Below are 43,463 nucleotides of genomic sequence, written 5' to 3' on the forward strand. Positions count from 1 at the left end.
GTAGAGTGACAAGGTGACAAGGTTACAAGGTGACAAAGTGACAAGGTGACAAAGGAAGGTAATGAGTGATCTGTAATCGGTGATCTGTTTTGGGTTAACTGAGGACAGAGGACGGAAAGGGATTGCTTGGATGCTTGATTGATTGTTTGTTTGACTGCTTGGTGAATAATAGTTCTTGGTTAAATAGAGAAAATAAAAAAGTCCCGTGATGAGCGGGACTTTTTCTTTTTAAAATTAATTTTGTCTTATCAGATCATTTTGCGGAAGTAATCGAGTGTAAGTTTAAGACCCTCTTCCCTTTTGACTTTTGGAGACCATTGAAGGAGAGATTTTGCGCGGGATATATCGGGCTGACGGACTTTTGGGTCATCTTCGGGAAGATCATTGTGAATTATTTTACTCTTTGAACCCGTCAGACGTACAACTTCTCCGGCAAAATCAAGAATTGTAATCTCCTCGGGATTTCCGATATTGACCGGAAGATTTTCATCCGAGATAAGGAGCCGGTAAATTCCATCAATTAGATCGCTTACATAACAGAAACTGCGCGTCTGGTTTCCATCGCCATAAACTGTAATATCCTCTCCCCTTAACGCTTGTGAGAAAAACGTTGGAAGGGCGCGCCCGTCGTCTATTCTCATTCGAGGGCCGTATGTGTTAAATATTCGAACAATACGTGTATCGAGTTTGTGATAGCGGTGATATGCCATCGTAATTGCCTCTGCAAATCTTTTAGCTTCATCATAAACACCGCGCGGACCGACCGGATTTACATTACCCCAATAATCCTCAGTCTGAGGGTGGACTAATGGATCACCGTAAACTTCAGAGGTTGAGGCAAGCAGAAACGTTGCGTTCTTTTCTTTTGCCAGTCCCAATGCTTTGTGAGTTCCAAGGGAGCCCACTTTAAGAGTTTGAATCGGAAGTTTAAGGTAATCGATCGGGCTAGCCGGTGAGGCAAAATGAAGTACGAAATCGACACGTGACGGGACATGGATAAAATTGGTTACGTCGAGCTTAATAAACTGAAAATCTCCGTTGCCAAAAAGGTGTTCGATATTTTCGAGCCGGCCGGTAAGGAGGTTATCGAGGCAGATGACTTTAATATTTTCAGCAATGAGTCGGTCGCAAAGGTGAGACCCTAAAAATCCCGCCCCTCCGGTAACAACAGCAACTTTTTTTTCCATAGCTGAATCAGACCTTCATCCGGCTTTTCTTAGAACCGTTAGTCGGACTGGAGTAGTAATAATAATATTTATAATATGAACTGTATCCGCTTCTATAGCTGAAATTATTGAGCAATACTCCAAGGAATGATGAATTATCACGGTTCAATACTTCAACTGATTTTTCAAGCAAGTCTATTTCTGTATAATTCGAAGAGACCACCAGAATAGTACCATCGACAACCTGGGCTAAAATTTCAGAATCGGTAACAGCAATTAACGGAGGCGAGTCAATTACGACATAATCGAAATTGTTCTTTAATTTCTGAAGGAAGCCCTCCATCTGGCTGGACCCTAAAATCTCAGAAGGGTTAGGCGGAATTGTACCGGCGCTAACATAGTAGAGATTATTTACTTCGGTTGTACGGAGGATATCTTCAAATGAAGTTTGTCCGAAGAAATAATCAGTAAATCCCGGAAACCGCTTATGTCCGAACACAGAATGGATCCTTGGTTTTCTTAAATCGGCATCAAGAATAAGAGTTTTAAAATTTGCCTGGGCAAAACTTCCGGCTAAGTTAACCGAAGTGGTTGTTTTACCTTCCTGACTAGTTGGTGATGTAATAAGTATAACCTTAAGAGAATCTTTATCGATTTTTGAAAATTTGATCCTTGTGCGGAGAGCTCTGTAAGCTTCGCTTGCGCTCGCGTCCGGTTTTTTGGATACAATAAATTCAAACTCTTTATTTGCCGGATCGATTCCTTCGATCTTAGGGATCCAGGCAAGAATATTAATATTCTTTTTCTGAATATCTTCGGGAGTTTTTATTGTATTATCGAAATGGTTACGCACGAATGCAAATCCGACACCCATGCCGATACCCATAACAAGTCCAACGAGAACAATCATGAGCCGATTCGGTTTGGAAGGAGAATTCGGTACAAGGCCTTCATCAACCATTAACACATTTCCGGGTACCGACTGTTCGTTAATAATTGCCTGCTGGTATCTTTCTTCGACCTGAGTAAAGAGTTTTTCATAGGATGACTGTTCCCTCTGAAGACGCGCAAGGTCAATAGTACTAGTAGGGAGTTTGTTTAAGCGCCTGTCGTAATCATCAACAATTTCATTTAATTTTCTGTAAGAAGCTGACAATGCCTGATACTTAACTTCTTCTTCTAAAACTTTCCGGGTTAGATCTTTAATCTCAGCAGGACTAGATGAAAGAATACCTGCTCTATAAACAGAAAGCTGATTGTTTAACTTACTTTTTAATTCTTCAATCTTATTATCGTAGTCTTTCAACAACTCATTTTTTCTTTGAGTATTGGTATTAGTCGACATAGCACGATCTTTCTGCGTCATAAGATCGGCTATTTGAGCCTGAAGATTTTTAATATAGGGTTCTGTTGCGAAACTTTCGATATAATCTTTTATGTCAGGGTCCTGCTTATCAAGTTCAGCTTTATATTCCTTAAGAGTTCTTTCAGTAATAGTAAGATCTATCTTTGTAGCATTCATCTTTGCTTCAAAATCAGAAACCTGTGCAATAAGTGTCCGGGCCTGTTCAGGAAGCTGAACGATTCCTTTCTGTTCCTGATAAGCTAAAAGCGTTTCTTCAACTGTTGCAAGTTCTTTCAATTTTTCTTCACGCTGCTGGGCAAGAAAATTCTTAATAGCAGTAAGCTGAGTACGGTTATGGGCAAGATTAAGTTCTTTATAAGCCGAGGCATAAAGATTTGCAATTAATCCTGCTTCCTTGGGTGATTCGGATTCGACTGATATTTCGACAATATCCAATCCCCTCTTCTGATCAATTGATACACTTCCCCCTAAGACTCCGACGATACTATTTGTCTTAAGTACATTTAACGGACCATTTTTATCATCAGGTTTTTCAATAATTAATGAAAATGATTTTTTATCACCGCTAATCTTGAAAGTGTCAATAAGCGCATTGGCAACTATTTCACGAAGTTTATAGCTTTTCAGGATTTCAATTTCATTTGCAATAAACCGGTCGCTCCCAAAATCCTGAAACTCAGGCATGAGAGACCCTTCTAAGATGCTTCCCGACGGTTTAGCAATTTTAAGGACTGTTGTTGATTTATATATATTAGGAGCATTGACTGCATAGATTACTGCTACGAGCAGACCTGTAATACTAATTAAAATAATGGGCAAGAGGTTAAGACGTATAAGATTCCAATAATCCCGAAATGTATTTACATCCTGACCATTATTATTAAAACTATTATTATCCATATCTTCCCTTAATTCTTAACTAAATTTAAAACCAGAATTGCGATTGATACAAGGGCACTTAAAATAGTAGCCCACATCGAGACAAGGTCGCGAGCATAATACCTTGGAGAACCCGGCACAACAAGAATATCACCTGCTTCGATGAAAGGGTTGTTTCTATTCCTGGAATCAAGCTTGGTTTCCCAAAGTATATCATTATAATCATAGACAAGCATTTCCTGAGAACCATCTTCCTTGTTTCGATAAAGCTTTATTTCATCAAGATGCGAATCATTAGTCGGGCCACCGGCAAAAGAGAGAAGATCTAAAATGGTTGTGTAAGATGGGACGAGGTACTTACCCGGATAACGGACAAAGCCCCAGACAGCAACTTTGATATTTACTGCTTCGGGATCAGAGAGGTCGTAATAGCCAGTCTGCTGATATTGAGTACGGCTTAATTTCGAGCCCAATTCATAGTCAGTTATCTGACCGAATAAATTGCTGCTATATATAAAAAGTATTGAACAAAGCAGGAAGAAATATTTCTTCATGATTTTACCCGGGATTAATTTGTGTCGGAAATTTTTAGACTAATTCTGTTTGAGGCGAAATAGCTGCCGAGCAATCCTAATAAAAGCCCCATAACAAATGTGATAATGTGAATAGCCCCAAACGCAAGTGAAAATTTAAGACTAATATTTATAGCAGTCAACATATTCAAAATTATATAATTAATTAAGAAACAGATAAAAGACGAGAATAACCCTATTAAAACTGAATAGAGAATTATCGGAATTTTAATTGCCGGGAGTTTAGCCCCGACTAATTTCATTGTCCTGTAGAGATTTTTATTGCTTTCGTACTGAAGCCGGTTATTGCTATAGACAAGATAGACCGAAAGGAAGATTAAAAGTATTGAGGCCAAATAAACAACGTACTCGATGGAGCGGAAAACTTTGAGAATCCTAACGACCAGGTTAAAATCGTAAACAACGTCCGAGACACCCGGGAGCCTCTTAAGCTCATCGACAAGACCGTCAAAGTTCTTCTCGGTAACCATATCGGGCTTAAATTTAATTGTAAAGGAATTCGGAAGCGGGTTTTCCTGAAGCACAGCCCTGAAATCCTCCCCCGTCTCACGGATAAATTCCCTGGCTGCTTCATCTTTCGAGATAAACTTTGAAGAGTAGATAAATCCTTTGGCCTTTAACTCCTCTTTTACCTGCTCAATATCATTTGAAGAGATCGGGTCATTAAGGTAGAGATTAACCTCAATATTCTGTTTAACCCGGTCGGAAAAATCCCGGGACAGGAAGATCAGAAAAACAGAAAGGCTCGAAAGGAGGATCGCAATGGTAGTAATTGTAATCGTGATAATCGTAGCGATTGAGGAGCGCCTGAAAATTTTAAGAGTTTCTTTTAAGTAGAAAATTATCATGTCATTGGTACTTCGTTCTTAGTTCTTAGTTCCCCTCAAAAAGCGCGGGGCAGGCTTCGTTCTTGGTTTATTTTGTCAGAAATTTGATTCATCATTCCAGCGTAATATCCGCCACTTATCTTCTTTATCTTTCTTCAATTCCAAATTAACCCTCCCGTCAACATAAATAATGTCGGTGGGATTAAACGTAATGGTTAAATTAAAACTTCTGATGATTCTTGTCGAGTCCCCGGTCATCGAAATAATATTATTCCAGATCAGGTCGAGCCGCTGAGTATTCTGGAAGAGTCCGTAGGTAACCTTCATTTCTTCGTCGCGTCCCCAGTTATTATCAACGCCAAGGTTATAATCCCTGAAAGAGAAGATAAATTCGGGATCAAGGAGCTGGCTGTAGATCAGGGTATCCTTAAATGTATAGGCATACTGAAAATTCTGGAAGACCCCGTTAACCGTCTTGCGGTCGCTGATCAGACCACCCTGAGCCCCAAGATTTTCATCAATCTCCGGCGCGAAAGGATTAACGCAACTGTATATGAGCAAAGGAATTAAGACGATTAAAATAACTTTTTTAATAGGTCCTCCCTTTAAGGTCACTCCAAGAAAGAAGGTTCTCTTTTTTTATATCCTGCCAATCGACAATAACCCATTGATTGCGCGAATCCAGGAAAATCTTAAACAGAGCCGAACCCGAATAATTACCCGCTAAGTTAGGATTACCGGAGGAAATTTGTAAGGAATAATTGAGCGTATAGATAACGCTATCCCCCTGCGGGGTATTTACAGCATCGCTGAAAGAAGCCGTTATGCTCCCGCCCTGACTTAAGTTAGCCCTTAAATTTGTAAAATACTGCCGTTCGGAGGTAAAGTTCCAGGAATTAAGTACCGGGTACTGAGTAACAGACCCTGAAGCAGGGACAAATGAGAAACGTTTTCTTAAGAAAGACGAATCGACAAAGCAGGCAAGGTAATTCTCAGCAATCTTTTCATTAATGGAATTTTTAAGGTTTTGAAAGAGGATTTGAGGCGATGTGGCCGGAATATTATTCGAACCCGGTTTATCGGGCTCCTCGGGATCCCGGGTTGTAAGTAAGTCGCAGGAAATAACCAAGAGACTAAATAACAATATTGAGAATATATTTTTCATTTCTTAAAAATCATAATCAGCCGTGTGGATGTTTCAGCATCGAAGGCAGAACCATCGTAGCCTCCGAATAGACCGTTCACACTATAACCAAAACCCTGAAATTGTTCAAGTATAAAATCTTTCGGGTAGAGCTTGACCGATTCAACAAACTCTTTTATGCGACCTTCCTTTGTAATAGAAATTCTTTTAACTACTCTGCCCTCTTCAATTGAACGGCTCTCTTCTATTTTTAGTCCATCGAATTCCTTAACAGAATACGGTATGATTTTGCCGGTCAGATAATCCTGATTAAGATAATCGAGCACGTAATAGCCGCCCTTTCTTAAGAAACCGAAAGCATTTTTTGGAAACCTGAAATTCTCTTCATCAGAAGAAAAGTAACCGAAGCTGGTAAAAAGATTAAGGACCAGATCAAATTGTTCTTTAAAGGTGACCTCCCTTAAATCACTTCTTAAGAAATTACCTGAAGGATTATTTTTTTTTGCTTCAAGTAGGAAAGGTTTGCTTAAATCGAAACCGACTACATAATAACCCAGAGAGGAGAGATAATTCATATGACGCCCGGATCCGCATGCAGCATCCAGAATGGTGTGATCTTTTGATATACTGACTTTGGAGAGTATAAGGTCGATCAGTTTTTTTGCGTCGTTATCGTCCCGATGAAAATAGACCTGATTATATTCCTCCGACGAGAACCAATCTTTGAACCAGTCACTCTGCATTTTTTTTGCCAGGGTCCTTTTCCTTAAAGAGAAATCCTGCCGATGAAAGCCCGTCCTATAGTAGCAGCGTCCGCAAATTCAAGATCCCCTCCAATCGGAAGTCCCCGGGCAATGCGCGAGATTTTAAGGGGATAACTTTTAAGGAGTTTAGTTAAGTAGAGAGATGTAGCATCACCTTCAGCATCGGGATTAAGAGCAAGTATTACTTCCTTAATCTCCTTCTCCTCAATTCTCTGAACAAGCTCTCTTATGTGGAGCGCATCAACCGACACGTTAGCAAGCGGGTTTAAGACGCCGCTTAAGACGTGATAGAGTCCGTTAAATTCGTTTGTCTTCTCAATTGCTATTACGTCGCTTGCCTCTTCAACAACGCATAGAACTGAGCGGTCCCGTTTATGGCTGCTGCAGATATCGCATTTTTCATCAACCGAAAGATTAAAACAGACCTGGCAAAACCGGATCTTGGACTTTAAATCCTGAAGAGACGAGATAAGTGAATCTACATTTGCCTGAGAGCTCTTAAGCAAATGGAGCGCTAAGCGCTGGGCGGTTTTCCGTCCGATTGAGGGAAGTTTGCTCAGCTCATCAATAGCCTTCTGAAGCGGTTCTGCGATCAGCACGGCTTATAATCCCGGAATATTGAAACCCGGAGGGAGCATTCCTTTGGTAACACTTGCCATCTCCTCTTCGGCCAGTTTCCCTGCCGATGCGAGAGCTTTATTCACCGCGGCAACTACCAGGTCCTCGATCATTTCTTTGTCGCCGCCTTTTAATACTTCATCATCTATATTGATCGAAACAAGTTCTTTTTTTCCGTTTGCCGTAACTTTAACCATACCGCCGCCGCTTTCCTCTGTGACGGTTTTATTTTCCAATTCAGACTGAACTTTAGCCATATCGGCCTGCATCTTCTGAATCTGTTTTAACATACCCTGCATATTTAAATTCATTTATCCTCCGTTAAAGTAGAAATAGATCCGGCTTTCTTTAAGTTTGCCGGAATAACCGGGTGCAAAAATTAGCAAAAAAAATAATGACAAGAAATTAAAGCGGGAAAATATTACATTTGTGCCGGTATTCTCTATTAAACTAACAACGAATTGATGATAACAAAGTACGGTTTAAATACGTTTTTAATTTCAGCCGGGTTTTCCGTCATTCTGATCATTATTTCGCTCTTCATCAGCAACGGATGGATTAAATACCCGCTTCTATTATTGGGAATAGCTTTTTTATTGTTCAATCTCAATTTCTTCCGCGACCCTGAGCGGACACCCCCAAAGGAGAAGGATGTAATAATCTCCCCTGCAGATGGAAAGATTGTAATTGTTAAGGATGTTTTTGAGAAGAGGTTTTTGGAGAGTGAAGCAACTCAGGTTTCGATTTTTATGTCACCGCTTAACGTTCATGTAAACCGGATTCCAGTAGACGGGAGAGTCGATTTCTTAAATTACATCAAGGGTGATTATCTTGTTGCATTCCACGAGAAGGCCGATTTAAGAAACGAGCGGAGCGAGATCGGAATAACCGGGCGTTACGGGAAGATGCTCTTTACGCAGGTAGCCGGATTCATTGCCCGAAGAATTGTATTCGACCTTAAACTGGGCGATCAGGTTACGATGGGAGACCGTTTCGGTATGATCAAATTCGGAAGCCGGTCGGATGTAATAGTCCCGAAAGGATGGAAACTGAATGTAAAGCTCGGAGATATAGTAACAGCCGGAGAGACAATTTTATTTGAGTATGCGGATGAATAAACCCCTCATTTCCAAGGCATTCATTGCCAACTCGGTTACTTCAATGAATATCTTCTGCGGCTTTATGTCAATAATCTATACTTCGCAGAATAATTTTAAGTACGCGGCAATCTTTATAATCACGGCAGCGATATTCGACACACTTGACGGAATAGTAGCCCGCCTGCTCGATACAACGAGCCGGTTCGGCGTAGAGCTCGATTCACTATCCGACGTTGTAAGTTTCGGCGCGGCCCCATCGTTTCTGATCTACAAAGCATACGCGTTTCAGTTCGGGCCATGGGGAATTCTCTTAAGCGCATGCATATTAATTTTCGGCGCGCTCCGTCTTGCAAGGTTTAACGTGATGACAGAGGATCTCAAGACCAAAGGGGATTTCACGGGACTTCCGATCCCGCTTGCTGCCATCACGATGACGCTTCTTTTCTTCTCCTTCTATAGGGAGGGCCGAATAATCGACCCGATAAGTTATATCGTTACCCCGCTGATAATTCTTTTATCGATACTAATGGTAAGCAAGATCCGTTACAGCGCACTTCCTAAACTGAAAGACAGGAAGTTTAAGGAGAAGATATTTCTTTTTGTAATACTTATCGCGGCATTAATACTTACAATAATTACAAACGGTCAGACTCTATTTTTTATCTTTTTGTCGGTGATACTGTTTGGTATCCTGCGGCATTTCTATTATATGATAACCGGCAAAAAATTTGAGAACGGAAGCGGAAATTAGTTACAAAGATTAAAAAAATTCCGGAGCAGAAGTGTATAAAGCAACAGTAATTGTAAAAAGAAGGCCCAAGATTTTAGATCCCCAGGGGAAAGCAGTCGAGCAGGGCGCAAAACTTCTCGGATTTCATAACGTAAAGCAGACAAGAATCGGAAAGTATATCGAGTTCTTCGTTGATACAACGGATAAGTCGCTTGCAGAAAAGGAAGTAAAAGAATATTCCGAAAAGCTTCTGTCGAATCCGATCATGGAGGATTTTGAGTATACACTCGAGGAATACGAGCCGGTAAAAAAGGATAAGAAGAAATGAAACCGAAGTTCGGAGTTGTAGTATTCCCCGGTTCCAATTGCGATTACGATGCCTATTATTCGGTTAAGAAAGTCTTAGGCTATGATGCGGAATTCCTCTGGCATAAGGAGAAGGACTTAAAAAACTGCGACGCAGTAATTCTACCGGGCGGGTTTTCCTACGGGGATTATTTGCGGACGGGTGCCATTGCGAGATTCTCTCCGATACTCGACTCCGTAGTGTCTTTTGCGGAGAAAGGCGGGATTGTATTCGGAATCTGCAACGGGTTTCAGATTCTGCTTGAAGCGGGGTTACTCCCGGGAGTTATGCTTCAGAATGAATCCCTTAAATTTGTCTGCAAGGATATTTATCTTAAAGTAGAAAACAAAGAGACAATATTTACCAAAGGGATTAAACAAGAGACAATAAAGATTCCGATAAAACACGGCGAAGGAAATTACTTTACCGATGAAGAGACCTTAAAGGAGTTGAAAGAAAACGGCCAGATTATTTTTACTTACTCGTCTCACGACGGACATGTAAGCCACAAATATAATCCGAACGGTTCGCTTCATAATATTGCCGGGATCTCAAACAAAAGAAAGAACGTAATGGGAATGATGCCACATCCTGAAAACGCATGCGATCCGATACTCCGAAAGACAGACGGCGCTTTAATATTCAAATCGATCGCTTCCCATTTCAAATAAGAAATTTCAATAAAAATAAATGCGAGGGACATTATGTTCGGTAATTTAGGAGCAACTGAAATAATTCTTATAGTGCTTGCCATTCTGATTTTATTCGGCGCAAAGAAAATTCCTGAACTTGCCCAGGGTGTAGGAAAAGGGATGCGCGAGTTCAAGAAAGCAATGCGCGAGGTTGAAGACGATATTAAGATAACCGATAAACCCGAAGAGAAAAGCGATAAGAAATTAGAGAACTGATTTCTTTTTAGAAAGACATAAATTATTAATCAGGAACAAAGTTTATTGACCGGCTATAAAAACCATTCCGAAAAATTAGAATTAATCCGATCCGGGTCTTTAAGTCTTAGAAGCAATATTGAGTATTTCCTTTCGAAAGCCGGAGAGAATAAAGACTTAAACGCGTTTAATTTTCTATTCGAGGATTCTTATTCCGAGGCAGAAAAGATTGAAGAGAGAATTAGGTCCAATAAAGCCGGCCGGCTTGCCGGAATGGTAATCGCCATTAAAGACGTTCTCGCAATTAAAGACAAGCCACTTACCTGCTCATCTAACATTCTTAAAAACTTTGAATCCGTTTACACCTCAACTGCCGTTGAAAGACTAATACGTGAAGACGCGATTATAATCGGGAAGACCAACTGCGATGAGTTTGCAATGGGTTCCTCTAACGAAAACTCGGCTTTCGGAAAGGTCCTGAATCCGATCGACAAATCGCGAGTGCCTGGAGGTTCCAGCGGCGGATCAGCCGTCGCAGTTGCAGCCGGATTATGCGACGCTGCATTAGGAACTGATACCGGGGGTTCCATCCGTCAGCCCGCCGCCTTCTGCGGAATCTTCGGGCTTAAACCAACCTACGGAAGAGTCTCGAGGTACGGACTAACGGCATACGGGTCATCATTCGATACGATAGGACCGCTGGCGAACAGTCCTGAGGATCTGGCTCTAATTCTGGAAGTAATCTCTGGGCATGACCCCAATGATTCAACATCGGTTAATATTCCCGTTCCTGAATTTTTAAGTGAAATTTATTCGGAGAAAAAGTTTAAGATCGGACTGCCCAAAGAATATTTTGCCGAAGGGCTCGATCCGGAAATAAATGAGGCAATTCAGAATCAGATAGCAAAATTAAAATCCTCCGGTCATGATGTTCAAGAGGTCTCACTTCCCCACACTGAGTATTCGATCCCGACTTATTATATCTTGACAACGGCAGAGGCCTCGTCAAACCTTGCGCGCTACGACGGAGCCCATTACGGATACCGTGATAAGAACTCATCGACCTTAAAAGAGATGTATGCTTCCAGCCGTTCGAAAGGATTCGGAGGTGAGGTAAAGCGGAGAATTATGTTAGGAACATACGTACTTTCTGCCGGCTACTACGACGCTTATTACCGGAAGGCCCAGAAGGTAAGGCGGTTATTGAAACAGGATTTTGACAATGCATTTAATGAAGTTAACCTCCTTCTGACACCCACGACTCCAACTCCACCGTTTAAGATCGGCGAGAAATCGACCGACCCGCTTAAGATGTATCTTATGGATATCTACACAACCTCAGCCAACTTAGCCGGAATACCGGGTATAAATATTCCGATCGGCAAAAACCGCGAAGGATTACCGATCGGAATGCAGGTGATGGCAAAGGGATTCGATGAGTTAAGTCTGCTGCAATTCTCAAGCAAGTATTAAGAGAGGCTCAATCCCCTTCTTAAATGAAAGGAATTGAGCCTATTACCTGAAAATGAAATCACAATCCGAACTATTTAATAAGTATCATTTTTTTAATAGAAGAATAATTACCGGTACTTAATTTATAGAAGTATACTCCGCTTGAAAGTTCGGCAGCATTAAAAGTTACATTATAGGTACCCGCAGGTTTATATTCGTCTACTAAAGTAGCAACTTCACTTCCGAGCAGATCATAAACCTTAAGTAGAATTTTCTGATTGAGTGATCCATTATCTCCCGAAGGAATAGAATATCTTATAGTTGTCTCTGGATTGAACGGATTGGGATAATTCTGAAGCAAAGAAAACTCTGATGGAATACTATTATTGTTATCAGCAACAGAGACGATTCCGTTTTCATTAAAGACTGCAAGGCCGGCATAAGTCCCGATCCACTTATTTCCGCCGGCATCAACCGTAATAAAATGGATTGTATTGTTAGGCAGATTAGAATTTGTAGTGTTGAATGTTGTAAACGAAGTTCCATCGTATTTAACAATACCATATTGATCAGTTCCTAACCAGATAACCGAATTTGATTCGGCAGCAACGGCTGTTATGGAATTTGTAGGGATATTTGAATTCGAGGTTTTGAAAGTGGTCATCGTAGTATTATCATATCTTACAAGTCCGCCTGAAGTACCAATCCATTTAACACCATTAGGTGCAATTGAAATCGACATAATATTATTATGAGGCAGTCCGGTGCTTGAAATCGGGTTTGATGGTTTGTAGACTGTCCATGCCTGGCTTCTGTTAAAGCGCGCAAGTCCGTCGGGTGTTGCAATCCAGAGTTCATTATTCTGATCTAAAACCATATCCCGGATTTCGTTATACGGGAGCTGAGAGTTTGATGAGTTATAGTTTGTCCAGTTCTGTCCGTCAAATTTTGAAAGACCGCCCAACGATCCGATCCATTTGTTTGACTGATTATCAATTACAATTGAATAGCGGACATTATTATGAGGCAGATTCGAGTTGCCGGTATTATAGACTGTCCAGCCCGACTGCCCGGTTGACAGTCCGGTAAAGTAAGCAAGTCCGCCGCCGTTAGTGCCAATCCACTTATGCCCGTTTGCGTCGATGGCCATCGAGTAAACAGTGTTATTCGGAAGACCTGAATTCGTTGTGTAATATGAAGTCCATGTACTTCCCGTCAATCTTACCAGGCCGGCATATGTCCCAAACCACTTATTTCCGGAGTGATCCACGGCCATCGTGTAGATACGGTTGTCAGGCAGATTGGGGTACTTATAAACTGTCCATTGATTCTGGGCTTGTAGCCAGCAAGCCATAATTAAAAACAGTAACAGAATAGATTTTTTCATCTCTCCTCCAGATAGTGACATAATACAGTTTCATTTTTCTTCAATAGAAAGTGTTGTTCATCCTTCAATATTTCATGAAGACGAGTAAAAAAAATGATCCTGTTGTTTCCACTCCCTTCCCATGAAGTTATTTTTACTAATTCATGACAGGAGTGATTATTTTTAGTCGAGTATCTTTAAGACCCGTGGAAGGTAAAAACCGGATCCGTCGATTACTCTATAATGTTGATAAAATAAGAACTAATATTTATGTGAGAACTAATTAATAAAAAAGGAGTTTTAATCAGATTCAAACATCTTCGAATCTGAAAACATTATATAAATTCCCCGACTTTATGGCAAGCAGAATCGTTAATATGATTCCGGTAAGTTGAGAAGAATCAATACATGATTAATTAAAACGAGCGGAAAGAAACATCTAAACAGAGGCAAATTAATAAGGTAAATTATTGAATCCTTTCTTAATTTTACCGAAACAATTTTTGAAAATAATTTCAGGGAATAAACATGAGTATTCTTCTCGACAAAAAGACACGTGTTATTGTTCAGGGAATTACCGGCGGTGAAGGTTCGTTCCATACCCGTCAGATGATTGAATACGGAACAAATGTTGTTGCCGGAGTTACTCCGGGTAAAGGCGGACAAAAATTCGAAGATACAAGCCTTCCGATCTTCAACACAGTTGCCGAAGCAGTAAAAGAAGTAAAAGCAGATGCATCGGCAATATTCGTTCCCCCGGCTTTTGCAGCAGACGCAATACTTGAGTCGGCTAACGCAGGAATAAAACTGATAGTCTGTATTACCGAAGGAATCCCAGCAAAGGATATGATCGACGTTTACAATTCGATAAAAGGTAAAGGCGTAGTGCTTATAGGCCCGAACTGCCCGGGACTTATTTCACCGGGAAAGGCCAAAATAGGAATTATGCCGGGATTTATACATAAACAGGGAAAGATCGGCGTCGTAAGCCGCAGCGGAACCCTAACCTACGAAGCCGTTAAGCAGCTGACCGATTTAGGGATCGGGCAATCAACATGCGTCGGGATCGGCGGAGACCCGGTAATCGGTTCACAGTTTATCGACATTATCAAACTTTTTAATGAAGACCCTTCAACAGAAGGAATTGTGATGATCGGTGAGATCGGCGGAAGCGCTGAAGAGGAAGCCGCGCTTTTTATTAAGAAGAATGTTAAAAAGCCGGTCGTCGGATTTATTGCAGGGCGAACAGCACCTGCAGGTCGCCGCATGGGTCATGCAGGAGCAATTATCTCAGGCGGAAAAGGAACAGCGGCTGAAAAAATGGCGGCAATGAAAAAAGCAGGAATTCTTGTTATTGAAAGTCCCGCCGAAATCGGCGTAACAATGAAGAGAGCTTTAGGAAAAAGCCCGAAGGCAAAAGTCAAAAGTGTGAAAGCAAAAAGCCTTAAAAACAAGGTAAAGAAACTAAAGGTAAAAGGAAAAAGTAAAAAAGCCGTAGTAAAGAAAACAGTCAAGAAGATTCTAAAGAAAAGGAAGTAATCCATAAACGTTGAAAATCAGGAGATTAAATTGAGCAACAGAACATTAGCGATTCTAAAACCGGATTGCACAAGAAAAGAATTAGTTGGAAAAGTAATTACACATATTCAGGAAGCAGGATTCAAGATCCTTGGGCTTAAGATGGTCCGACTTCAGAAGGATTCCGCCAAAGGATTCTATGAAGTACATAAAGAGAGGCCATTCTTTAATGATCTTATCGAGTATATGACAAGCGGCCCATGCGTACCGATAGTTCTCGAGAAGGAAAACGCGGTAGAAGAATTCCGGAAATTAATCGGTGCTACCGATCCGGCAAAGGCAGATGAAGGTACAATCAGAAAGCTTTATGCGTCGAACATTCAGGAAAATATTGTTCACGGTTCGGATTCGCCTGAGAATGCCGCCAAAGAGATCTCTCACTTCTTCTCACGTAAAGAACTCCTCGAAATAAACGGCTGGCAGTAAAATTAATTCTCCCCTTTGGCTTTTTAAACCAGGGGGAGATAAACTTAATAATCAAAACAGGAAAATCATGACAAAGAAATTTTTATTATTGTTAACAGCATTAATCATTCTTATCGGCTGCGGTAAATCCGAAGAGAAGAAAGAGTCGGGCACTACACAGGCAGAGTCCTATGAATCGATTCAGTTAGAAGAAGCCAACGTCCAGCTCCGATATAATTTTTCTAAAGGCGACAAGCTTAAATACAAGCTTACAACAATTACAACATCCGATGAGTCGATTAAGGCCGATACTATCATCAACACAAAACTTTATCAGACTATCACTTACCTTTTTGACCTGGAAGTTCTTGAAGTTGATGATGATAAGACTGCAGATTTTTCGGTTAATATATCCTCAGTGGTTCTCGATGCGAACCTGAACGGCCAGGAAGTAAAATTCGATTCCAAAGCGGAGAACACAAACGAAGAGAAGCTTAAATTCATCGAATACGCAACTATCTCCAACTCACCATACCGCGCACGCGTAAGCAGCCGCGGTGAAGTCTTTGAGGTTACAAGGCTTGATAAGATGATTGATAAAATGGTTCAGCTTCAGCCGCAGGCCCAGCAGCTTACTTTAGAGCAGAAGTCGCAAATCTCTAAGAACTTAAGCGAATCGGCATTGCGTCCAATGACACAGTTACTATTCAGAGAGCTGCCGGAAAAACCGGTTGCGAAAGATTCATCCTGGATTAAAACTTATCCTGCACAGATGAGCGTATTTGCAGTTGAGAATAAAGCTACTTTTACGGTAGATGACTTTATAAGCTTAGACGGAGACAAGGGTGCTAAGATAAGCGCCGATCTTAGTGCAACATGGACCGGAGAGAAAAAAGGTGTTGAGGAAGGAGTAAATTATTCGTTCAAAGATCCGGTTATTGCAGGAAACGGAATGATCATATTCAACATCGAAAAAGGCTTCTTGAAAAAGGCAGAGACACTTACCTCCATCGAAATGGAAGTTGAAGTAAAGGCAAAGGATTCAACACAGAAAATGCAGACTTCAGTCAGGAGTGAAAAATCGACAAATAAAAATATTGTTGAGATGCTCTGATTGGAATAAAGTATTTAAGAAGAAGCACGCCTATTTAAGGCGTGCTTTTTTTTATTTCTTTATATCGACAACTACTTTAGAACCTTCAACACTTTTAACAACAATCCGGCTCTTATTTTTAATATAATCACCTTCGGTAACCACGTCTATCCTGTTCCCCTCAATAATAGCAGTGCCCGAAGGCCTTAAGTCTGTGAGGGCTTCTCCTTCCATTCCGATAAAATGTTCAAACTGCGGTTTAGCCGCATAGCCGGATTTGGAGGCAACCTGTTCATTTAATATAAGTTTATTCCACATATCTGTCTTTGGTAAAAATTTCAGAAGGAAAAATATTACAACAAAAGTAAAAAGGAAAGTAAGTCCAAGCTGAATTATGGCAAGAGAAATTAAAGTCCAGTCGATCATCTTAAAATCCGACAGGAGTCCAAGGAAAAGTCCTCCTACCATAAAAATGATGCCCAGGATTCCGAATATTCCGAATCCGGGGACGACAAAAATCTCTACAATTATAAAAATCACTCCTACAACAAAAAGCAGAATTTCTATTATCGATGCAAGTTCCAGAATATATCCTGCACCGAAGAAGATAGCTAGGCAGACAACTCCGACAGTTCCTGCCAAACCCCACCCCGGTGTTTTTATCTCCGTATAAAGTCCGATAAGTCCAAGCATAATAAGCAGAGAGGAGATAATCGGATTATTAACAAACCTTACAAAATCTTCAGCCCAGTTTGAGTCGAGCGTTACAAGCTCGGCATTTTTAAGTCCGAAATTTTCTTTAACCTGATCGATACTAGTTAGCACGGTATCGGCCATACGGTATTGAAGCGCTTCTTCCGAAGTAAGCGTTACAAGTTTAGTGCTGTCGTCTTTGATATCAGGTATAACGATAGTTTCGTCAACCATTCCCTGGGCGATATCGGTACGCCGACCATTTTTCTCGGCAGTAGCGCGCATTTCCGAGCGCATATAGGATTGATATTTCTCGGATTGTTTCTGGCCAGTCTGATCGACAACCGAGGAGGCACCCATAGAAGCCCCGGGTACCATAACGATTTTTTCACATGAAAGAGCTATCAGAGCGCCGGCTGAGATTGCCCTTTTATCGATGAATGCGATCGTACGGATTTTGCTGTTGAGGATTGCATCTTTAATCTGGGTCGCAGCGTCTACCCTACCGCCAAATGTATTTATCCTGAAAATTATTGCTGCGGCAAAATTCGTTTCAGCTTCTTCAACCACTCTTCTGATATAAGGGGCGAGTCCAAGATCGATATCCCCTTCGATATTTGCATAATAGACTTTTTCCTGAGCACTTGAAGCAAAAGATAAGACAAGGACAAACAGAAGGATCAACCGTTTCAATTTCTTTCTCCTAAAGGTAAAGTAGATAAAATCTCAACAGTTAATTACTTAAAATGAAGCAATTATTCAAGACTTAATTATTTATTATGAAAAGCATAATTAAGCATTTTGTAGACTAGTTTGGCTGCTACAAAATTAGATGACGAATGAGATTTTGAAGGCGCAAGTTCAACCACATCGAATCCGACAATATTTTTATCCTGACCGACGATTTTAAGAAGATTCATAGTCTCATCCCAGAATAGTCCTCCCGGTTCAGGAGTTCCTGTAGCTGTTAAAAACGAAGGATCGAAACCGTCTACATCGAATGTGATATAAACGTTATCGGTCAGAGACTTCGCGACCAATTCCTGCCAGTTATCGCCGTACATTCCGAGTTTAATCTCGCGGGAATAGAAGGTTCGAATATTATTTTCTTTTCTGAAGATGGCCTCATCCTTACATTGAGCGCGGATTCCGACCTGAACAATCTTTTTATTGAATTCAGCTACTCTTGCCATTACGGACGCATGCGAGTGGATAGAGCCCTCATAGCTTTGACGCAGATCCGAGTGGGCATCGATCTGGAGGATAGAGAGGTTTTCATATTTTTCATGATGAGCCTTAATCGGGGCGACAGAAAGTGAGTGTTCGCCGCCTAAGGTAACTACAAACTTACCGGATTCAATATGAAAAGAAACTTCCCGGTAGATCTTATCGATAGCTTTCTGGATAGAGAGCTTTCCGAAATTAAGAGGTTCAAGAGTGCAGATTCCCTTTTCAAAACATAACTCACGGTTCATCTCTTCGTCATAGAATTCGACATAGTGGGAAGCATTCAGAATTTCTTTAGGACCGGCTCCGGTTCCTTTTCCGTAACTGACGGTTTTTTCGAGAGGGGCTGAAACGATAATAATTTCCGAATTTTTATAATTAGAATATTTTTTATCGATAGCCAGAAAATTCTGTTTAATGCCGAGTTCTTTCATTGTTTGAGAGTCCTTTAACAATTTTGTTAATACCATAAATAAAGTGACTAAAAGTGCCTTTGAGAATAATAATTCTACAAAGGCACAAAGTCACAATCCAAAACTATTCTTTAACTACAGAAGCGATAGCCGAGCGGTCGAATTTCATTTTAACGTTATTGCCGACATCGATAAGGCAGGTTTTTTCCTCGAGGCCTGCAATTGTTCCGTAGAGTCCGCTGCTTAAAATCACTTTATCCCCTTTTTGAACAGAAGATAAGAGTTTATCTCTTTCTTTAGCTCTCTTCTGCTGGGGTCTGATGATCATAAAATAAAAAATCGCGAAGATAGCGCCGAACATAATCAGGGTGCTAATTAAACTTCCTCCGCCTCCGCCCGATCCATCAGGCGGCGGAGCCATTGCCAGTAATATTTCCACTTATTCCTCCTTAATTAATTGATTGTACATTTACAGAAATTATTTTTGAATAATTGTTTTTCCATTCGACGAACGATCCGTCATTTATTCTCTTCCTAGCCTCACGAACCAGATTAAGGTAAAAAGTAAGATTGTGAATTGTAGCCAGTTCCAATGCCAGAATTTCCCTTGCGTTGAAAAGATGCCTAAGGTACGCTTTAGAAAAATTACTGCAGGTATAACAGTCGCATGCCCCGTCAAGCGGAGTGTAATCATCTTTATATGCGGCATTACGCATCGAGACAATTCCCCTCGAGGTAAACAGATACGCATTGCGTGCGTTGCGCGTAGGCATAACGCAATCGAACATATCGATGCCTCTGGCAATCGCCTCCAGAATATTCTCAGGTCGTCCTACACCCATCAGGTACCTCGGTTTATCCTCCGGCATTAAACCGGTAGTGAAGTCGACCAGATCATACATTAAGTCCATCGGCTCGCCCACTGCGAGTCCGCCGATAGCATAACCGTCGAAACCGATCTTAAGAAGATCATTAGCGGAGCTTTCCCTTAAATCTTTATAAACACTCCCCTGAATAATTCCGAAGAGGGACTGATCAAATCCGTAGAGAGGATTGGAGTTTTCGAAGGCTTCCTTGTTTTTAAGAGCCCATTTTGTAGTCAAGTCTTTCGATTTTTTCGCATAATCATATTCGCACGGGAAAGGAGTGCATTCATCGAGCGGCATTATAATATCGGAACCGATACTTCTCTGAATTGCGATCACTTTTTCAGGCGTAAAAAAATGTTTGGAGCCGTCGAGGTGGGAACTGAATTCCACACCGTCCTGTTTTAATTTTCTCAAATCAGCCAGACTGAAAATCTGGAATCCGCCGCTATCGGTTAAGACCGGCCTTTTCCAGTTCATAAATTTGTGGAGCCCGCCCGCATCCTCCAGAATTTTTGTACCGGGGCGCAAGTAGAGATGATAAGTATTTGAAAGAACGATCTCAGCATTAACATCCGACTCTAGTACTCTCTGAGTAACGGCTTTAACAGTCCCCTGTGTTCCAACCGGCATAAAGATCGGGGTCTCAATTACGCCATGAGCAGTAGTAATAGAGCCGGTCCTTGCCTTAGAATTAGTGTCTTTTTTTTTCAGGGAGAATTTTAACAAATCAACAACTTCAAAATTTGGTGCAAAAGATAAGGTTATTTTAGCTTTTCTTCCATAAAAAGCCGTCAAAGTTAATTACAGCAGGAACAGATCCTTCTGATTTTGATCAGGAACAGGGCATTGAGCTCTGGATCCGAATATTTTATACCGATTTCGGGCAATTATATCATAGAAAAAATCGTTTATTTTTTCAGGCAGAAATCTAACAATACTTAAGGCTTTCCACGGGTATTTCAGTTTACTGAAGATCCTTCCAATTGCCTCCGATTTTAGATAAACTTCTTTCCTTTCAAATAATATCACCGAATTAAACGGTGTTGTCAGATATGGTTTGATTTTATCGATTCGCGAGGCATAAGCAGACTGAAGATGAGAATACCTTAAAATTTTTTCTTTATCGATACTAATCAGTAATCTAACCAGACCATTGCAGAGATTACACTGCCCGTCTATAAAGATAACCGGGTGATCCATTACGGTTCAACCTTTCCGGTATAATCGCTTATACCGTACTCAAGGTTAAAAACTTTTTCGAATCCCATCTTCTGCATATGAACCGCCGCATGGTAGCTCCGGTTACCGGAACGGCAATAGATAAAATAAGTTTTATCCCGATCGAGCTTATCGACCCGGTTAATAAAATCGGGTTTATAGATATCGATTAGAATTGAGTCCGGAATTCTAACCTGGTCAAATTCCTCCTGGGTTCTAACATCCAGGAGAACCGAATCCTCAGTTTCAGCGGCCATTTTTTCAAACGATTCCGAATCAAGGTTAGCAACATTATTTTTACTGCCAAAGAGCATCGAAAGCAGTGAGCCCATAATTTCCTTTTTTTATAGTTAAACGAAAGGTGAGTTAAAAAAGTTTATTCCTCCGGCAGAACCGAGAGTTTTAGCAGGTCGATCTTTTTCTTATCCGATTTCAGGATCAGTATCGAGTAGTTATCTATCTTAAACGTTTCCCCCTTGTAAGGGATTCGTCCTAAGCGGGATGTAACAAATCCGGCGATCGTTTCAAAATCCCCTTCCTCATCAATTGAGAAACCGTATTCCTCGTTTAAATAATCGATCTCGACCTTTCCACTTAGAATGTAGGTAGACTGGTCAGTCATTTTTGCAACCTTCTCTTCTTCATCGTACTCATCGCTTATTTCGCCGAAGAGTTCTTCAATCAGATCCTCGATCGTTAGAATTCCAGCAGTACCTCCGAACTCATCAACAACGACAGCTAATGTAAACTGTTTCTCCAGGAATTCATTAAGCATTTCGAGGCTCTTTTTAGTATCGGGAACAAAGACAACTTCTCTAATCATCGAAGAGATACTTTCAGGTTTCTTAAAAAAGTCCTTTAAGAGGACCATTCCCTTAATATTATCGAGGTTATCCTCATAGATTAACAGTTTGGAGTACCCTGTTTCGATAAACTTATCCATCACCTCTTCGAGTGAGCTGGAAATATCTACTCCGGCGATATCGGTCCGGGGAGTAATAGCTTCATATACTCTCTGTTCTTTAATCTCGATGACGCGGGAGATAATATCCGACTGGTCCTCATTCATTCTGCCAGCTTCGCTGCTCTCTTCAATCAGGTTTTGAATCTCCTCTTTGTCAAAAATCTGTAGTATCTCCTCTTCCTCCCTTTTATTCATTCTGCTCAGTACCGATGAGATTTTAGAGGTTATTTTGACCAGCGGATAAAGGATAAATAAAACGAACCTGAGCGGGATTGCCGAAAGAAGTATAAGGCTATCGGCAAGCTCACGACCGATAAATTTAGGCAGGAGTTCACCGAAGAAAAGAATAATAAGTGTTGTGATAATCAGTATCTCAAATTCTTCAAGCCCGAAAGCAGATAAGAGAAACACAGAAGTTAGAGAAGCAAATGCAACATTTACGATATTATTTGAGATAAGGAGTGTAGAGAAGAAAAGATCCGGATTTTTAATAAAGTAGTGTGCATTCCTCGCATAGAGATTATTTTTTCTTGAACGGATCTCAATCTTAATTTTGTTGGAGACTATATATGCTATTTCCGTTGATGAGAAAAACGCGCTTAATAAAACAAGTATAATCAGGAATAAGTAATCGAAAAACATTTTTTCCTTGGTCCGGCTTTAAATTATGAATAAATAATATAGAGTGATACAAAAATATAAAGGATTAGGTTGATAGTCATCGGCAGATCGTTCAAGATCGCCTCGATTACATTCTCACCTTTATTTTTCTTTATTGCAATGAACATATACCTGAAAATTCCGAATATTACAAAAAGAGTTGTAAAGACAAACTCCTCCGATCCGAATGCTTTAATAGTCCTTTCGGCTACGGAGTAGAAAGCATAACTGATAACAACACAGGTTGAAGTAACGGCAGCGATCATATCTATAAACGGAAGTGAATAGTCTTTGAGAACCACCCGCTGAATCGATGGGTCGGGAATGCTTGCGAATTCTACCCGGCGTTTCATAACGGCAAGAAAGAGCGACAAGAATATAGTTGTAAGTATAAGCCAGTTGGATAAATCGACATCAATTATAACAGCGCCGCTTACCACCCTTAAGAGAAATCCGGAGGCAATTGAGAATATATCGGCAATAACAATTTTTTTAAGGTAAAGTGTGTAAAGAAGATTGATCAGAACATAAGTCCAGATTATCAGAATAAATTTATTATTCAGAAGAATCGTAAAGAGTAATACAATTATAAAAAGTACAAATAGAAGAAAAGCCGCACGGGATTTGTTCAATTCCCCTGAGGCAACAGGACGGTTTTTTTTTAATGGATGAAGCCTGTCGCTATCAGCATCGATTATATCGTTGAATACATAAACCATTCCTGAAGCAATGGAGAATGCAATAAAACCGGAGGCAACCGTTAAAATGTAATCGGTATGGAACAGGTGTTTGGAGAATACAAGCGGTACAAAGACAAAAATATTTTTCAGCCAGTCCGATAATCTTAAAATTCTTATGTAAGGTGAAATTTTAGAAAACAACCGCTTCCTCATATGTCCCGAAATGTATTTTTAGTACTTCAACCATTTCACCTAAAGTAACATAATTTTCTGCCGCTTCAACTAATAAAGGCATCAGGTTCTGATCCGACGTAGCCGCCGCAGCAATTTTCCTGATACTCTCTTCAACTTTTTTATTATCGCGTCTTGCCTTAAGAGAAGCAAGCCTTTCCTTCTGTTTCTTTTCCACACCGGGAGAGATCTGAAGAATCGGTATATCAATTTTCGAATCCCCTTCAACAAAATCATTTACGCCGACAATTATTTTTTCTTTCCTCTCAAGTTCTTTCTGGTAGCGGTAGGCAGAATCAGCAATTTCTTTCTGGAAGTACCCTGATTCAATCGCAGGGATAACGCCGCCTAAATAATCGATCTCATCAAAGATTTTATTTGCTTCTTCTTCCATCTTTTCAGTAAGGGATTCAATAAAATAACTTCCGCCCAGAGGATCGACGGTATTGATAACCCCTGTTTCATATGCTAAAAGCTGCTGAGTCCGGAGAGCAATCTTTACAGCTTTTTCGCTTGGAAGAGCGAGAGTTTCATCCATCGAATTAGTATGCAAGGATTGAGTTCCGCCAAGGACTGCTGCAAGTGCCTGGAATGCGGTTCTTACAATATTATTTTCGGGCTGCTGGGCTGTAAGTGTGCATCCGGCAGTCTGTGTATGAAATCTTAGCCACCACGACCTTGGATTCTTCGCACCGTATTTTTCTTTCATTCGCTTAGCATAAATTTTACGCGCTGCCCTGTACTTTGCTATCTCCTCGAAGAAATCAAGATGGGAGTTGAAAAAGAACGAGAGCCGGGGTGCGAACTCGTCGATATCCATTCCCCGTTCGAGGCATGCCTCAATGTAAGCAAATCCGTCGGCAAGCGTATAGGCAAGTTCCTGGACCGCTGTTGAACCGGCTTCCCTTATATGATATCCGCTGATTGATACCGGATTCCACTGCGGTACTTCATTGGTGCAGTACTCAATCATATCGGTAATAATTCTCATTGATGGTCTCGGAGGGAAGATATATTCTTTCTGAGCGATATATTCTTTAAGTATGTCGTTCTGAAGTGTCCCTCTTAATTTATCGAATGAAACTCCCTGTTTTTTTGCAACGGCAAGATAGAACGCAAAAATCATTGCAGCAGGAGAATTAATAGTCATCGAAGTTGATACCTGTTCGAGGGGAATACCGTCGAAAAGAATCTCCATATCCTCAAGCGAAGAGATAGCTACCCCGCAGATTCCAACTTCCCCTTCACTCATCAGAGCGTCGGCATCCCATCCCATAAGCGTAGGAAGGTCGAATGCAACCGATAGACCGGTCTGGCCGTGTTCCAGAAGATATTTAAATCTCCGGTTTGTATCCTCCGGTGTTCCGAAACCTGCAAACTGGCGCATTGTCCAGATCTTACCGCGGTACCCGTTAGTGTGGATTCCCCGTGTGTAGGGATATTCCCCCGGAAAGTTGATCTCATTCAGAAAATCGATTTGGGAAATATCATCGGGAGAGTAAAGAGGTTTTATCTGCTGACCCGAAACAGTAGTATACTTCCAGTTATTCTCTTTGGCAGATTTTAATTTATCTTCGAATTTTTGAGCTGCTTTTTTATATTCTTCCATATTTTCCCTTTGCAGATGAAAATTTAGATAAATCCGTTAAGTGATTTTGAAATAAGATACAAAACTCAGGAAGTTCGTCCAAATCTTTTATCAAATTCCTGGATCGGAATTTTTATTACAATCGGCCTTCCGTGCGGACAAACATACGGCATAGAGGTGGCAAAGAGCTTATCGACCAGGATACGCATCTCCTTTTCACTGATCCGGTCGCCAGCCTTTACAGCAGCTTTGCAAGAGAAAGATTTGGCAAGGTTATCGCGCACCTCGAGCTGTTTTTCCTGCTGATTTTTTCTGTATTCATGCAGGATCTCTAACATCGTATCAGATTCATGTTCAGTCTTTATATCAGAAGGAATACCGATAATTTCGATAATATTTTTGGACTTAAACTTAACTGAAAAACCGAGATTCGTTAAATAAGGTTCAAGTTCTTTCGTCAATTGATAATCGGCCGGATCGACTTTGATGCTCTGAGGAAATAACAGATGTTGTGAAAAAGGGATATTGGCTTCGAAAGATTGAAGCGCCTTTTCGTATAGGATCCGCTCGTGAGCTACATGGAAATCGATTATCATCAGTCCGCTTTTAATCTGCGAGAGGATATATTTATTATGAAGAAGTACAATAAACGGAGAATCATCGGAGACCAGGGTATCGGATTGATGATAGATCTCTTTCTGAGAATTATTACCGAAAGGATGTTCCACCGAACCCGACGGAGCTGCAGTTTTTATTTCCCGGTTCAGGTTTTCGAAGAGCTGGTCTATTTCACTTTCGGAAAAAATCGAACGGTCGCGGGAGGGTTTTTCTGTTACAGGACGGTCGGAAAAATCACTTCTTATTCTGCTCTCCGGAGAAGAGAAACTGAGTGATCCATTCACATCTGTAGTACTATCGAATGAAACAGTCGGTACAAGGTCGTAGCTTCCAATAGTTTTCTTAATAACGGCATTAACAAACGAATAGACTTGTTTTTCATCCTCAAATTTAATCTCAAGTTTTGAAGGATGAACATTCACATCAACTTTTTTATGATCGATTGAAAGGAATAGAATAAAGAATGGATAATCACCTTTCTCCATCAGGTTCTCATAGGCTGAAAAGACGGAATGATTAATTATCCTGCTCTGGACATAACGGTTGTTTAAGAAAAGATACTGTTCTCCTTTACTTCTTCTCAGGTAAGCCGGTTTAGTGATAAATCCGGTGAGACTTAAGTAATCTGTAATTTCATTTACTTCAAGTATTAAGTCGACAATATTTTCACCGAATACTGATTTCAGTCTTTCTTTATAATCTCCGGCGGGAAGGTCGAATATAATATCATCATCGTTAAAAAGTCGGAATGAAATATCAGGATGACTTAGTGCAATCCTCTTAAAAATCTCGACAATATGTTTCAATTCTGTAGAATTACTTTTAAGAAAATTTCTTCTGGCAGGAACATTATAAAATAGATTTTTAACGGTTACAGAGGTGCCTACCGGCATAGAATCTTTTTCTTTAACAATTCCCGATTCCTCACTAACCCTGATAGAGACACCAAGTTCATCTGAATGAGTTCTTGATTTAAGTTCGAATATGGAGACAGCGGCAATTGAAGCAAGCGCCTCACCGCGGAATCCGAGTGTTTTAATAGCCTGAAGGTCCTCAACCGAACTGATCTTGCTTGTAGCGTGCCGTTCAATGCAGAGGATTGCATCCTCTTCGTTCATACCGGGGCCGTCGTCAACAACCTGTATCAGGTTTTTACCGGCGTTTTTTACGATCACTTCGATTGCAGAAGAACCGGCATCAATTGAGTTCTCCATCAATTCTTTTACAACCGACTCAGGTCTATTAACAACCTCGCCGGCGGCAATTTTATTGGCCAGATTTTCAGGAAGTATTTTGATTTTTCTGTTCAAAATTTTATTCAACTATTCTTTTATAATTTTTAATTCTGAATCCATTCCGTTCTTCAACAGATTCAATTTCCCAACCGGACATAATAATTTCCGGGAAAAACCGGTCTCCTTCGGCTGTAATATCCACCTCGGAAATAATCATCTTACAAGCCAGATTAATCGTTTGATGGAAAATTTCCTCCCCGCCGATTACGAAAACTTTGTTCTCATTTTTCCTGATGCAAAAATCCAGAGCCTCTGAAACCGAGTTGCAAATTACAACGTTTGGGTGAGAAAATGAAAAGCCGGGATTTCGGCTCAGGACAATGTTAAGCCGGTTTTCAAGAGGTTTTTTGAGGGATTCGAAAGTTTTTCTACCCATCACAATTGGGAAACCGGCGGTAGAATTTTTGAAATGAATTAATTCTTCTTTAATATGCCAGGGGATTTTTCCGGAATGACCGATCACATTATTCTTCGAGACGGCAGCGATAATTATTATTTCCAACAATTCCTTTTCAATCTCTAATTTCGAAAGACAACATTAAGAAATCTTTTCTGACCCGCAACAATAGTAACATTTTGATTTATTTCCGCATAGCCGGTCAGCCGGAGTTTTACAGAATAATGTCCCGGCTGCATGAATAGAAGACTATCGGGAGTAGTTTTACCAACACGGTTATTATCAAGAAATATTTCCGCCCCGCGCGGAATGGAATTGATATAGAGTTTACCGGTATTCAGATTTTCGGAGAATTCGACGATGTCCTCTCTGCAACCCGTAAGGCATATAAGGGACAAAACAAAAACAAGCGGTTTCACAATTCTCATTTCTCCCCCCGGAGTCTTTTTGAAATACAGGTCTAATATTTTCTATCAAAGGGGAAAAATCAATACAATAATTCAGTCACAATAAATTCAGACAATTTAAAGCAAATTACATTATTCCCACGGTTTTTTAATTCCGAGCCGGTCGAGTTTCTCCTCGAACTCCATTCTTTCAATATTCTTAGAAAATCTGTTATCAATTATTTTCAGCCAGCCGAACTGATCGGCAAGTTTCACCGCATTTTCATTATCACCGGCATAAATTCTACCGAGAACTTCAATCTCCTGTTTCGAGAAACTAAGAGCGTTCATTCTATAATCCTTAAATGCTTCCCACGCAACCGGGCACCATCTGTTAACGATCTCATTGCCTATTACGTTTGCAAAAGAACGGATTTCAAACTGAGCGTGCGATTCCATCCGGAGTGCAAGGAAATGGAGCAGATTCTGAAGATCGATTTTCCAGTATGCCTCTGTATACGTTGAGAGCGGAAGGTCTTTTCTAGCCTGTTCGCGTGCAACGCCGAGAGAAAGTCTTTCCTGGTAGATTTCGCGCGCAAAATTCTGAAGCTCGTTCTCCCTTTCGGAAAGTTTAGAACCGATTTCTCCCGGGAAAAATCCTTCGCTTCCCTGTTTGTTATCTTTAGCCTGCATACGCCACTGGGATTCGGGGGTTTTCTGAGAAGCATCGATAGCAATTGAATAACGGGTGGAGTATTCATTAACATTCGCAGTTCTATGTCTAATCCACTGGCGCCATGTATCCATAGGAACACGGAGGTGAAGTTTAATCTCGCACATTTCGAAAGGTGTTGTATGATGATGTCTCATCAGGTAACGAATGAGTCCGCGGTCTTCGGAAACTTTCTTGGTCCCTTTGCCGTATGAAACTCTGGCTGCCTGAACAATCGATTCGTCGCTTCCCATATAATCGACAACCCTGATAAAACCGTCGTCGAGTACAGGAAATTTCCTGCCGAGGATCTCATCAAGAGCAGGTACTTTTATTTTTTCAAGAAGTTCGAATTTTTCTTCCATCGATTTCCCTTCAGATTTATATTTCGAATAGATAATGAATAGTGCGAGCGCAATATAATTCAATTATTAAATTTATGCTTCAGGATTTTTTAATTGAAGTAGAACTTCAGATCAGATTTTTGAATGCCTCAACCAGATTTTTTTTAGTCTGAAGAAGGTCCTGAGAGATAATTTTAACCTCGCCTAAAGCGGGCATAAAGTTTATATCGCCGTTCCACCGGGGAACGATATGAAAGTGAAGATGGTCGTCAATTCCTGCCCCTGCAGCTTTACCCAGGTTTGCGCCGATATTGAATCCCTGCGGTTTCATTACGTGGTTGAGGGCTTTCATGGAAAGTTTTACTGCGGTCATCATTTCAGAGAGTTCATTTCCGGTCAGCTGATCAAACTCCGATAAATGCCTGCGCGGTACAATCATTAGATGTCCGCTGTTGTAGGGATAAAGATTTAGAATAACATAAGAGTATTTAAGATCGAGTACTTTAAGACAGGAGTCGAGTGATAAGTCCTGTTTATCGGCGAGGCAGAAAATACACTCACCCGATTTTTCCTCTTTAAACGAATCGATGTAATTCGAACGCCAGGGTGACCATAATTTTTCCATATTATCCTCAAATAAAAAAAGGAGTTTATCCCGATATTATTCCGGAACAAACTCCTAAAAAAGTACAAATTAAATTATTCTTCTTCTTCCTGTTTCGACTTCTGATATTCTTCGATAATCTTGCCTTCAATTTCCTTTGGCACTTCCTCGTAATGAGAGAAGGACATTGCGAACATTCCCCGTCCCTGCGTTAAGCTTCTGAGCTGGGTAGAGTATTTATGAAGTTCAGCCAAAGGAACTTTAGCTTTAATTATCTGGAACGGGCTTTCAGAATCCATTCCCTGGATTTTTCCTCTGCGGCTGGAAATATCGCCCATTACATCGCCCATATATTCTTCGGGTATTTTCACGGTTATATCGTAAATCGGTTCTAGGATAATAGGTTTTGCTTCCATGAATCCTTTTTTAAATGCCTGGGAGGCGGCGATCTTGAAGGAGACTTCATCGGAATCGACGGAGTGATATGTTCCGTCGAATAGAGTTACTTTAACATCTACTACCCTGCTTCCGGTTAAGATACCTTTAGTCATAATCTCTTTCAGACCTTTTTCTACGGCAGGTACGAACCTTCCCGGTACAACGCCGCCTACGATAGCATCAACGAATTCGTATCCGGATCCTCTTGGTACTGGTTCCAATTTCAAATGAACGTGTCCGTACTGACCGCGGCCGCCGGATTGTTTTTTGTGTTTATATTCGGAATCGTCGCATCTTCCGCGTATTGTTTCTCTGTATGGAATTCTCGGTTCAACAAGATCAACTTCAACCCCATAGCGGTCCTTCAACAATTTAATCGCGAGATTCAGCTGGAGTTCGCCCTGGCCGGAAACGATAGTCTGTGATATTTCCGGATCGAATCTCGAGATAAGTGAGGGTTCCTCTTCGTGTGCAGTGTGCAAAGCAGCGGATATTTTATCTTCATCCCCTTTCGCTTTCGGTTTTACAGCGAAACGGATAACCGGTTCGGGGTATTGAATTTCAGGAAGTACAATCGTAAAGTTTTTAGAACAGAGAGTGTCTCCGGTATGGCTGTCTTTAAGTTTTACAACCGCACCAATGTCGCCGGCCTGAAGTTTAGATACTTCCTTCCTGTTTCTTCCGTTAAGAACGAAGATCTGTCCCATCCTTTCAACTTTATCCTTATGGGTATTGATAAGGTCCATACCGGGTGTCATTGTACCGGAATAGACTTTGAAAATTGAAAGTTCGCCGACATGCTGTTCGGAAAGAGATTTAAATATAAAGAGAGCGGGTTCGCCGTTAGGATTACATTTAATCTGGACCTTATTGCCGCCGTCTTTCATAGCCGCTTCGATCGGTTCTCTTTCAGTGGGAGCCGGGAAATATTTAGAAGCAAAATCGAGAAGTGTATTGGCACCAACACCTCTAGAAGCAGAGAAGGCAAATGCCGGGATAAGACTTCCTTTAACAATTGCTGTTTTCAAACCCAGGTTAAGCTCATCCTCAGTAAGTGTTCCTTCTTCAAAAAATTTATTCATCAGTTCTTCGGAGGACTCGGCAACTTTTTCAATCAGTTCTTCTCTCAATTTATCGGCTTGAGCTTTGACATCACCGGGTATATCAGCTTCGGTTATTTTCTTGGAACCGGATTCATCGTAATTAACAAGTTTCATTTTTACAAGGTCGACCACAGAATTGAAATTCAATCCTTCTTTAGCCGGGAAAGAAACAACGGTTACATCTGAACCGAGGCGGTTTTTCGCCATTTGAACGGTATCGAAGAATTTTGAATGTTCGTTATCAACTTTGTTTACAACAACAGCAGCCGGGAGTCTGTTTTTCTTAACATATTCCCATGTTAATTCTGTACCGACTTCAATTCCTTCCGCGCTTTTAATTACGGAAACGGCAAGGTCGGCAACCTGAAGGCTTGAAATCACCTGGCCGATAAAATCGGGGAAGCCCGGTGTATCAAGGATATTAATCTTGGAATTATTCCATTCTAAATGAAGAGGTGATGCGGCAATGGAGATCTGCCTATCAATTTCATTCTGATTAAAATCGGAAGTGGTATTTCCCTCTTCAATCTTACCAATTCTATTGATTTCACCGGCAGTAAAAAGCAACAATTCAGAAATCGTAGTTTTTCCACTTCCACCATGACCAACAAACGCTATATTTCTTATAGCTTCCGGATTATACTCTTTCAATATGATATCTCCTTACTTTGGACAAAAGATTAATTTCTCTTAAAAGCCTGCCAGAAAGCAGAGAAGCCTTTTGAAATTGCTTTCAAATTTGTGATAAGATCTTTGGCTGGACTCTCCGCATCGCGAAAAATTTTCAGAGATTTAACATCCGACACTTTTTCTTTAATTTTTTTAATCGAACGATCTAACTCACCCCAATAATTTTCCGCTTCTGTTACAATTCTGTTTGCTCTTTGAGAAACGTCGGCAAGATTTTCAAGAACGGGATTAGCAGCTTCGATAAAATTATGGACGTCGGTACGTACGGCTTCAACTTCCTTTAATAATTTTTTCAGTGTAAAGATCAAAAAAATACATAAAGCCGAAGCCGATAGTATTAATATGATGAGGAGCAGATCAATTACTGTCATGATCTTTTAAGCATCTTTTTCAGAACGGTAAGCATCCATGCCCGCTTTAATCGCGGATTTGAGTCGCTCGCCTTCTTTTTCTATTTTAACTTTACCGGTATCAACGGCATGACCGGCTTTATCTTTAGCATCGACAAGAATTTTTTCGGCTTCTCCCAGGAGAGCATCAACTTTCTCCTTGGCATCAGCCACTAATTTTTCCGATTTTTTTTTACCTTCGTTTATAAGCTGCGAAGCTTTGTCTTTAGCGCTGGCCAGATACTGTTCGGCATCATCCATAAAGTCCTGCGACTTATTCTTAATATCCTCTCTTAATTCTTTGCCGGATTTAGGGGCAAAGAGAAGAGCAATAATCGAACCAACGGCAGCACCAGTAAGAAATCCTATTAATAAACCTTTTCCAATTCCATTATCGTCACGCATCTTAACCTCCATTTTGATATGTTTTTTGCGTTGCCAAAATAAGCATGAAAGGGGCTAAAATCAAGGATAGTCAAGTCGTTTTGAACCGATTATGTGAACAAGTGTTAATAAGGTGAAGTGAGATGTAAGAGGCAAGGAACTAGGAGTCGGATGAAAGAAGTCAGAATGGATCAAAGCGTAAAATCTTGGGAATCTGTTTATTTCGTATTAATTCGTGTTGTATTCTTACTCCGAAGACATGAATCATTAAAGAGAAGAACCGCAAACTAAATCAGCATTTGACGGAAGACGGCAGGCAGGCCGGAAAAGTCATTTGGGGATATGAAATATTAAGAATGAAAAGAGGTTTGATATGATCACCAAACCTCTTTGTAATGACATTCTATTATTGAGTCTAAAAACGAATCTTACGTTTCGTCAATAATTTTATTCCAGATTTTACTAGGTCTCATAATCGAAAATGCTTTTTGGTCAAGAGGCATATAGTAGCCGCCAATATCAGCTATTTTTCCCTGGACTGCTAACAATTCGTCTACAATTTTGTTTTCATTTGCAGCGATTTCCGCAGCAATTTTAATAAAGCGATTCTTAATTACCGAGTCATCATTCTGTTCTGCTAAAGCCTGAGCCCAATAGTAAGTAAGATAGAATGAACTTCCCCGGTTATCAATTTCATTTACTTTACGCGAAGGCAGTCTGGAATTTTCAAGATAGTTTCCAATCGCTTTATCAAGAGTTTCAGCCAGAATTTTGGCTTTTATGTTTCCGGTTTTTTCGAATATCATTTCAAAAGCGGGAACCAATGCACTGTATTCACCTAACGAATCCCAACGGAGATGATTTTCCTTTAGTAACTGCTGGACATGCTTTGGTGCAGAACCGCCGGCACCTGTTTCAAATAATCCGCCTCCGTTTAATAACGGAACTATTGAGAGCATTCTTGCACTCGTACCCAGTTCAAGAATAGGAAAGAGATCCGTCAAATAATCACGAAGGACATTTCCGGTAACGGAGATTGTATCCAAACCTTTTCTTGTTCTTTCGAGTGTATATTTCATTGCATCAACAGGTCTAAGTATTTTAATTTCGATTCCAGTTAGATCATGCTCAGGTAAATACTTATTAATCTTTGCTATTATCTCCTTATCGTGTCCTCTGTTTTCATCAAGCCAGAATAATGCAGGTAAACCAGTTGATCTTGCTCTGTTAACAGCCAGTTTAATCCAATCTTTAATTGCTTCATCTTTGGTTTGACACATTCTAAAAATATCACCCGAATCAACCTGTTGTTCAAGCAGAGTTTCGTTTTTAGAATTTACCACACGTACGGTTCCGTTTGCTTTCACTTCAAAAGTTTTATCGTGTGATCCGTATTCCTCAGCTTTCTGCGCCATTAATCCGACATTAGAAACAGCTCCCATTGTAGCAGGATCGAACTGCCCTTTTGCTTTTGCGTCTTCAATTATTTCTTTATACATAGTCGCATAGCATCTGTCCGGAATAGCTGCTATACAATCCTGCAACTCATCCTTACGATTCCACATCCTGCCCCCGTCTCTTACAACGTTGGGCATGGATGCATCAATAATAACATCATTAGGAACATGGAGGTTGGTTTTACCGGTTCGAGTATCAACCATTGCGAGAGGAGCATTAGTTTCAAGAATTTTATTAATATCATTTTCAATTTCAATTCTTTTTTCATCCGGCAATTTTTTAATTTTTTCAAGAATATCCATCAATCCGTTATTAACGTTTGCACCGACTTCTCTCAAGGTATCAGCATGTTTATCAAGTGCATCTTTAAAGTAAACATAAACAGCATGACCGAACATGATGGGGTCGGATACTTTCATCATTGTAGCTTTAAGATGAAGTGAAAGAAGGACGTTATCTTTCTTCGCCTCTTCAATTTGTTCAGCATAAAACTTTCTCAATTCCTTTACATTCATAACAGATGCATCAATCACCTCACCTGTAAGCAGCTTCAATTTTTCTTTCAGGAGAGAGACATTCCCCTTTTCATCAACAAATTCGATTCTGACGACATCATCATTCAGAAGCGTAGTAGATTTTTCAGATCCGTAAAAATCTTTCTGAGTCATATGTGCAACACGTGTTTTAGAACCCGATTGGGGCCACGGTTTCATCATCTTATGAGGATATTTCTGAGCGAATTTTTTTACTGATACCGAAGCTCTTCTATCTGAATTCCCCTCTCTTAAAACCGGGTTAACGGCCGAACCTAAAACTTTAGAGTATCTGTTTTTGATCGTTTTTTCTTCTTCCGTCCTTGGTTCTTCAGGATAATCCGGAATATTATAACCTTTTTCCTGTAACTCTTTAATTGCTTCCTGAAGTTGAGGAACAGAGGCGCTTATGTTAGGAAGTTTAATAATTATTGCATCAGGTTTTTTAACTGTTTCACCAAGTTCAGTTAAATAGTCTGTTATTTTCTGTTCCGGAGTTAATTTATCCGGGAAGTTCGCAATGATTCTTCCTGCCAGCGAAATATCTTTTTGTTCAACTTCAATTCCCGTTCCTTTCACATATGACTCCAATACCGGTAAAAAACAGTAGGTTGCTAACGCAGGGGCTTCATCAATTTTTGTCCAGATTATTTTTGTTGTCATTTAAGTATTCCGGTTTTGTTTTTAATCTATTTATTGATTTATGATTTTTTGTACTTTCTTTGGTAAATGAATAAAACAATTAGGCCTAATATAACAGCGAACCATAAAGTCGAAGCTCTTATTATAAATGTTGACGCAACAGCAGTTTCTTTTAATATGCCGCTATTAACCAGGATTAAACTGAGAGATCCTTCAGTTACACCGATTCCACCGGGAAACATTGAAATAGCACCGGCAATTGTTGAGAATGAGTAAACAAACGTAGCATACAATACTGTAATACTGACATCAAAATTAATTAGAATAAGGTAAAATGCAAAACATTCAAACGACCAGGAGAAAATGCTTACCAGGATCATTCCAATAAGAGGTTTTGGTTGTAACAATATATATGCACTTTGGTACAGGTTAATAATTTTTGAAGTGTGTGATTTTAAAAACGGATACTTTTTTGCGAAGCCGATAAGAGAACCAGCAATCCGACTACTGCTTATAACTATTATTAAAGTCATAAAAATGATCAATACGAAATAGATCCAAACGGCTGAATAGTTGAAAAAGTAGATCCCAATTATGGCTAGGAAGGTAAGCGATAGAAAATCTGTCAAACGTTCAGCAAAAATTACCGAAGCTGTTTTTGAGATTGGTTCGTTAAAAATTTCTTTTAATAAAAATGATTTAAGAATCTCGCCCGCTTTTCCAGGAGAAGCACTCATTGACAATCCGGAGAAAAAAATTTTTAATGACAGATTGAGCGGGATTTTAATTCCCAGCAAACGTAAATAATACTCCCATTTGATAAATCTGACGAAATAATTCCCGGCAGATAACAGCAGCAAAACCGGCAACAAGAGCCAGTTGAATTTAATAAATGAATCGATTACTGCATTAAAATCGGAGTAGAGTATTATGGCAAAGAATACAATTGCGGTAATAAGGAATGAGATTGCCAGATTTTTTTTGAGTTTTTCAATCAATCTGTAATATTTCCACCAGTGATTTGTAAAGTTTTGCAAGGGGCAAACCGACAACGTTATAGTAGCAACCGTCAATTCTTTTAACGAATACTGCGCCGAAGTCGTCCTGTATTCCGTATGCCCCGGCTTTATCCATCGGGCTTCCCGTTTTAATATAATCTCTGATTTCTTTTGAACTCAATTTTTTGAAAGTAACCGAAGTTTTTTCATAACCGATTATTCGTTTACCTGTGATTTTATCTGCAATAACGAATCCCGTATAGACTGTATGAGTTCTGCCGCTCAGGTTCGACAGTATACGGAAAGCATCTGTTCTGTCAACCGGCTTCCCGATAATCTTTTTATTGAGTACAACAATTGTATCGGCTGTAATAACAATTCCGGATCTTACATTATTAAGAGCCAGTTCTGATTTATGAAGGGCAAGACGTTTGACAGTTTGAACCGGATGTTCACCGTCAAGAATTTCTTCATTCAAATCGACAGTGAAGGATTTAAATTTAATACCGAGTTGTTTCAGAAGTTTTCTACGGCGTGGGGATTTAGAAGCAAGATAAATTGTTGAATCAGATTTGAACATATAATTAATTCGGATTAAAACGGCGGAATGAAATGGATAGCGGAAGCATTATCTGAATAAAGCTTTAATACTACCCCAGGTTCGTTTAACGCTCGACACATTATGATATACGGATTGGATACCGGAATAGGAAACAGAACCGTCATTCTCAACAATTCTGAGCCGGTAAGAATAAACTGCATCAAGAGTTTTGAAAGCTGACTGATCAATATACTGATAGTTCTTATCGCCTCTCGGATCAACAATAGCGATATCGAAGAAATTACCGTCGACCGATTTTCTTTCAACAACGAAATGTTTAAGATTTGTTTCAGAAGAGGTTTGCCAGCTTAGAATTACATTCCCATTCTGGCTTTTTGCAGTAAAACTAACAAGCTGCACTCCGGCATAGAGCACCGTTAGTGTAACCAGGAACAATATGAGTAATTTGGATTTCATGTTCAATTTTCAAGTCAAATATATTCTTAAACGATAACTTTGTCAAGTTTTTTTATCACAGATCAGACTTTCTGGTACCTCTCCCAATTTCCGAACTTATATTTGATAAAAATGATCAAAGCATACAGAACAACATAAAAAGGAAGAGCGGACCAGGCACCCACAAGACCAAATTCAAGAACAACTCCGAGCAGGTAGGCTATCGGAACAAAAACAAACCAATTGGCAACTACTTCTGCTATCATAACAAAAAGGGTTTTTCCTACGGCCTGCAGACCGTTTGCAAGTACAACACCAACCGAGTAGAAAATCTGTCCTAATGCTGCAATCCTCAGAGCAGGTACAGCGGTTTCAATTACCTGGGAATCATTTGTAGTAAGAATAAGTATGCCTCTTGGAAACAGGAAGAAAACAATTCCTAAAGCGATTGTATAAACAGATGCAATTTTACTAGTCTCGAAGCCGTACCTTTTGGCAAGTTGAAGATCCCCGCTTCCAACAGTATTTCCTACAATTGTCTGAACGGCAATCCCGAATCCGAAACAGGGCAACAATGAGATTAGGAGAGCGGAAAAGACAACATTACTTGCAGCCTGCTCCATAATCCCAATTAATCCGGTAATTGCAATAAAACTTAAAAATCCGATCAGAATAAAAATATTTTGAAGAGAAACCGGGAGTGAAATTTTAATTATCCTTTGAGCAATTCCTTTAATGAATCTGAAATTATGGAAGTAATTGAATTTATTTTTATAGGAAGGTAAAAGTGATACGCCGAAGTAGAAAAAAGCATCGCAAATTGTAGCGATTGTGGAACCCAACCCTGCACCGGCGAGACCCATCCCCTCGATTTCAAATGCACCGTAAATAAAGATATAATTGAATATAATGTTAAGAAGATTGGCCAGGACACCTGAATACATGAAAATTTTGGTTTTTCCGATCCCGAAAAAGAATCCCCTATAAGAAACTGTAATGAGAAAGAACGGAATCCCCATAAAACGGTAATACAGATAGTCCCCTGCCAGAAGTCCGACTTTTTTATCAGCGGCAAAGAAACCTGCTATATCGCGTGAGAAAAAGACCACAAGACAAGCAACTACGATCCCAATAAGAAATGAGAGAATAATTGCAGTATTAAGAACTTCACCGCATCCTTTATCATTTTTTTCACCGAAACTCCGTGCAATTAAGACATGTGTGCCGGTAGCGAGGCTTGAAAAAAGGCTTACGACCGCCCATGTAGCAAAAACACCAATTCCCATTGCCGCCAGATTATATTCAGCATCCGAAAGGCGTCCGACCATAGCGGTATCTACCAGGCTTACTATCATTTGAGTAGCTAATCCGGCAATTGCAGGAAGTGCAATTTTGAGGATATAAGTGTGGTCTTTTGTAAATGAGAAGAATTTCATACCCAATAAAAATATCCAATTTAATTCTACCATAAAAGTAAAAATTATTTAACCTGTCCGGGAGAGTAAGTAAATCCAGCATGAAATATTAACTATTTAGATAAAATTTGCTATTTTGCGTCGTGTATCTGATTTATTGATTAAAAGGGATCAACCTTATGACCAAACAGGAAGAAATTAGATACCTGATTCATACACTCGGTATCAAGTTAGGAATAATCGCTGAGAAACTAGGTATTAAGGTACAAACCCTTTCATATCTTATTAATGAATCACCTCAATTTGACGATGACCTGTATAAAAAAATAAAAGAAATTATTGATGACTATCAGTTTGAATTAAATTTATTCGAAGGAGAATACAACGAATCGCTCGATCTTTTTACAAGCGAAGAGGCAATGCATCTTGGTATTGGCGAAAGATTAAGATTATTTGCAAAGAGAAAATACGGGACGTTAAAAAAGTTGGCAGAGGCGATGAAAATTTCGCCGCAGCAGCTTCAGCAGTATATTAGCGGGAAAAGAGAACCCGGTTCTAAGATTCTTACACGCCTGTTACGACTCGGATGCGATGTAAACTGGCTGCTCGGAGGCAAAGAGGCATTGGAATCGTACAAAATCTACAGACTTGAGAGCGAATTGAGAAGATTGCAGCAGAGTTTCAATCAGATTAATTCTGTAATCCAAAAGGTAGAGAGCGGACATTAACAAAAAGTTTGACAAAAGTTTATCCTCTGTTTACCTTTGCATTAGTTCTTTTAATTCTCAATCAGTAATTTTCAATTCAAAATTTAGGATGGGGCTATAGCTCAGCTGGGAGAGCGCTTGAATGGCATTCAAGAGGTCAGCGGTTCGATCCCGCTTAGCTCCACACGAAAACCTTGATTATAATAAATAATCAAGGTTTTTTTATTTTATGAAATCCTGGCAAAACCTAAAATTGGTGTAAAATGGTGTCGTCTGGTGCAGAAAAAGACACAAAAAAGACACAGTGAAATTAAAAATTAATTGATTCAGATTTATATGAAACTGCTACAAATACCTTCACAATCAACTAAAGAAAAACTCAAATTATTTATGTAGCTTTATGTTGAAACATAATTGTGAAAAATGATCATTTCAGTAAAAAAGCCGAAATCAAAACCTCGAAAAACTTGTCCTAAGTGCGGAGGTAAATCGATTGCCAAAATAATTTGGGGATTAGTAATGCTAGATCCAAAAAAAGAGAATGAGAATGAAAATGATGATGATAACGTACACTATGGTGGTTGTGATGTACCAATAGATGAAAATGGCAAAGCTCCAAAATACCACTGCAATGATTGTGAATACGAATGGTAAATAAACAAACCGCCGGAGTTATCCGGCGGTTATGTTATGGAAGAAATTATTAAGCTGCAGCGACTTGGTTGTAACCCTCAATATATTCAGTTACGCTGCATATATTAGATTATTCCTTAATTATTATTAAGGAAATAAAATATTGCGAAATCTTGCAATACAGAATATTACTTAAGTAGAATCATCTTCTTTACCTGAGTAAATGGTTTTTCACCATTTTGTGGAATAGCCTCAATTTTATATAAATATAATCCTGAGGATAATTTACTTGCGTCCCAGTTAACTTTATAGTTTCCTGACGGTTTAATATCATCAACTAAATTTACCAGAATCTCTCCTAAAATATTATAAACAGAAATCCTGACTCTACTTTCAACGGGTAAAGCATAACTGATTGACGTTGCAGGATTAAATGGGTTAGGATAATTCTGGCCCAGTAAAAAATTACTCGGGATAAATTTATCCGGATTATTAAAATCAATTGAAGTTGGTTCGGGTTTACATTTACCAAAAGTATCAGCATACCATAGTGAAAATATTTCTGATTGATCAAGAGCACGGTTGAATATTTCGAGTTCATCAATTGCTATTTCACCCCAACCATATTGTGCAGGCAATCCACATATTGCTCCCCCACTTGGGCTGGGTATTCCACCGAGAATAAGTTCTGCTGAATTACTTGTATTATTAATCTGGCTATTTGTAGAAGCTGTTAAAACACCGTTAATATATAATTCAAAAGTATTAGGCGTACCGCCTTTTCTAACAGCTGCAATATGCTGCCATTGTGAATATGTTATTGGTGTAGATATAACGGAAGTGGAAGTACCATCCATTACAACAAAGTGCAAGTTGCCGCCTTGTATATAGAGTCTATAACCGGTACATACAGGAGTGGTTAATTCCACTTTTTGAACGATTGGTTCAACCCTAAAAGAATTTACGACAACCGGGTAAACCCAAGCATCGATTGTAAAATCCCCAGCACCGAAATTTAAAGTTGGACTGTCCGGAACTTTGATATATTTAAGAACTGCGGAGTTAACAAAAAACAAAGAGCCGTCGACTTTAGCCTGAGGATTTAAGAATTGCAAAGTACTTCCGGGTACTGCACCAGCCACAGGCGACCCAATTGTACCAATAGCACCCGGGAAAGGCGTTCCGTTATTGTTTCCTTTAATATCTAAAACAACTGTAGCTCCTAATGTTTCATCCATTGGCCACCAAGCAACCATACCGGCAGGTGGTTCTACGCAATCAGCTGCTCCAATTAATTTATTGCCAAAATCGATATTGGCAACATTCTGCCCTGAAGATAAGGTGACTGAATGAGTTCCAGGGGAAGGCGGATAAGTTTGCTGCCAGTTATTTTGATTTGTTTCTGAAACGGAATAATTGCCAGCTGACAGATTTGTGAAACTATATTCACCATTAGCATCGGTCATATCTGATTGATTAGAAGAGCCGGATAATTTAATTTCCCAATTTTCCAACCCCGGTTCACCATTATCTCTAATACCATTACCATTAAGATCATTAAATTTTATTCCGCCTATTGATCCGACTAAGGGCAGCTGTCTATTTCCAAAATTAATATTATTTATTGCCTGATTAGTTCCGACAGTTACAGTCTTACTGCTTCCTGTTTGGCCTGCTATCCAGCCGGATTGACTTGTTTCTGTTAAAGTGTATGTGCCTGGAAGAAGTCCTGTAAATAAATAACTTCCATTTGCATCTGTTGTTGAAGTTATTGGGGATATACCAGATCCAGTTAAGGTGATTACCCACCCAGCTAAAGCCTGTTCGTATGATTCTTTTATGCCGTTATTATTTAAGTCATTGAATTTATATCCTGTTATAGAGGAGTTAGGAGGATTGCAGCAAAGAGTTTCCAAAAGCGAAGAGTTACCCCCTGTTACAGTTCCCTGGATATTGAAACCCATAGCTGAACCTGAATTGTCGTTACGAATCTCTACTCTGATATAATAAGTTCCGGGAGCGACATTATTAACAACCTGAAGGAAGTTTGTAGGCACTGTGAAATTAGATGTTATCGATGAGTTAAGTGCACCGAGATTGCTTATTAAATTACCATTGGAATCAACAAAGTTTAAAACGATTCTATTATCAACAAGTACATTAAGGTTAAAAGTAAGATTAGTTGTATCACTAACGCAGATACTTTTTTGAAAAACATACGGAGGACTAGGTTCATCTATATTTCTAGCGTTTGCACCTGATGACTGAAATGCAGAAATCCATCTGCTACCTGATTGATTAATCCAGGCAGGATGTTTAGTAATTACCCAGGCAGGACCATTCAGATTTACATTACCATTATCCGTTGGCGCACTAATTAAAGTCCAGAATACATCCTGATCTGTTGCCGGATTGTTAGCAAAATAATTTGAATTGTTATTATGATTCCACCCTGTACTTACATTAATAGAATCAACCGCGCAAGAATCTGCGGTCGAAGTTTCCTGGGTAGTTCCTTCTATCAAAACATTGCTGTGAATCGCGAATGTTGGGGTTCCGGCAATACCGCCATTGGGCGAATATGGAAAAATTCTAAGTGAGAATGTTTGATTATTCAGAATTGTAACATTCAATGACTGTGAAAACGTTTGGACTACAGTATTCTTATAGACAATAACAGATCCGATAGAAGTACTTGTTTGCCAACCATCAGTTGAAATAAACACCTGGGCATTTAAGATATTGAAGTCAGTAGCCAAGGGGAAATCGCCATAATTAAATGATACATTCGAAACAGTAAAATCATAACCAGATGCTGGACTTGCATCAAATTGAATAAAACGAGTTTGTTCTAAAGAACCGGCCGACCAACCAGAATTACCGACCCAGAGTCTCTGACCATTGTTATAAGCAAAAACAGTCATTGAAGGTGCAGGTCCGGCACCAATGATTTCAGCATTAGCCTGAATGTTCCCTGATGGATTATTAGGGTTTTGATCGACTGTTAACGGCCATAAAACCGAAGCTGATTGAGCTGAAATATGGTTGTTTGATAAAAGAAAGGTTATAAACAAGATGAATAAAAATTTAATTTTCATATGAACCTTCGTTGAAAATATATTAATACTCTGTGTATTAAAAAATCATTTGTAAAAACTCCTGATTCATCTCCTTTCTCATAGTTGAAGAATTCATTTTGCGGAATTTAACGAACAGGCTGCATTTAATAAGAATAAATCCGGATCATAATAATACATATTATCCTAATATCAAATAGAATTATTTGTTAAGACGAACATTAAAAACATTAAAAAATATCAGTCTATTAATGGGATACCGCCGGAGTTATCCGGCGGTTATTCAATGGGATGATTTATTAAGCAGCAGCTACCTTGTTGTAACTCTCAATAAATTCCGCTTTGTCTTCGCGGGTGTTGTATTCTGTGAAAAACTCCTCGAGTTCCTGACGCAGATAATTCAATTTTGGTCCATCCAATTTTTCAATTTCGGTTTTGCTGGTGGTTCCGAAGATCTTCTGAATGATCATGGTTTTGAGTTTCTTTTCTTCCGCTGATCTTGGCGAACCAAGATTGTTCAATTCAAATACAGCTTCGATCTTTTCCGACTCGATTTTCTTCATCAACTGACGTTCGTAATACTCTTTTTCAGTGGGGATGATATTTCCGGCGGTCTCTTCGGCTATCTCCCCTACCGGCAAGCCCTGGATAAAATCAATGATCGGTTTGAAATTCTTGAACGTCGGGAATAGGAAGATCTTTCCATTATAACAGTCCGAACGGTCTTTCAGTACATAGGCATAGATTTCTTTGTTCGGTTTGCCGTCCTTGTAAATATCGTCTGAG

General features: G+C 39.8%; 45 protein-coding genes and 1 tRNA gene. 12 read left to right on the forward strand and 34 right to left on the reverse strand.

Annotated features, from left to right (window positions below):
* Positions 1 to 248: 248 nt before the first annotated feature.
* From PLZ15_10915 to PLZ15_10955, 9 genes are all read right to left on the reverse strand, one after another.
* Positions 249 to 1,187: an SDR family oxidoreductase gene (locus tag PLZ15_10915; GenBank protein HOI30254.1), complete on the reverse strand. Its 939-nt coding sequence runs from the start codon at positions 1,185 to 1,187 to the stop codon at positions 249 to 251.
* A 7-nt stretch (positions 1,188 to 1,194) separates the two neighbouring features.
* Complete coding sequence (locus PLZ15_10920) at positions 1,195 to 3,432, reverse strand: polysaccharide biosynthesis tyrosine autokinase (protein ID HOI30255.1); 2,238 nt, start codon at positions 3,430 to 3,432, stop codon at positions 1,195 to 1,197.
* Between the two features lie 8 nt (positions 3,433 to 3,440).
* Positions 3,441 to 3,965 carry an SLBB domain-containing protein gene (locus tag PLZ15_10925; GenBank protein ID HOI30256.1) on the reverse strand — a complete coding sequence of 175 codons (525 nt, stop codon included), beginning with the start codon at positions 3,963 to 3,965 and terminating at the stop codon, positions 3,441 to 3,443.
* A 14-nt stretch (positions 3,966 to 3,979) separates the two neighbouring features.
* Positions 3,980 to 4,852, reverse strand: a complete 873-nt coding sequence (locus PLZ15_10930) for a permease-like cell division protein FtsX (GenBank protein HOI30257.1) — start codon at positions 4,850 to 4,852, stop codon at positions 3,980 to 3,982.
* A 75-nt stretch (positions 4,853 to 4,927) separates the two neighbouring features.
* A complete protein-coding gene (locus tag PLZ15_10935) occupies positions 4,928 to 5,392 on the reverse strand; it encodes a hypothetical protein (GenBank protein ID HOI30258.1) in 465 nt (154 codons plus the stop codon).
* 28 nt (positions 5,393 to 5,420) lie between these two features.
* The gene (locus PLZ15_10940) at positions 5,421 to 5,996 is read right to left on the reverse strand and encodes a hypothetical protein (GenBank protein HOI30259.1); all 576 of its coding nucleotides are present in this window, start codon (positions 5,994 to 5,996) and stop codon (positions 5,421 to 5,423) included.
* A complete protein-coding gene (locus PLZ15_10945; GenBank protein ID HOI30260.1) occupies positions 5,993 to 6,718 on the reverse strand; it encodes a class I SAM-dependent methyltransferase in 726 nt (241 codons plus the stop codon). Before PLZ15_10945 ends, PLZ15_10940 begins: the two co-directional genes overlap by 4 nt.
* Before the next feature lie 23 nt (positions 6,719 to 6,741).
* Positions 6,742 to 7,338 (reverse strand): recombination mediator RecR, encoded by a 597-nt coding sequence (recR, locus tag PLZ15_10950; protein HOI30261.1) that lies wholly within the window; start codon positions 7,336 to 7,338, stop codon positions 6,742 to 6,744.
* A gap of 3 nt (positions 7,339 to 7,341) precedes the next feature.
* Complete coding sequence (locus PLZ15_10955) at positions 7,342 to 7,668, reverse strand: YbaB/EbfC family nucleoid-associated protein (GenBank protein ID HOI30262.1); 327 nt, start codon at positions 7,666 to 7,668, stop codon at positions 7,342 to 7,344.
* 153 nt (positions 7,669 to 7,821) lie between these two features.
* Here PLZ15_10955 and PLZ15_10960 point away from each other — a divergent pair, with 153 nt between their 5' ends.
* Genes PLZ15_10960 through gatA form a run of 6 tightly spaced genes read left to right on the forward strand, consistent with a single transcriptional unit; the run spans position 7,822 to position 11,893 of the window.
* Entirely contained in the window at positions 7,822 to 8,475 is a 654-nt protein-coding gene (locus tag PLZ15_10960; GenBank protein ID HOI30263.1) for a phosphatidylserine decarboxylase family protein, read from the forward strand.
* Positions 8,468 to 9,208 (forward strand): CDP-diacylglycerol--serine O-phosphatidyltransferase, encoded by a 741-nt coding sequence (gene pssA / locus PLZ15_10965; GenBank protein HOI30264.1) that lies wholly within the window; start codon positions 8,468 to 8,470, stop codon positions 9,206 to 9,208. Before PLZ15_10960 ends, pssA begins: the two co-directional genes overlap by 8 nt.
* Before the next feature lie 31 nt (positions 9,209 to 9,239).
* Positions 9,240 to 9,515: a phosphoribosylformylglycinamidine synthase subunit PurS gene (gene purS / locus PLZ15_10970; GenBank protein ID HOI30265.1), complete on the forward strand. Its 276-nt coding sequence runs from the start codon at positions 9,240 to 9,242 to the stop codon at positions 9,513 to 9,515.
* Positions 9,512 to 10,204 carry a phosphoribosylformylglycinamidine synthase subunit PurQ gene (gene purQ, locus PLZ15_10975; GenBank protein ID HOI30266.1) on the forward strand — a complete coding sequence of 231 codons (693 nt, stop codon included), beginning with the start codon at positions 9,512 to 9,514 and terminating at the stop codon, positions 10,202 to 10,204. Before purS ends, purQ begins: the two co-directional genes overlap by 4 nt.
* A gap of 33 nt (positions 10,205 to 10,237) precedes the next feature.
* Complete coding sequence (locus PLZ15_10980) at positions 10,238 to 10,441, forward strand: twin-arginine translocase TatA/TatE family subunit (GenBank protein HOI30267.1); 204 nt, start codon at positions 10,238 to 10,240, stop codon at positions 10,439 to 10,441.
* 45 nt (positions 10,442 to 10,486) lie between these two features.
* Positions 10,487 to 11,893 (forward strand): Asp-tRNA(Asn)/Glu-tRNA(Gln) amidotransferase subunit GatA, encoded by a 1,407-nt coding sequence (gene gatA, locus PLZ15_10985; protein HOI30268.1) that lies wholly within the window; start codon positions 10,487 to 10,489, stop codon positions 11,891 to 11,893.
* A 70-nt stretch (positions 11,894 to 11,963) separates the two neighbouring features.
* On the opposite strand, the gene PLZ15_10990 is transcribed toward gatA, so the two are convergent.
* Positions 11,964 to 13,259 carry a two-component regulator propeller domain-containing protein gene (locus PLZ15_10990; protein HOI30269.1) on the reverse strand — a complete coding sequence of 432 codons (1,296 nt, stop codon included), beginning with the start codon at positions 13,257 to 13,259 and terminating at the stop codon, positions 11,964 to 11,966.
* 507 nt (positions 13,260 to 13,766) lie between these two features.
* Here PLZ15_10990 and sucD point away from each other — a divergent pair.
* From sucD to PLZ15_11005, 3 genes are all read left to right on the forward strand, one after another.
* A complete protein-coding gene (gene sucD, locus PLZ15_10995) occupies positions 13,767 to 14,777 on the forward strand; it encodes a succinate--CoA ligase subunit alpha (protein HOI30270.1) in 1,011 nt (336 codons plus the stop codon).
* Positions 14,778 to 14,807: 30 nt separating this feature from the next.
* Positions 14,808 to 15,242: a nucleoside-diphosphate kinase gene (ndk, locus tag PLZ15_11000; GenBank protein HOI30271.1), complete on the forward strand. Its 435-nt coding sequence runs from the start codon at positions 14,808 to 14,810 to the stop codon at positions 15,240 to 15,242.
* Positions 15,243 to 15,309: 67 nt separating this feature from the next.
* Complete coding sequence (locus tag PLZ15_11005; protein HOI30272.1) at positions 15,310 to 16,335, forward strand: DUF6263 family protein; 1,026 nt, start codon at positions 15,310 to 15,312, stop codon at positions 16,333 to 16,335.
* Between the two features lie 51 nt (positions 16,336 to 16,386).
* On the opposite strand, the gene PLZ15_11010 is transcribed toward PLZ15_11005, so the two are convergent.
* The 22 genes from PLZ15_11010 to PLZ15_11115 form a co-directional block, all read right to left on the reverse strand.
* Positions 16,387 to 17,700: an NfeD family protein gene (locus PLZ15_11010; protein ID HOI30273.1), complete on the reverse strand. Its 1,314-nt coding sequence runs from the start codon at positions 17,698 to 17,700 to the stop codon at positions 16,387 to 16,389.
* A gap of 77 nt (positions 17,701 to 17,777) precedes the next feature.
* Complete coding sequence (speB, locus tag PLZ15_11015) at positions 17,778 to 18,668, reverse strand: agmatinase (protein HOI30274.1); 891 nt, start codon at positions 18,666 to 18,668, stop codon at positions 17,778 to 17,780.
* A gap of 103 nt (positions 18,669 to 18,771) precedes the next feature.
* On the reverse strand, positions 18,772 to 19,086 hold the full coding sequence (gene yajC / locus PLZ15_11020; protein ID HOI30275.1) for a preprotein translocase subunit YajC: 315 nt from the start codon (positions 19,084 to 19,086) through the stop codon (positions 18,772 to 18,774).
* 10 nt (positions 19,087 to 19,096) lie between these two features.
* On the reverse strand, positions 19,097 to 20,242 hold the full coding sequence (tgt, locus tag PLZ15_11025; protein HOI30276.1) for a tRNA guanosine(34) transglycosylase Tgt: 1,146 nt from the start codon (positions 20,240 to 20,242) through the stop codon (positions 19,097 to 19,099).
* 75 nt (positions 20,243 to 20,317) lie between these two features.
* Positions 20,318 to 20,716, reverse strand: a complete 399-nt coding sequence (locus tag PLZ15_11030; protein HOI30277.1) for a DCC1-like thiol-disulfide oxidoreductase family protein — start codon at positions 20,714 to 20,716, stop codon at positions 20,318 to 20,320.
* On the reverse strand, positions 20,716 to 21,066 hold the full coding sequence (locus PLZ15_11035) for a rhodanese-like domain-containing protein (protein HOI30278.1): 351 nt from the start codon (positions 21,064 to 21,066) through the stop codon (positions 20,716 to 20,718). Before PLZ15_11035 ends, PLZ15_11030 begins: the two co-directional genes overlap by 1 nt.
* A gap of 44 nt (positions 21,067 to 21,110) precedes the next feature.
* Positions 21,111 to 22,340, reverse strand: coding sequence for a hemolysin family protein (locus PLZ15_11040; protein ID HOI30279.1), 1,230 nt, complete (start codon positions 22,338 to 22,340; stop codon positions 21,111 to 21,113).
* Between the two features lie 23 nt (positions 22,341 to 22,363).
* On the reverse strand, positions 22,364 to 23,239 hold the full coding sequence (locus PLZ15_11045; protein ID HOI30280.1) for a decaprenyl-phosphate phosphoribosyltransferase: 876 nt from the start codon (positions 23,237 to 23,239) through the stop codon (positions 22,364 to 22,366).
* Complete coding sequence (locus PLZ15_11050) at positions 23,229 to 24,878, reverse strand: methylmalonyl-CoA mutase family protein (protein ID HOI30281.1); 1,650 nt, start codon at positions 24,876 to 24,878, stop codon at positions 23,229 to 23,231. Before PLZ15_11050 ends, PLZ15_11045 begins: the two co-directional genes overlap by 11 nt.
* Positions 24,879 to 24,943: 65 nt before the next feature.
* Positions 24,944 to 26,785 (reverse strand): DNA mismatch repair endonuclease MutL, encoded by a 1,842-nt coding sequence (gene mutL / locus PLZ15_11055; GenBank protein ID HOI30282.1) that lies wholly within the window; start codon positions 26,783 to 26,785, stop codon positions 24,944 to 24,946.
* A gap of 4 nt (positions 26,786 to 26,789) precedes the next feature.
* The gene (locus tag PLZ15_11060; protein ID HOI30283.1) at positions 26,790 to 27,272 is read right to left on the reverse strand and encodes a dihydrofolate reductase; all 483 of its coding nucleotides are present in this window, start codon (positions 27,270 to 27,272) and stop codon (positions 26,790 to 26,792) included.
* A 17-nt stretch (positions 27,273 to 27,289) separates the two neighbouring features.
* Positions 27,290 to 27,595 carry a PEGA domain-containing protein gene (locus PLZ15_11065; protein HOI30284.1) on the reverse strand — a complete coding sequence of 102 codons (306 nt, stop codon included), beginning with the start codon at positions 27,593 to 27,595 and terminating at the stop codon, positions 27,290 to 27,292.
* A gap of 111 nt (positions 27,596 to 27,706) precedes the next feature.
* Entirely contained in the window at positions 27,707 to 28,630 is a 924-nt protein-coding gene (gene thyX / locus PLZ15_11070; protein HOI30285.1) for an FAD-dependent thymidylate synthase, read from the reverse strand.
* A gap of 106 nt (positions 28,631 to 28,736) precedes the next feature.
* The gene (locus PLZ15_11075; GenBank protein HOI30286.1) at positions 28,737 to 29,234 is read right to left on the reverse strand and encodes an HIT domain-containing protein; all 498 of its coding nucleotides are present in this window, start codon (positions 29,232 to 29,234) and stop codon (positions 28,737 to 28,739) included.
* Positions 29,235 to 29,308: 74 nt separating this feature from the next.
* Entirely contained in the window at positions 29,309 to 31,405 is a 2,097-nt protein-coding gene (fusA, locus tag PLZ15_11080; protein HOI30287.1) for an elongation factor G, read from the reverse strand.
* Between the two features lie 29 nt (positions 31,406 to 31,434).
* Complete coding sequence (locus PLZ15_11085; protein HOI30288.1) at positions 31,435 to 31,815, reverse strand: hypothetical protein; 381 nt, start codon at positions 31,813 to 31,815, stop codon at positions 31,435 to 31,437.
* Between the two features lie 6 nt (positions 31,816 to 31,821).
* Positions 31,822 to 32,238, reverse strand: coding sequence for a YtxH domain-containing protein (locus PLZ15_11090; protein HOI30289.1), 417 nt, complete (start codon positions 32,236 to 32,238; stop codon positions 31,822 to 31,824).
* Positions 32,239 to 32,645: 407 nt separating this feature from the next.
* The gene (locus tag PLZ15_11095; protein HOI30290.1) at positions 32,646 to 34,871 is read right to left on the reverse strand and encodes an NADP-dependent isocitrate dehydrogenase; all 2,226 of its coding nucleotides are present in this window, start codon (positions 34,869 to 34,871) and stop codon (positions 32,646 to 32,648) included.
* 38 nt (positions 34,872 to 34,909) lie between these two features.
* On the reverse strand, positions 34,910 to 35,887 hold the full coding sequence (locus PLZ15_11100; protein HOI30291.1) for a lysylphosphatidylglycerol synthase transmembrane domain-containing protein: 978 nt from the start codon (positions 35,885 to 35,887) through the stop codon (positions 34,910 to 34,912).
* Positions 35,841 to 36,428 (reverse strand): Maf family protein, encoded by a 588-nt coding sequence (locus PLZ15_11105; GenBank protein ID HOI30292.1) that lies wholly within the window; start codon positions 36,426 to 36,428, stop codon positions 35,841 to 35,843. The genes PLZ15_11100 and PLZ15_11105 overlap by 47 nt, the downstream gene beginning before the upstream one ends.
* 48 nt (positions 36,429 to 36,476) lie before the next feature.
* A complete protein-coding gene (locus PLZ15_11110; protein HOI30293.1) occupies positions 36,477 to 36,866 on the reverse strand; it encodes a hypothetical protein in 390 nt (129 codons plus the stop codon).
* Positions 36,867 to 36,928: 62 nt separating this feature from the next.
* The gene (locus tag PLZ15_11115) at positions 36,929 to 38,281 is read right to left on the reverse strand and encodes an MATE family efflux transporter (protein ID HOI30294.1); all 1,353 of its coding nucleotides are present in this window, start codon (positions 38,279 to 38,281) and stop codon (positions 36,929 to 36,931) included.
* Between the two features lie 158 nt (positions 38,282 to 38,439).
* On the opposite strand from PLZ15_11115, the gene PLZ15_11120 reads away from it, so the two are divergent.
* The 3 genes from PLZ15_11120 (at position 38,440) to PLZ15_11130 (ending at position 39,621) form a co-directional block, all read left to right on the forward strand.
* Positions 38,440 to 38,988 (forward strand): helix-turn-helix transcriptional regulator, encoded by a 549-nt coding sequence (locus PLZ15_11120; GenBank protein HOI30295.1) that lies wholly within the window; start codon positions 38,440 to 38,442, stop codon positions 38,986 to 38,988.
* A gap of 90 nt (positions 38,989 to 39,078) precedes the next feature.
* Positions 39,079 to 39,151 (forward strand) — tRNA-Ala (locus PLZ15_11125).
* A gap of 335 nt (positions 39,152 to 39,486) precedes the next feature.
* On the forward strand, positions 39,487 to 39,621 hold the full coding sequence (locus tag PLZ15_11130) for a hypothetical protein (protein HOI30296.1): 135 nt from the start codon (positions 39,487 to 39,489) through the stop codon (positions 39,619 to 39,621).
* A gap of 167 nt (positions 39,622 to 39,788) precedes the next feature.
* Here PLZ15_11130 and PLZ15_11135 read toward each other — a convergent pair whose 3' ends face one another.
* The gene (locus PLZ15_11135) at positions 39,789 to 42,698 is read right to left on the reverse strand and encodes an SdrD B-like domain-containing protein (protein HOI30297.1); all 2,910 of its coding nucleotides are present in this window, start codon (positions 42,696 to 42,698) and stop codon (positions 39,789 to 39,791) included.
* Positions 42,699 to 42,976: 278 nt separating this feature from the next.
* On the reverse strand, positions 42,977 to 43,463 hold a 487-nt coding region (locus tag PLZ15_11140; GenBank protein ID HOI30298.1), incomplete at its 5' end, for a hypothetical protein.

It is taken from the genome of Melioribacteraceae bacterium (genome assembly GCA_035362835.1).
GTDB lineage: Bacteria > Bacteroidota > Ignavibacteria > Ignavibacteriales > Melioribacteraceae > DSXH01.

Bases quoted from the DNA above. Each gene is read 5' to 3' on its own strand.
- PLZ15_11120 (HOI30295.1), top strand. From the start codon at position 38,440: ATGACCAAACAGGAAGAAATTAGATACCTGATTCATACACTCGGTATC.
- purQ (HOI30266.1), top strand. From the start codon at position 9,512: ATGAAACCGAAGTTCGGAGTTGTAGTATTCCCCGGTTCCAATTGCGAT.
- PLZ15_10940 (HOI30259.1), bottom strand. From the start codon at position 5,996: ATGAAAAATATATTCTCAATATTGTTATTTAGTCTCTTGGTTATTTCC.
- PLZ15_11135 (HOI30297.1), bottom strand. From the start codon at position 42,698: ATGAAAATTAAATTTTTATTCATCTTGTTTATAACCTTTCTTTTATCA.
- PLZ15_10920 (HOI30255.1), bottom strand. From the start codon at position 3,432: ATGGATAATAATAGTTTTAATAATAATGGTCAGGATGTAAATACATTT.
- PLZ15_11005 (HOI30272.1), top strand. From the start codon at position 15,310: ATGACAAAGAAATTTTTATTATTGTTAACAGCATTAATCATTCTTATC.
- thyX (HOI30285.1), bottom strand. From the start codon at position 28,630: ATGGAAGAAAAATTCGAACTTCTTGAAAAAATAAAAGTACCTGCTCTT.
- PLZ15_10955 (HOI30262.1), bottom strand. From the start codon at position 7,668: ATGAATTTAAATATGCAGGGTATGTTAAAACAGATTCAGAAGATGCAG.
- PLZ15_10980 (HOI30267.1), top strand. From the start codon at position 10,238: ATGTTCGGTAATTTAGGAGCAACTGAAATAATTCTTATAGTGCTTGCC.
- PLZ15_11115 (HOI30294.1), bottom strand. From the start codon at position 38,281: ATGAAATTCTTCTCATTTACAAAAGACCACACTTATATCCTCAAAATT.
- PLZ15_11090 (HOI30289.1), bottom strand. From the start codon at position 32,238: ATGCGTGACGATAATGGAATTGGAAAAGGTTTATTAATAGGATTTCTT.
- PLZ15_11110 (HOI30293.1), bottom strand. From the start codon at position 36,866: ATGAAATCCAAATTACTCATATTGTTCCTGGTTACACTAACGGTGCTC.
- pssA (HOI30264.1), top strand. From the start codon at position 8,468: ATGAATAAACCCCTCATTTCCAAGGCATTCATTGCCAACTCGGTTACT.
- PLZ15_11095 (HOI30290.1), bottom strand. From the start codon at position 34,871: ATGACAACAAAAATAATCTGGACAAAAATTGATGAAGCCCCTGCGTTA.
- PLZ15_10930 (HOI30257.1), bottom strand. From the start codon at position 4,852: ATGATAATTTTCTACTTAAAAGAAACTCTTAAAATTTTCAGGCGCTCC.
- PLZ15_11105 (HOI30292.1), bottom strand. From the start codon at position 36,428: ATGTTCAAATCTGATTCAACAATTTATCTTGCTTCTAAATCCCCACGC.
- PLZ15_11050 (HOI30281.1), bottom strand. From the start codon at position 24,878: ATGGAAGAATATAAAAAAGCAGCTCAAAAATTCGAAGATAAATTAAAA.
- speB (HOI30274.1), bottom strand. From the start codon at position 18,668: ATGAAAGAACTCGGCATTAAACAGAATTTTCTGGCTATCGATAAAAAA.
- PLZ15_11075 (HOI30286.1), bottom strand. From the start codon at position 29,234: ATGGAAAAATTATGGTCACCCTGGCGTTCGAATTACATCGATTCGTTT.
- PLZ15_10960 (HOI30263.1), top strand. From the start codon at position 7,822: ATGATAACAAAGTACGGTTTAAATACGTTTTTAATTTCAGCCGGGTTT.
- PLZ15_11130 (HOI30296.1), top strand. From the start codon at position 39,487: ATGCTAGATCCAAAAAAAGAGAATGAGAATGAAAATGATGATGATAAC.
- PLZ15_10990 (HOI30269.1), bottom strand. From the start codon at position 13,259: ATGAAAAAATCTATTCTGTTACTGTTTTTAATTATGGCTTGCTGGCTA.
- PLZ15_11085 (HOI30288.1), bottom strand. From the start codon at position 31,815: ATGACAGTAATTGATCTGCTCCTCATCATATTAATACTATCGGCTTCG.
- PLZ15_11035 (HOI30278.1), bottom strand. From the start codon at position 21,066: ATGGGCTCACTGCTTTCGATGCTCTTTGGCAGTAAAAATAATGTTGCT.
- PLZ15_10915 (HOI30254.1), bottom strand. From the start codon at position 1,187: ATGGAAAAAAAAGTTGCTGTTGTTACCGGAGGGGCGGGATTTTTAGGG.
- PLZ15_11065 (HOI30284.1), bottom strand. From the start codon at position 27,595: ATGAGAATTGTGAAACCGCTTGTTTTTGTTTTGTCCCTTATATGCCTT.
- PLZ15_11040 (HOI30279.1), bottom strand. From the start codon at position 22,340: ATGTTTTTCGATTACTTATTCCTGATTATACTTGTTTTATTAAGCGCG.
- PLZ15_10945 (HOI30260.1), bottom strand. From the start codon at position 6,718: ATGCAGAGTGACTGGTTCAAAGATTGGTTCTCGTCGGAGGAATATAAT.
- sucD (HOI30270.1), top strand. From the start codon at position 13,767: ATGAGTATTCTTCTCGACAAAAAGACACGTGTTATTGTTCAGGGAATT.
- PLZ15_11030 (HOI30277.1), bottom strand. From the start codon at position 20,716: ATGGATCACCCGGTTATCTTTATAGACGGGCAGTGTAATCTCTGCAAT.
- PLZ15_10925 (HOI30256.1), bottom strand. From the start codon at position 3,965: ATGAAGAAATATTTCTTCCTGCTTTGTTCAATACTTTTTATATATAGC.